The sequence below is a fragment of the Bartonella gabonensis genome (assembly GCF_903679515.1).
Taxonomy (GTDB): Bacteria; Pseudomonadota; Alphaproteobacteria; order Rhizobiales; family Rhizobiaceae; genus Bartonella; species Bartonella gabonensis.
In genome coordinates this window covers 1-47,929 of sequence record NZ_CAHOYM010000012.1, presented here as the reverse complement: position 1 = coordinate 47,929, position 47,929 = coordinate 1, and the positions used below count along the sequence as shown (strand labels likewise).

The following is a 47,929-nucleotide window of genomic DNA, read 5'->3' as shown; positions in this document are numbered from 1 at the left end:
GTTCATATCAAATTAGAGGTTTAAACGATAACCATTTTGTTCTGTCATGAGAATTTGTGCATTGGAAGGATCATTTTCGATTTTTTGTCGTAAACGATAAATATGAGTTTCTAAAGTATGGGTGATAATGTTTTCATTATACCCCCAAACTTGTTCTAACAATGTTTTACGGCTGACAATTTTATCGTTAGCATAATAGAGGCATTTGAGAATCGCTGCTTCTTTTTCTGTGAGATAGATTTTATTGTTGTATTGATCAAGAAGGAGCTTTTGTCTTAGTTTAAAAGTATAGGGGCCAATATGAAAGGTTGCGTCTTCATTTTGTTCATATTGGCGCAACTGTGCTCGAATTCGCGCTAATAACACCGCAAAGCGAAAGGGCTTTGTCACATAATCATTGGCGCCTGTTTCAAGATCTAAAATGGTATCGCAGTCTGTATCATTATTTGTTATCATAATAATAGGTGCGCGAAATCCTTTGGTGCGTAATTGTTTAACGATTTTGCGACCATCAAGACTAGGAAATTCAAGTCCCAAAATAGCGAGATCAATATTTTTTTCTTGGATTATTTTTATTCCCTCTTCAGATGTTTTTGCTTGGAAAATTTCAAACTCTTGATGCATTTGCAATTGTTCTACCAAAATGGGGCGTAGAACATCATCTTCAATGATTAAAAGAGTATAGTTGTTCATGTTTTTCCTTATAGGCATGCTGATGCACTTATTGGTAAAGCGCAGTTTCATGAAAAATGAGCTTTCATGCAAGAAAAATTAAAAGAGGAAATTTAAAAAAGAAAGTCTTTTAAAACTGAACTTTTATGATTTCTATGGTTGCTTGCCAAAAAGAAGATGTATCTTTCGTGCGTAGAATATTTATACATTGATTGGAAGCGTTGTTTTATACTTTGGGCTGTGTTTTTTCTATTTTGCATACCATCTTTACGCCCATAGAGCAACAAACCGGTACCATAATATACTTGAGCTTCCTTCCAATGTTGCTTACCTTTGGTATTTGAGATTCTTCATAAAAAGCATGTTTTTTATTCACGTTTAGTTTTTTCATTGTATTTGTATGCGAAGGGAGCGGTGTCGTGCTCGTGATGTTGTCCATGATAATTGTTGAGTAAGCCTTTCCTTGAGCTATGCTGAAAAGATGCATTATGAAGAGAATGTTTAGGAAATTTTGGAAGATTGTATTGAGAAAGGGGGCAGAATAAAAAATAACAAGGAAGAGTTTAGCATTGAGAACCCATAAGGAATGTGTTGTGCTTGTTCTTTTGCGCTATGAAGAATTTTCATATGAGTCGATGAATAAAAATTATTATTTTAAGATCAAAGCATTTCCTTTTTAAGGTTGCCCATCAAACATACTTCTTTCCATTCATCTTCTGTCACGGGTTGTATTGATAAGCGGCTGGCATTGACTAGCGCCATCTTTGCTAGTTTGGGATTGGCTTTAATTTGTTTTAATGAAACAGGTGTTGGCATGTCACAAAGTGCACGGATATCCACACATTCCCAGCGTGGATCAGAAGTGGTAGAATCAGGGTGTGCTTCAGCACATATTTCTACAATGCCTACAATTTCTAAACCTTTATTTGAGTGATAAAAAAAACCTTTATCGCCATATTTCATGGCGCGCATATTATTACGGGCTTGATAATTACGGACGCCATCCCATTGTTCGCCATCTGCTCCTTTTTTCTTTTGCATCTCCCATGACCATTTGTGAGGTTCAGATTTAAAAAGCCAATAAGCCATGCGTTCACCTTTTTCATAAACTGTTAGCATTCATCATATCCATTTTTTATAAGCATCTTGATAACATCATCAATGATGATTTTTAAAATGGAGTAAAGAACGGGCAGATCTAGTTTTTGTTTCAAAAATAATTTGGAATATAAGAATATGCCCATTGATAATCAAAGTATAAAAATACTTTGATTTTTGCTTATCTTTTAGCAGAAAAATATATCAGTGCATTGAAAAATAGACATAAAGTTTCTCAGTCATTTGAAATATAGTGATATAAGGCAGTTTTTTTAAAATATGAATTATTTTCATAATATGTGGTGAATATTTAAGTTTGCGTATCAAGCTTTGGGTTAAGTGAATTGTCTGAAATGAGAAGAAGATAGAATCGTTTGCAGGTGGGAAATCGATTCAATAACCATCTGGATTGTGTACAGACCGGATTGAATAAAAATCTTCGTTCTTTAAAAGGTGAGGGAAAGTGATTTGCTTATGCTTTTGTTCCACGGCGTCCCGTCCCAATCAAGGGGGTGGCTTTTTCATCTAATGGCCAGCGTGAATGAGGGGCAAGATCAAGAGAGCTTGTTTCTCCACGCGCGAGCTTTTGTGCGCCGGCAAAAGCAATCATGGCTGCATTATCCGTACACAAGGAAAGAGGAGGCGCTATAAATTCAAAACCATGTTGATGGGCAAGTTCTTGCAATGTAGAGCGAAGTGCTTGGTTTGCGGCAACGCCGCCCGCAACAACTAAAGCAGGAGAATGTTTTTCTTGATCATTAGAGAGAGGATATTGGTGGGTAAAGTGTTGTAGAGCCAAATGAACGCGATCACGCACCGTATCGGTCACGGCGGCTTGAAAACTTGCTGCAATGTCAGCAATATCATTTTCTGTAAGAGGGGCTATGGCTGTTGCTGCTTGTCGAACAGCCGTTTTGAGTCCTGAAAAAGAAAAATCTAACCGTTTTTCACCTTTTAAAGGTCGTGGAAGAGGGAAGCGATTTTTATTCCCTAATAAAGCTGCTTTTTCAAGCACAGGTCCACCAGGATAAGGAAGACCTAGAAGTTTTGCAGTTTTATCAAAGGCTTCTCCTAATGCATCATCAATGGTGGTTCCTAAACGCTGATAGTTGCCTACTCCATGAACAAGGATTGTTTGTGTATGGCCCCCTGAAACTAAAAGTAATAAATAAGGAAATTTGACATTGTGCGTTAATACAGCTGTTAAAGCATGTCCCTCTAAGTGATTTACGGCAATAAATGGTTTTCCAGTGGCAAGAGCCAGTGCTTTTGCGCTCATAACGCCTACCAAGAGCCCCCCTATCAAACCAGGTCCACTTGTGGCTGCAATGCCATCAATATCTTTTAATTTTGTGTTTGCTTCTGTGAGAGCTTGCAGAATTAAATGATCAAGAATTTCAACATGGGCACGAGCGGCAATTTCAGGAACAACACCGCCGTAAGGTGCATGATGATCAATTTGACTCCAAACAATATTGGAAAGAATTCGGCTGTTTGATTCATTGTTGTATTCAATAACAGCCGCTGCCGTTTCATCACAACTTGTTTCTATTCCCAACAGACGCATTTTAAACAAAACCTTATTTTGAAGCTTCTTTCCTGCGTGCGTACCATGAACAGAAAAAGATGCAAAGTATTTCTCTTAAGAATTGATTGTTCTATGAGAGAATGAATTTGGGTCTTTTCTTTGAATTTTATGGCGTTGTATATAAAAAAATGAAGCTGTATTTTTGAGTATAAAATGCAGATGTGTTTTTAAAACTTGTCTATTAAAGTTTATCATTGTAAATATTCTTGAGAAAAATGCGATTTAGAAAATTTCTATAAAGTTATATTCTTTATGAAAAATGTGTAAAGCAAACGAAGATATTTGAGAAAAGCTCGTTTTTAAAACTTTTTTCATTTTATTATTTTATCATTAAAAAAAGTGTGCACAAAAAGTGACAAAGATGGTCGATTCTTCAAAACCAAAAGTTAAATCACATTATGCTGGTACGCGTCGTACAAAGCCAGTCATTGAACATGAAGCTGTTTCGCATGATTCAGAGGAAAAAATACAGAACTCTGTAGAATCTCATGAACGAGAAAAACAGAATATACAAGGTCTGGATAAAAGTACTTCTCGTACAGGTTGGCTTTTGTTGCTCCTTTCAGCGATGTTAGGGGGACTCATTGCTTTGGGAATTTTTATGGCCCTTCAATGGGCGGGTTTGTTTTCTTCTCTTTCTGTGGAAAATTCCGCTGATCGGAAAAAAGTCTTACAGATTGCTGAAGCTGCAAAAAGCTATGGTGAAGAAACAAGAGAACAATTGGAGCGGATGCTTCAAGAGATTGATGCTTTAAAAACAGCACTTTCTTCTTTTTCATCACAACAGTTTCAAACTATGAAAAACGATGAACTCTTGCAAAAGGAAAACAGAAAAGCTTTTGCGATTTTAGAGGAAAAAGTAAAATCTCTTGAAGAGGCTGTACAAACTTGTGTTGGAGAGTCAAAAGGGATAAAAACGGCTTTGTCTTTCGGGCAGAACAATGCAAATGATCTTGCTTCGTTAAAAAAACAGTTTGAAGCACTACGGCAAGAAATTGCTGTTAAAAATAATGAGAAGAAGGAAATAAATACGGCACTTTTTACAGCGATCAGTTCGTTAAAAAATGCTGTAGAGCGGGGTGGATCTTATAGCAATGAATTAAAGCTTTTACAGCAATTATCGCCCTCGACTGATGGACTTGATGTGTTGCAAAAGACAGCTGCTGTAGGTCTTCCAAGTTCAGCACAACTGTCAATTGATTTTGCGCGTGTTGCCGATGCAATTGTTGGTACGCAAAATATTGTTGCATCTGATGCTGGTTTTTTTGACCGAATTTTAGCGTGGATAAAAGGGCTTATTGTTTCGCGACCAATTGGAAATGTTGAAGGGATGACGTTGGGAGCTATTGCGGCGCGTATGGAAGTTGCCATTCAAGCCGGTGATTATGAAAAGGCTTTGAGCGAATGGCAATCATTACCTCAAAGCGCAAAAGATATTTCGATGGATTTTGTTCAGCAGCTTGAAAGACATATTGCTGTTCAAAAGTTGCTGCAGCAATTACTGTTGTCTGTGCAACAAGGATCTTTTAAGGCAACAAAGTAAATAGGCTCCAGATGATACGTGTTTTTATTTATACTTTTGTTGTTTGTATCCTTGGGTTAGCTTTCGGGTGGGTTGCTAATCACAATGGTGTTTTTGTCTTTACATTTTTGAATTTCAGATTTTCTGCTTCATTGCTTACAGTGTTAAGTGTGCTTACTTTGCTTTTTGTAACGCTGGTGCTTTTGTGGTGGTTATTATCTTTCCTTTTTTCCATACCGAGTGCGCTTTCCAATTATTTTTATAAACGTCATCGAAAGCGCGGTTATGAAGCTCTCTCAAAGGGGATTCTTGCAACTTTTGCGGGTGATGGTATGGTTGCGCAAAGAATGGAAGCACAGGTTGCTAAATATCTTGCAGGAAAACAAGAGCCATTGGTAAAACTCTTACAAGCGCAAACCTTGTCTTTACAAAATAACTCTGTTCGGGCTATCGGTCTTTTTGAGGAGATGAGAAAGGAAGATCCGACAAAATTAGTTGGGCTTTACGGTTTGTTTCGTGAGGCGATGAAGCGTAAAGCTTATGAGGCGGCGCAACAATATGCAGAAGAGGCGCTGACTTTATCGCCAGCACTTTTATGGGCACAGCAGGCGGTACTTGATCGGTTAGGTGCTGAGGGTAAATGGGATAGGGCACTTACTGTTTTTGAAAGAGCACAAAAAGCTCGTCCGCGTTCTGTTCGCGCGACTCCAGAGCAACAACATATACAGGTTTTACTGTTAAGTGGGCAAGCTCTTCATCTGTTTGATACACATCCTGTACAAGCGCGTGAAGCCATTTTGAAAGCTCATAAATTAGCGCCTGATTTTGTTCCAATAACAATTATAGCGGCTGATATTCTTTATAAATTAAATGAAACACGTAAAGCGGATAAAATGATTATAGCGGCTTGGCAGAAGGAACCGCATCCCGATTTGGGAACGCTTTATCTTGAAAGAGAAGAAGGAGCCATTGGTCGATTGAAAAGGGCTAAGACACTTGCTTCTTATAATAAAGATGTATTTGAGTCGGCTTTCCTTATTGCAAAAGCTGCTTTGGATGCTGGTGAAACGACCTTAGCAAGAGAGCAGGCACAAAAAGCATTGCAGTATCATCCACGGGAAAGTGTTTATTTATTATTGGCAGATATTGAAGAGGTACAGAGAAACAATCAAGGTGCTGTGCGTCAATGGCTTTCCTTAGCACTTCGTGCTGAACGTGATCCAGTATGGATGTGTGAGGGAGCCATTTTTTCTTCTTGGTCAGCCGTTTCTCCAATCAGTGGACGTTTGGGCTGTTTTGAATGGAAAGCGCCTACCCGTGTATCTTCTCTTACATTAGAGGCGGTCAATGTTGTGCCAAAAAGCCAAGATAAAAAGGACATTGTGGAAAAAAGCGAGGAGGGAGAGGATAAGAAGCTTGAAAAATTAACGCCTATAGATGATTCTTTTTTGCATAATATGCAAGTGGAAAAACAAGATATAACAGAACAAGATGTGGAACCATTCAGCCAAATTCATTTAAATGTTGATGATCCAGGGGTTAAAACAGAAGAAGAAGGAGCGTCTTTATCGAGGAAAAATTTTCGTTTATTTTAAATTGCGTCAATAGGGTAATTTAAGTGTTTTTTCAGAAGAAACAATGAATGTAGAAGAGAAAAATTATCATTAATTTTGTTTCAATAAAATTATTCTCTTATGCTTTAAAAATGAAGTTTTGCTTGGTTGAAGAGGTGATTGGTTAAAATGTTTTTAAATCAGAGATGTCTTGATAAAAAGCAAAAAAATAGCAAACCAAGAATTGCTGTCGTTATTCATCGGCGGTCTACCTGTACTGGTCGTTTGGGAAAAATTTTACAACAAAATGGTTTTGTTCTTGACGTTTATCGTCCTATTTTTGGACAAAAACTCCCTGATACATTAGAGCATTATGCTGGTGTTGTTATTTTAGGGGGACCGATGAGTGTGAATGACAGCGAAGCTTATATTGGTGAGGAAATTGATTGGATTTCGTTATCGCTAAAGGAAAATAAGCCTTTTTTGGGTATTTGTTTGGGAGCACAAATGTTAGCGCGAAATTTAGGGGCGCGCGTTGGTACAAGAAGTGATGGGACTGTTGAAGTGGGCTGGTATCCACTTGAAGTGACTCTACAAGGAAAGGAATTGATGAATTGGCCAGAAATGGTCTACCATTTTCATGATGAAGGTATTTATGATTTACCAAAAGAGGCAAAGCTTTTGGCAACAGGGCATACATATCCTACGCAAGCTTTCCGTTATGGAAACAATGCATGGGGATTGCAATTTCACGCTGAATTTACACGCGCTATGATGCGGCGTTTGTTGGTGCGTTCGGCACATAAATTGACCGAAAAAGGTGCTCAACCTGCCTGTGCACATTTGAAAGGGCGTTTAATCTATGATCAAGCTTTAAGCCAATGGTTTGAAGGCGCATTACGACAGATCTTTTGTACACCGCCCGTACTTGTGTGAATGTGTACTGTTTATTATCATTCTTGATTGTGCTGTAAAAATAGTGCCATTTAAGATTAAAAAGAGAAAATGCATGTAAAACTTTACATATAAGATATTTTTTGTTAAAGGTCCGTCTTAAGAAAATCTTGCTTCTTGAGCTAATGGGATGTCGTATTTTAGGATGGTGAATTATAAGCACCATGAAGTGGTTAGCAGATAAAACCCGATAGATTAAGAAATTGGATTGTTTATAGATTGGCGAATGTTTAAGAATCTTTATCCTTTTTAGGGTGGGGTTAAAATCAAAAGATAAAAAAAGTGTTAAACTTGTCTACATCCTCTCAAGTACCATCAACACAAAAAAATTTTTTCTTTGCGCTATTTATTATGCGGGCTGTTTTTTCTTGCTCTGATCCTCGTTTATAGTGCTTTCTGGTTTTTTTTCACGTAAAATAGAAAACTATGTTTCTGATATATCCGCAAAAGCATCTTCCGGTAATATGGCGGCGGTGTGTGAAAATGTGCGCAAGAATGGTTATCCTTTACGTATCGGTGTTGTTTGTGATAAGTTTCAATTTTCTTGGCCTTTATATGAGGTTTCTTTATCGACGGGGCGTTTAACAGCTGGTGCACCAATTTATGCGCCTCATTTGGTCGAATTTAATGTTGCTTCTCCTGCATCAATTGTTTTTTCTGGGAAGAAACCTATAGTATCCCATTGGCGCAATTTGGTGATTGAAACAGAATCTTATTGGAAAACAGGTCAGACATTGACGTTTATCGCCGAAGGAATTGAGCTTTCTCCTTCTCTTGAGGATCAAAAGCTTCAAGAAGCATTAGGATCACAAACGACAGATAAAAAGACAACAGAACAAAATGTTAAAGATCAGGCATCGTTGCAAGATACTCCTGATGTGGTTGCTCAGCCATTAGAGAAAAAAGATGTCTTTCAAAAAATAATGGCTGAATTTTTGCGTTTTGATCTTAAACGTGAAAAGAATCATTTCTCAGGAAATCTGACTTTTGATGCTTTAAGTATTTCTCCAAGTTTTTCATCTTCTTCTGTTGAAATTCCGAAAATTGATGGCAATTTAAAATGGAGTTTAAATGATGTCTCTCTTCTGTCTGAAAATGAGGGAAAAGATTGGAAACAGCATCTGTATGGGAAAAGTGGTTTTTTAAAGGATGCTAAATTGGCTTTTCATACAGGTGGTGGGGTGAATATCAGTGGACCTTTTTCCTTTGATGATGAAGAATATTTGACAGCAACATTTGAAATTGTCTGTATACAGCACATGAAGGTTCTTAACACTTTGCAACAGTTGTTTACTGAAAAAGCTGATAATTTTCAAGCGTTATTTTTTATTTTGAGTATGCTTCCTAAAAATGCAGATGGCACTCCCCTTCTTCCCTTAACGATTAGCCATGGCTGGGTAAAACTGGGATTTTTAGATCTTGGTCGTCTTGCTCCACTTTAGATTTGAGAGGAAATTGGCAAGAGCATCTATATGGGAGATATTGATTTTAAAAGTTTTACTGTTTTGCATGTTGCGACAGTTCTTTGAGCTATTGAGACGGTTCATAAGGGATAAGTTCTTTTTTGATAAGTGATCCAAATGGTTTTTCTATTCGCAATATACAAGAGGAAGGGTTTTGATTGTTTCAATATTAACAGAATTGAAATGAGAGAAACTTGGGATACTGCAACTCTTCTTTAATATGCAAAATGATAAAGTTATAATTGTAAATCAATGCATTGTATTTTTTGTGATAAAGGATATTTAATCGCAGAATTTGAATTGGTTTTTGGGTTCATTCCATAGAGGTTTTTGACATTCGGTAGCTTTCTATTGCTTGCGTAAACTGAATAATCTTTAAGCGTCATTTTCGGTTTTTTGTCTAAAAATGCGGGAGAGTTCCCCTCCATTCTTCCCTTGTTGAGTGTAGTTTGCCAGCAGATTTTGTATATTTTTACTTAAGTTTTCTACCAATTCATTTTATTTTTAAATGATTTTTAAGGGGCTCTCCAAGGGTGTTTTTAAAGAGCTTTGAAAGTCCATCACCCTTGTTGTGGCAAAATTTCAATTTTTGCTAGTTTTTACATTTTTTTGATTTTCAGATGTCAAAATCCATTAAAAAAATACGCATTTAATAGTAAAAAATAGTCGAAAAAACAATAAATTATTAGGTATTCTTATCTCATTTCATTTGGTATAAAATCTACTGTCGAACTACATTGATATTCGTCACGGATGGATAGTACAGCGATAAAAGCTTAGCCGTTTTATTCTGCTTTTAAATCTGAAAGTTAGATGTTTTTACGTCGAGAAATCAATCCTATTGCGTTTTGAAATTATTCCAAGAAATTCTGTTGTAATAAGGCGCGGAATTTTTATTTTTGGTGCTCTGTCTAAAAATGCAAACTCCCTTTCTATCTTTGCTGGTTTGCTCTCACGAGATAGAATGGGAGTTTTTAACTAGGGCGTTTTATACTCATCTTAAGTTTAAAAGCCAGTATTTTGCAGTTGGGAAATCAACACTGCTGCAAAAGTAAAACGAGAAATGTTGAGATCATTTTCAATAAGAGCACTAATACGGTTTGTGACACTATGAATATGATCTTCTTCTGTTTTTTTCCAAGTGGTAAAAGGATCCTCTTTTTTTCCGTAACTTTTGAGAATTTTAATGACGATTTGCCGTAAGCTTTCGGAAATATTTTCTTTGGCTTGGCTTAAAGCCATACTGTCATAATAATCTACGACAGGAATGATACGACTTGCTTCGTTAATTCGGTTTATACGAATGATTTGCGCAAGTGTGAAATAGATTCCTGCGGTTTTAATAAGATCGCTGTTGCTTTGTTTTGCAATTAAAGAAATATCACAGATGGTTGGAGCCGCTTCTAAGAGAGCCAATTGTTTTGCTAATGCTTTTGGTGCTCCTTCTTCACTGTAGTGTCGTGCTTTTTCTTCAATCTTTTGCTTAATATCATTATCTTGAGAATGCGTAAGCTCTTTTTCAATAACATTACGGGCTTGTTTTATTGTTTTTACAATTTCCTCTAATGGACGTGAGAGATCCATGTTGTGTAAACCCCAATTGGTTGTTTCAAAGAGCATTGGGGTCATTGCTGCGTAGAGTTTGTTTTGGACAAGACCGGGTATTTTATTATCAAGCTTATCAATTTGATCAGACAGTTGAGGAATTTCAAAACCATCACGGATGGCAATAAAAACGCGAATAATATTTTCAGTCTTTTGTTCTGTTGAATCATGAAGTTGTTTAACAAAAGTGGGACCTCCACGATTGATAATATCGTTGGCAATCAGCGTTGCAATAATATTACGACGCAATTGATGGTTAATGACTTCCTTCTCAAAATTTTCTTGAATTTGGGTTGGAAAATAATTCAACAAGGCTGCATTGAAATAGTGATCATCAACAATGGAGCTATGAGCAATTTCTTCTTTGAGCGTTAATTTAGCATAGGCAAAAATAACGGCGAGTTCTGGACGGATAAGACCTTTGCCTTGGGTTATTCTTTGCTGTAAAACTTGCTCATCAGGGAGTACTTCAACTCTGCGATCTAGAAGCTTTTTTTGTTCCAAATCGTGCATAAAGCGTATTTGATAGGCTAAATCAGCAGTGCTTTGGCTTTCTGCTAAAGAAAGAGCAAGAGGTTGTAGATAATTGTTGCGCAAGACGAGTTGTTCAACTTGAGGGGTCATTTTTTTCAAGAGTTTATTGCGTTCTTCGCGGGTGAGTGTTTTAGCACGAAGTGCTGATGCAAGAACAATTTTGAGATTAACCTCAATATCAGAACAATTCACACCGGCAGAATTGTCAATGGCATCCGTATTACAGCGACCACCATTTGAGACATATTCAATCCGTCCACGTTGCGTAACACCAAGATTAGCTCCTTCGCCAATAATTTTTGCACGCACTTGTTCTCCGGTAATGCGTATTGCATCATTTGCACGATCACCTACTTGGGCATCACTTTCTGTTGTAGCGCGGATATAAGTACCAATGCCACCGAACCATAAAAGATCAACAGGGGCTTTGAGAAGAGCAGAGATAATTTCAAAGGGGGTTCCTGTTTGTTTTTCAAAACCAATGGCCCCTGCTGCTTCAGGCGAGAGAGTAATGGTTTTCTCTTTTCGTGAGAAAATACCACCGCCCTTTGATAATTTGCTTTGGTCGTAATCCTGCCAGCTTGAGCGGGGTAGTTTGAAAAGACGCGTACGCTCTGCATAGCTTTCCTCTATGTTTGGATCTGGATCAATAAAGATATCGCGGTGATCAAAAGCGGCGATCAATTTTGTTTGTTTGGAAAGGAGCATTCCATTGCCAAAAACATCACCAGACATGTCGCCAACACCGACACAGGTGAAGGGCATTGTTTGAATATCATGATTAAATGATTCTCGAAAATGTCTTTTGACGGCTTCCCATGCGCCTTTCGCTGTAATCCCAATTTCTTTGTGGTCATAGCCTGCTGAGCCGCCAGAGGCAAAAGCATCATCAAGCCAAAAGTGGTTTGCTTGGCTGATGGCGTTGGCTGTATCAGAAAAGGTTGCTGTCCCTTTGTCTGCTGCGACAACAAAATAGGGGTCAGGATCATCATGAAAGATGACGTCGTGGGGCGCACTTATTTTGCCGTTAACCAGATTGTCTGTGATAGAGAGCAAAGCCGTGATAAAGTCCGTATAAGCTTGCCGTGCTGCTTCTATGATAATCGCACGGTCACTTGTTTGAGGAAGGCGATGGGGATAGAATCCACCTTTTGCACCTGCAGGAACGATAACCGCATTTTTAACTTGTTGGGCTTTGACTAAGCTCAGCACTTCGGTGCGATAATCGAGTGCGCGGTCAGACCAACGAATTCCACCACGAGCGATAGGTCCAAAACGCAAATGGACCCCTTCAACTTCTGGTCCATAAACAAAAATTTCTCGATAAGGGCGTGGTTCAGGCAAACCTTCAATTTGGCGCGGATTTAATTTGGTGGCTAAAATACGCTGCGGACTGCCATCGCTAAGAGGTGTAAAGGCATTTGTTCGTAAACTCGCATCAATAAGATTACAATAACGGCGTAAGATGAGATCATCATCTAAACCAGATACTTTCTGTAATTTTTCTTCAATGCGCTTTTGAATGACCTGTTGATTTTTTGCTCGCTCTTTTTCTGTATGGCTTTGATGAAATTTTAAATGAAATAAAGCATAAAGCTCTTTGGTAATGTCAGGATAAGCATTTAAAGTTTGAGCGACGCGATCTTGCGAATAGGGAATTCCAGCTTGTTGGAGATAGCGCCCATAATGGCGCAAAATAACAATTTCATGCCAATCAAGCTCAGCTGTTTGGGTGAGAGCATTAAAGGCGTCATTATCAGCATTTTGTGCCCAAATGGCTTCAAAGGTTTCGGCAAGCTTTTGACCGTCTTTTTCAAAATCGAGACAGAGTTGGAAAGTGCTTTCTAGTTGCATATCATGAAGATATACAGATTGTCCGTTGCCATCTGGTAATTCAAGGGTTTGTTCAGCAATAACGCGAAACCCCATATTTTCAAGCAATGGAACACGTTTGGAAAGAGCAAGCGCTTCATGGCGGTGAAAGAGCCGAAGAGAAATGTTTTGTTTTTCTTTGTTTGGTGCGTGATAAAAGGTTACGAAAAGGGGCTTATCATCATGAAGACTTAGAATATGTCCGGCATCTTTAATGGCATCTTCTGTTGAGAATAAATCACGATAGCTGTTGGGAAATTCACTGGCTAGACGGGTTTGTTGTTCTGTTGTTTTGTGGGTAAGAGCGATGTCTTGAACACTATCTTTCCAACTTCGTGCGATTGAACGGACATGTTGTTCAAGCGTGGCGCGCTCGTGAAGTGGAACAGTTTCGTTTTCTTTGCGATGGATAATATAATAGACACGGATAAGAGTGCTTTCCAAAAATAGCGGATAGGATTCAAAAAAGTCGCCTTTATAAAGCTCAACAAAATGTTCGCCAACTTTTTCGCGGAGGCTGCTGCTGTATTGGTCACGGGGTACATAGACAAGAATAGAAACAAAGCGTCCAAAAGAATCTGTGTGGACAAGCACCCGCAAACGTGGGCGTTCGTCTAATTGCAGGATAAGTTTGGCATTTTCTGTTAGTGTATCAACATCAACACGAAACATTTCATCTCTTGGATAGGTCTCTAAAACTCGGATGAGTGCTTTTCCTGAATAATCAGCGTGATTATGTCCAAGACGTTGAATGATGGTTTGGGCTTTTTCTTTTAAGAAAGGAATTTGCAAAATAGAGCGCGTATAAGCTGAAGAGGTAAAAAGCCCTACAATGCGTAATTCTCCACAGAGCTGGCCTTCTTTATCAAAGATTTTAAGACCAATGTAATCGAGCCAAACAGAACGGTGAATTTTGGAGCGGCTGTTCGCTTTCGTCACAATAAGCAGGTTATCACTTTCCATAAAGGATAAGACTTCCTGGGGCGGTTCTTTCATACTTTCATCGTCAACAATATGAATAGAAGCATCCGCGAGTATACCAAGTTCAATGTTACTTGTTGTAAAGGATTTTATAGGTTTTTGATCTTTGATGAAGTTGTAAGTGCGCATGCCAAGAAAGATGAAATTATCGTCTTTGAGCCAACGAAGAAATTCAATAGCCTTTTCGCCTTCTTTTTTGTAATGTGAGGGAAGGCCTGTTTGATAGGCATGAATATGCTTTTCAACTTTTTCAAGCATAGGCTTCCAGTCTTGTACAGCAGCATTAACTTGCTCAAGAACTAAGGTGAGTTCATTTTCAAGTTTTTCTATCTGTTGTTTGTTTAATGACTCGATGTGAATTTGCATCAGACTGATGCGTTTTCCAGAAGCACAATCAAGAATAGGGTGTGCAATCAAATAAATATGGTTTTTGTGTTGATTGACGAGATTTAAAATAGAATCGAGAAGAAAGGGTTTGTTATCATTGACAAGAGTGATAACAGTTATAGGTCTGTTATTGCGGGTTAAATTTTGTTCAAAGCAGATGGTATTTTTTCCTGCCTTATGGAGATTAAAAGCTTTTACTGCGATGGCTGCAGCTTTTTGAAGTTCTTTATTTTCGTAATAAGCAACATCTTCTTTATCGGTTTGAGCAAAAAGGATTTTTTCTATTTTATCTGGTGTGTTTTTTGTTTCTATTGTTTTTTGTTGTAACACATTCATTCTCCCTTTTTGCTCTTAGAGGTTTTTTCTTGTCTTCACATTAAAAGAAGACCATTATATTTTTTTACTACTGTAACACTTTCTTCCTCAAGAAAATAGTTCTTTATTTGAAAAGAATAACTTCGTTTTTTCTATTTTTTATTAAAAATTTGCGCTTTAAAGAAATATTTTTCCTCAACAAAAGGGACTCTTTAGTATTTTTATATGTTAATATTTTGTTTTTCTAAATATACGAAATGAAAGTAAAGAGAGAAATAAATAGAAGAAGTAAAAAGAGAATGGCCCGTTTACCAGAAAGACTTTTAAGTGGTTACCAAAACTTTATAAATAATCATTTTTCATATAAAATAGCAGATTATCAGCAATTGGCGATTGAGGGGCAGAAACCTGACGTTTTGGTTATTGCTTGTTGTGATTCGCGTGCTGTCCCAGAAATGATTTTTGATGCTAAACCAGGGGAAATTTTTACCCTGCGCAACGTGGCAAATGTGGTTCCTCCTTTTTCTCCTGATAATCAATATCATGCAACATCAGCAGCTCTTGAATATGCCGTGCAATTGCTTGAGGTGAAACATATTGTTGTGTTTGGGCATGCCCATTGTGGTGGCGTTCGTACGGCGCTTAAGGAGACATGTAAATCTTTATCGTCAAATGATTTTATTGGCCAATGGATTAGTCTTTTAGCGCCAGCCACAGAAATCGTTTTGAATAATAAATCGCTGTCTTGGCCAGAAAAACAAACAGCTTTAGAACAGCTTTCTATTCGCCATTCGTTGAGAAATTTAGAGACGTTTCCATGGATAAAGTTCCGCAAAGATCAAGGTATTTTAACATTACACGGGGTTTGGTTTGATATTTCTAGCGGAAAATTATGGAGTATGGAACAGAAAACAGGGTGTTTTATGTGTGTTGAAGTTGAAAGTTTTGAAGTGTAGTATTTGCTGTTTTTATTTCTTCGTATAAAAAGACATTTTATGATAAAACTTGACAAAGGTGGGGTTTTATTGTTTGAAGGAGCAAGCTTTCAGTGACAAAATTAACTTGGAGCCACCGACTGAGACCCCAGTTTAAGGGTATGAAGAGATCTCAGAGGTCAACATTCGATGGCGCGATGCGTTCTCGGGTGCTCTTTTGGTTTGTTTGTTGTGCAACTTTGTTATGCAATGATGAGGTAAATAATGTTTGAATCCTTGCAAGAGCGATTTGGTTCTATCCTGTCTCATTTGACGGGGCGTGGCGCTTTATCGGATCATGATGTTGCAGAGGCGCTACGTGAAATTCGGCGCGCTTTGTTGGAGGCTGATGTTGCTCTTGATGTTGTCCGTTCTTTTACCGATAGGGTTCGGGAAAAAGCCGTTGGGGCTGAGATTGTTAAATCAATTAAACCAGGCCAAATGGTGGTTAAAATTGTTCATGGCGAATTGGTCCGTATCCTTGGAAGTGAAAGCGTTCTGAGTGATTTGAATGCGCCTGCGCCAGTTGTTATCATGATGATTGGTTTGCAAGGTTCGGGAAAAACAACCACAACAGCAAAGCTTGCAAAACGTTTCACTGATAAGCATAATAAAAAAGTTCTCATGGCGTCATTAGATACACGGCGTCCTGCTGCGCAGGAGCAATTGCGCCAGTTAGGAGAACAAGCAAAACTTGCGAGTTTGCCTATTATTGCGGGACAATTGTCCGTTGATATTGCATCACGTGCTGTACAAGCTGCTAAATTGGGTGGTTATGATGTGGTTCTTCTTGATACTGCAGGACGTAATCATATTGATGAAGCTTTGATGCTTGAATTGGCTGAAATTAAAGCATGTTCTCTTCCTCATGAGATTATGTTGGTGGCTGATAGTTTGATGGGGCAAGATGCCGTTCATCTTGCTCGTTTTTTTGATGAGCGTGTAGGGATTACAGGGATTATTTTAACACGGATGGATAGTGATGGGCGTGGGGGGGCTGCTCTTTCTATGCGTGCTGTGACAGGCAAGCCGATTAAAGCAATTGGAACTGGTGAAAAAATAGAGGCTTTGGAAGAGTTTCATCCCAGTCGTATTGCTGATCGTATTCTCGGAATGGGCGATATTGTTTCTTTGGTTGAAAAAGCTGCTGAAACAATGGATCATGAGAAAGCTGCTGCTTTTGCAAAAAAAATGCAAGCCGGAAAATTTGATTTGAATGATCTTGCAGAACAGTTGCAAAAAATGAAAAAACTGGGTGGTATGGGCGGTATTATGGGCATGTTACCAGGATTGGGCAAAGTCAAAGAGCAGATCGCAGCTGCGGGGCTGGATGATCGTTTGTTTAATCGTCAATTAGCTATTATTTCATCCATGACACCGCAAGAGCGTGCTCACCCAGAGCTTTTAAAACATAGCCGCAAACAACGAATTGCTAAAGGGTCTGGGACAACGGCGGCTGATATTAATAAACTTTTGAAGATGTATCGCCAAATGGCTGATATGATGAAAGCCATGGGTGGTAAAGGCAAAAGTGGTTTGATGGGGAAAATGTTAGGAGGACTTGGTTCCAAAATGGGTTTTGGAGGGATGGGAGGTGCAGATTCTCCAGCTATGCCTGATTTATCAGGATTGGATCTAAAACAACTCTCAACGCTTCAAAAGCAGATTGAAAGTGGACATGGAGGGAAGATCTTGCCCGGACTTCCCGGACGTGATCCTACATTTCCTGGTCTTTCCAATGGCATTGCCGATAGGGGAAAACTTCCTCAGCATCTTAAGAAAAAATAAGATGCAAAGAGAGAAAGGAATATGATGCAGGAAACAGTATTAAACGAATTGGCACATTTACGAGCATCTATTGATAATTTTGATGCAACTTTGATTCATATTTTAGCAGAGCGTTTTCGTTGTACGAAAGCTGTTGGACGCTTAAAAGCGCGTTATGATTTGCCTAAAGTAGATCCTCTGCGTGAGCAAAATCAGATCGCGCGTTTGCGGCAATTGGCTATGGAAAGTCATCTTGATCCTGATTTTGCTGAAAGATTTTTAAAGTTTATTATTAAAGAAGTTGTGCATCATCATGAAGTTATTGCTGAAAAGCAAAAAGATAAAAAAGTCAATTTAAACGAAAGCCAGAGCTGACAATAGGAGATAAAATATGGCATTGAAAATTCGTTTGTCCCGTGGAGGTTCAAAGAAACGTCCTTATTATCATATCGTCGTTGCGGATGTTCGTAGTCCGCGCGATGGGCGATTTCTTGAACGTGTTGGTGCATGGGATCCAATGTTGCCTAAAGATGGACCGAGGGTGAAACTTAATGAAGAACGTATACAATATTGGCTTAGGCAAGGGGCTCAACCGACAGAGCGCGTTTTACGGTTTTTAGATGCGGCTGGCTTAAAAAAGCGTCCAACCCGCAATAATCCATATAAAGGTGAACCGGGCAAAAAAGCACAAGAACGTATAGCAGCAGCAAAGCAAGTGGCAGAGGAAGCAGCAGCTGCGGCTGAAGCAGAATCTGCTTCAGCTTAAAGCTTAAGAAGTATGATTGCTTAATCAGCACCTCTTTAAAAACTTTTAGAAGAGTAAATATTATCCGTTTTTGCCAATCAAAAACGGATCTTCTTTAAAAGAGTGTTTATTTAAAACGGTGCGGATTTTTTAAAAGTTCAATTTTAGAAATCGATGGCGCGGCCTTTAATTTCCCAGTCTCCATAGCGAGAAGGATCTTTGCCGCCGCGTCCACCATTTTCTAATGGTTGTTCTTTTGTTGTTTCGTCTTTTCGCCGTTCTTCAGCTTCTTTAAGGGCGCGTTGTGCTGCGGGAGGAAGAGATTGCTGTTTAACGACAGTTGAATTTTTTGGGCTTATTTTTTCATCTTTTTTATGCATTTTATACCTATTCCATTGAAGAAGCAGAAAGAAAACCCCATCATATAGTATTGGTAGACTTTTATCATGGAGTTTTTTGAGTAATGAACATAATGCGTACAGCCATGCTTTTGGCTTTTTTAACGGCTCTCTTTATGGGGGTTGGTTATCTTGTTGGAGGGGGCAGTGGCATGGTCATTGCTCTTTTGATGGCAAGTGGTTTAAACTTTTTTTCTTATTGGAATTCAGATAAAATCGTTTTACGCATGTACGGGGCGCGTGAAGTTGATCAGCATTCAGCACCCGTTTATTATAAGATTGTAAGCGATTTAGCTAAAAATGCTTCTCTTCCGCAACCAAAAGTTTATGTGATTGAGAGTGTGCAGCCAAATGCTTTTGCGACGGGACGTAATCCGCAAAATGCTGCTGTTGCTGCAAGTCGCGGTTTGTTAGAGCGGTTAAGTGCAGAGGAAATTGCTGGCGTTATGGCGCATGAGCTCGCACATATCGAACATCGTGATACTTTAACCATGACTCTAACAGCAACGATTGCAGGGGCAATTTCAATGCTTGGTAATTTTGCTTTTTTTATGGGGGGACAGCGTAGCTCTTCAGAAGATTCTCATGGTGCTGGGGCAATAGGAGGATTTACTGCACTGCTCGTGGCCCCTTTTGCTGCAATGCTCGTGCAAATGGCCATTAGCCGTACGCGTGAATATGCTGCGGATCGGAGGGGAGCTGAGATATGTGGTAATCCTTTATGGTTGGCTTCGGCATTGCGTAAAATTGCTGATGGAGGGCATGGGGTTTACAATGAAGAAGCAGAGCATAATCCTGCAACAGCGCATCTATTTATTATCAATCCTTTGAGCGGTGAGGGAGCGGATAGTCTTTTTTCGACACATCCAGCAACAGCAAATCGTATTGCTGCTCTTTATCGGCAAGCAGAAGAGATGAAAGGGACTCTTGCCGAAAGTGGGGGTTGGAATAGAGAAGGCAGTATAAATAAAAAAAGTAATGAAATGAATTATGAAGATTTTCGCAGTGATCAGGCTCATGCATCAGGTGAGAAAGAAGACAATACTTTTCAACGGGTCACAAAACGTCCTTCTTGGCTTCGTTATGAGAATTCAAAAAGACCTCGTTCATAAAGTTTTTAAGGAGATTTCAGGGGGATCTCTTGAGGAAGTAGTGATATAAAGGTGTTATTTTGAAACACAAAAAAGCGGGGCATGTGTCTGAAAAAGATGTTCCAGGATTGGCTGTTCGGCAGGTGTGTGTGCGTCTTTTAGGGGCGGTCATTGATAAGTATACGCCTCTTTCTGGTTTGACAGATAATGAACACGGACATCCACAATATTTACAGCTTTCACAACGAGATCGTTTGTTGTGTCGGGCTATTTTAACAACGTCATTGCGTCATCGAGGGCAGATTGCGGCGGCTCTCTCACGCTTTTTAGCACGCCCTTTGCCTGCACAAGCACTTTCACTTCAGTATCTTCTGCATATCAGTGTAGCGCAAATTCTTTATCTTGATATTCCGGATCATGCGGCTATTGATTTAGCTGTGCGTGTGGCAAAATTTGATCCTCGTATGCGCCGTTTTTCAGGGGTGGTGAATGCTCTTTTGCGCAATATTGCGCGGGAAGTGGTGCCTTTACGCCAACAGGTTCCGACCATTGAAGGTGTTCCAGTGTGGTTTGGACAGCTTTTAGTATCAGCTTATGGAATAGAAAAAGCGCATCAAATTATAGAAATTCAAAGTGTGGAGCCTCCGCTCGATTTGACAGTAAAGTCTGATAGTGTTGAATGGGCTGAAAGACTTGGTGGTGTGGTGTTGCCCAATGGTTCTGTACGAGTGAATCGTTTGGCGTGTTCTGTTTCTGATTTACCAGGCTATCGTGAGGGCGCGTGGTGGGTTCAAGATTTTGCCGCAGCGTTGCCTGCTTGTTTACTAGGAGAACTTCGGGGAAAAAATGTTGCTGACCTTTGTGCGAGCCCTGGAGGAAAAACAGCGCAATTGGCTTTGCAGGGGGCAGAAGTGACAGCTATTGAGCTTTCTGCTAACCGTATCAAGCGTTTAAAAGAAAATATGGGACGGCTCCATTTTTCCGTTCACATTTGGCAAGGGGATGTGAGAAATTTTCATCCCAAACAGCTTTTTGATGCGGTTCTTCTTGATGCTCCTTGTTCTTCTACGGGAACTATCCGTCGTCATCCAGATATTTTATGGACGAAATCGAGGGATGATGTCATTAAGTTAGCGGCGTTGCAATATGATTTGTTGGTCGCAGCAATTGCCTTGGTAAAGGAGGGAGGACGGATTGTTTTTTCCAATTGTTCATTGGCTAGAGAAGAAGGTGAAGATCTTATTGAAAAAATTTTATCGACACACAATGATATTGTTTTAGACCCTATTTATCCAGAAGAAATGGGGGGGCTCACACATTTGCTTTGTGAAGGGATGTTGCGCACGACACCGGCGGATTTTTGTCATAAAAATTTTGATGCTGAGAAAACTGAATTTTTAGGAATGGATGGTTTTTTTGCTGCGCGCTTACGAAAAATTGCTTAATTAACGCTTCATTTACAAAAATGGTCGAAATTGTATCTGATTCAGCATAGATGGAGATGAAATTTTGGCGGTTGCGGTAAAAGCTCCTCAGGTAAAAATAGCAGCCTGTATCGATACGCTACAGCATGTTATGCGGCGTTTATGGGTTGGCCCCTTGTTTCGTTGGCGGTTTTCAGGGTTTCGTCCTCATAAAATTTTAGCGCATCCCATTGATTTACATGTGGCTGATCCGATGATGGCGCATGAATTTTATCATGGTCGTTTTGCTTTTGCTGGTCATATTGTTCATTCTGGTGCTGTTTCACCATTTTCATTGGTTTCGCCAACGTCCGAATGGGAAGCGGCTCTGCATGATTTTCATTGGTTGCGCCATATGGAAGCAGCAGAAAGTGATTTAGCTTCGGCGCATGCGCGTTCTCTTTTAGAAGATTGGCTGGACCATGCTGGTAAAAAGGTAAAAGGGCTTGCTTGGAGTAGTCCTGTTGTGGCGCGGCGTTTGATCTCGTGGATTTGTCACTCAAAAATGTTGTTAGAAGGGGCAAGCGAGCGGTTTGAAAAGCGCTTTTTACGTGCGCTTGGTTTGCAATTTCGTTATTTGCGCGTAACAATTTGCAGTATGGAGCACAATGATCAACGTTTACAAGCAGCAATAGCTTTGACGTTTGCATCTCTTGCTTTGCCTGTTTCTGCGGCCGTGAAAAAAAAGGTACAAACCACGCTTATAGAAGAGCTTTCGCTTCAGATTTTGGTTGATGGTGGGCATATTTCCCGTAGTCCTATCATTTTGCTTAATTTATTATCAGATTTATTATCTTTACGTTATCTTTTTATGCGGAGTAATGAAACTGCACCCCGTATTTTGATTGATTCTGTTGAGCGTATGTTGCCAGCTTTACGATTCTTTATTCACGAGGATCAAACATTGGCGCATTTTAATGGGGTTGGTTCCCTCGTGTCGGAACGGTTATCGACACTTTTGGAGCTTGATGAAACAGGAGGGCATCCTTTTAGTTATGCTCGTTATTCAGGGTTCCAGCGCTTAAAAGCTAATCAAACAACAATTCTTGCCGATACAGGAAAATTTCCACCACGCTCTGTAGCACAGAAAGCTTGTTCAGGATGTTTGTCTTTTGAAATGTCTTCACAAGGACACCGTTTTATTATCAATACCGGTGTTAACCCTGATGGGCGGGAAGACTATCGACATTTAGGGCGTGTTACGGCAGCCCATTCAACAGCTACGCTTAATGATTGCTCGGTAGGAATTTTTTACAAAAAAAAGAAAAATGGCGCTTCTCTTTTATTTGATGGACCCAGGGAAGTTCAAGTGCGCCGTATAGAGGATTCAGAAAAAACAGGTTTTATTGCGAGTCATGATGGTTATGTGCGTCCCTTTAATCTTATTCATGAGCGTGGTCTTATTTTGGCGACAAGTGGAGATATGATCGAAGGCTTTGATCGGTTTTTTATGCCCAATAAAGGCGGAAAGAGACATAAGAGGGCGCAAAGTGAACAAGATCACGTTGCTGTTCGATTTCATCTTCACCCACAAGTTGAGGTCAACTATGATGGTGAGCGTGTGTGTTTAGCGGTAAAGAACGAACACGTAGCGGGCGAGCAAGTATGGTATTTTATATCGCCTGATGCGGATATTTGTCTTGAAGATTCGATTGATTTTGCGGAATTAGCAGGTCCACAACGAACGCAGCAGATCGTTTTATATTTTCGTCCTGCATTTCAGGAAAAGGTTCGCTGGCGTTTTATCCGTGAAGCGTTTGATAAAAAATCAGAATATTGTTCCAGCCTATAGTCTATTGCGTTTTATCTTCGTGTTCTAAAATATCATCGTTTATTGTGATAATATCCTATTTAAGGACTATGTAAATTTTTACATGGAAGTATTTTTGTGAGCGTATGGAATGGATATTTTGCAGGCGAAGTTTGCCTATAGAAAATTTCATGAGGTAATGTTAGAGGGGGGTGCTCTAGCGGAAATGGGATTATTGATAGATCGGCACAGGCTTTAAAAATCTTCATTCTTTAAAGGTGTGTGGCGAGAAAATTAAATGGTTACTTATCTTTAAAAAGTTCTTAAGGATGCTCTTGTGATCAATATTCTTTTTTTTGATTATATTATGGCTGCTTAGAGAATGATACGCCGGAATCATCACACACGTGTGTCTGCTTTCACTGTTGCGAAAGCTTTTGGCGTTTAAGACGGTTCATTATAGGCATTTTTAGTCCCTTTTTGTATAGAAATCATTCCAAGCAGGCTCCCCTTGCTTGTAACGTGCAAGAGATATGGTTTTAGTTGATCCAATATAAACAGATTTGAGATAAAACAATCCTACAGCAGAGTTTCTCATCAAACACGCAAAATCAAAATAATGAACATTCTTGATAAATCAAAATTTGCTCATCATAGAAACATTGAGAATTCAAGAAATAAAATTACACCACGAAACAAAATTACAGAAAGGATTCTCGGAAAAATCCTTTCAGAAAAAAACTCCTGCTTTGTGTTGTTATATTAAAGTGTTGTTATATTAAAGCTGAAGTCATAACAACTAACCCCACAATGCTCGTTTCTTTATAGAAAAGCATTTTCTTGAATATTCTTCAAACAACTTTTAGGAAGATTTATGCGAATAGCGCCGTGCAACTGAATCAATGTCACCTCGACAAATGCCAAGATCATTGAGCTCATATGTCGAAAGACGACTCAACGCATTAACGGTTCGACGATAACGGCGCCAATTACTATAAGAACGTAGAATATTCATATCCTGTACTCAAACTTTGTTACACTTTTCAGTTTAAGATAGAGCATATTACTAAAAATAGTTATGCTATAATGTCATAACAGGTATGCATCTACATATAAGATAGAACCCTTTAATACGGGTCTCATGTAAAAGGGAAACAGATTAAAGCCATTAATTGCAATGGTATCTTATTCCTAAAAACATGGCTAAATTATGTGCATTTTCTGCGGTGATAACTTTTTCATTACAATTCTCTGGATTGAATAACTGCTCCTATTTTAGCAGTTATAAATCGACATACGATTTATGAAAAATCTCTTGAACATTTGTCTCATATGAAGAGGAAATAATCTCAATTATATTAATGACGGAAATGTCGTATTCCTGTAAAAACCATCGCTAAACCTTGCGCATCAGCTGCAGTGATAACTTCTTCATCACGCATGGAACCTCCTGGTTGAATGACTGCTGTTGCACCTGCTTCAGCTACTGCTAATAAACCATCTGCAAAAGGAAAAAATGCATCGGATGCAACCACTGATCCTTTTGTGAGAGTTTCTTTAAAACCTTCTCTTTTTGCACTTTCTGCTGCTTTATTTGCAGCAATTTTTGCTGAATCGATGCGGCTCATTTGTCCAGCGCCAATACCAACTGTTGCGCTATTTTTCGCGTATACAATAGCATTTGATTTAACGTGTTTTGCTACACGAAAAGCAAATTGAAGATCACGCATTTCATCTTGAGTTGGTGCTCGCTTTGTGACCACTTGCAATTTAAGATCATCAACCACCACATTATCACGTGATTGCACTAAAATGCCTCCTGCAAGTGTTTTCGCCAGAAGTCCTCCACAACGTGGATTAGGAACGCCACCTGTAATGAGCAAACGAAGATTTTTTTTCTTGGCGATAATTTCACGTGCCGCCATTGTTGCATCAGGAGTAATAATCACTTCCGTGAAAATTTTAACAATCTCTTCCGCACATTCCTCATCAAGGGGTTGATTTAAAGCCACAATTCCACCAAATGCCGATACATTATCACACATAAGAGCTTTCAAATAAGCTTCTTTCAAATTTTTCCCTTCCGCAACACCACAAGGATTGGCATGCTTAATAAGAGCAACAGCAGCGGTTTTTTGCGGATCAAATTCTGCCACAAGCTCAAAGGCTGCATCTGTATCATTCAGATTGTTATAAGAAAGCGCTTTACCCTGTAAAAGTTTTGCTGTTGCAACGCCAAAACGTTTTTCATTATTGCGATAAAATGCTGCTTGTTGATGTGGATTTTCCCCATAGCGCATAACATTTTCAAGATGACCAGAAAAACTTTGCCATGATGGTGTTTCAATCTTTAAATTCTGTGCAAACCATGCTGCTATTGCTGTGTCATAAGCAGCGGTGTGCGCATACGCGCGCATGGCTAACTGATGACGCATGGATAAACTTAAACATCCATTATGCTGTTTTAATTCGGCTAGAATCGAATCATAGTCATTGATCGCTGTTACAACACCGGTATAAGCATAATTTTTTGCCGCAGCGCGAATCATCGCCGGTCCACCGATATCAATATTTTCAAGAATCGTTTGTTGATCAGCTCCTGATTGGAGTGTCTCTTCAAAAGGATAAAGATTTACCACCAAGAGATCAATTCCATGAATGCTGTTCTTTTCCATAGCTTGCCTATGGCTAGGATTTTCTCTTACCCCTAACAAAGCACCATGAATCAAAGGATGAAGTGTCTTGACACGCCCATCCATTATTTCGGGAAATCCAGTAACTTCAGCAACATCCTTTACGGGTAAACCAGCCGCTATGAGGGTTTTGGCTGTTCCCCCTGTTGAAATCAATTCAACATTGTAAGTTGCATGAAGGGATTGGGCAAATGCAACCACCCCCGTTTTATCAGACACAGAAAGAAGAACACGATGAACCCGATTCAGATCAGGTATGGGAAAATTTTTGGTAACAACACCCATAACAGAAGCCTTAAAAATGAAAGAGTTAAAATTCCAGAAAAATAAGCTTAGATATTTATAGCACAAGCCTTTAGCAAAATATACTGAAAGGATAAACTGTCTTTATTAAAATATACGATGATTCTCTTTTTTTCTTATACTGTAAAATGCCATCATTGGAGGTGTTGTAAGAGGTATAAAAGTTTCACTGATACACTAAAATGTTTTTTGGTTGCTTATAATTTCAACATTTTATCTCCATAGCAGGTTTTAAATGCAAAACGCTTCCGCATGTTCTCTGTTATATTCGCTTTTGTATGTGAGATGAAGGCGAGAATATTGCATATACCCGTTTGAGTTATCTTTGAGAGATGGGAGAATAACCGGCAGAAATATGAAATTATAACGGTAGAAATGCGTGCTCATTTTTCCTGCCATTTTTTATTTTTATGCTTTTCAGAAGCATTTATGACAATGTTTTTAATAGAATGTTTTTTTAAGAGTGGAAACGACACATTGTTACACATTTTATGCATTGCCTTTTTAATGAGGTTACGTTTTGCATGCAAAATAAAACGCTATTATGGTGCGAATTTGTGCGCGTTTATTTAAAAAATATTTTTTAATGAAGAAACTTCCATTTTATGGTGGTCTTGTGAAGAGAGTCGTGTAAATTTTTCGTGAATGCTATAATAGACCCATTGTTGCCCATGATCCATACTTAAAGGTGTGAGGGCGGGATGCTCTTTCTTTTTATCTGTTTTCAATAATTTTATTCTGTGGTGTTTTCTTTATTTATGTGTGTGGGGGGGATTGCCAGAATGATTTTGCTGGTTTTGGTCAGAAGATTTTAAGCAAAAGAGTTTTACGGATATTTCGAGATCTTAATTTTAAGTTATAAAATGATGGAATTATTATTATAAATCAAACAAATGCTTCTTTAAAAACAAATTTTATGATGTGTCAATGCTCAATATAATAGTGTTAAGATTTTCTTTATTATGAAATATACATTTTAAAAGGTCAAACGATTTAATGACCCTCTTAGAGATTGGTATTTTACTTGTTATTGTTTAGGCTTTTTGCCGTACCAGAAAAAGAAAAGCGCCTAACACACCGGCAGCTAAAATAAACCACGTGATTGCGTAAACAAGATGATTGTTTCGAAAATGGATTATCGTAAGACCCGCGACGGGAAGATTTGCTTGTGGGGTTGTTTTTCTGGCATCAATGAAATAAGGGGCAACAGTGGATAACCGAAGTTTTTGTGCCATAGCGGGAAGATCACGCGTATACCACACATTCTTGACAGGATTATTTTTGCGTGGAAAAAATCCATTTTTTTCACTCATGCGTAATAAACCGATGACTGTCGTTTGTTCTGTGTTTGTGGTAGAATCTTGCTGAGATGAGGCATTTGTATGCAATGTCTCTGAGGATTGAAAATTGTTACGTTCATCCATGGGGATAAAGCCACGGTTGATAAAGGTCAGTGTGTTGTCAGTGGTTTGTAAAGGAGTCAAAACCCAGTAGCCCGTAGTGTTTTGAGCAACAGCAGTGACCAAAATATTTTTATTTTTTAAAAACTTTCCTGTGATAACAACAGGTTGATATTCATTTTTTTCGAAAGTAACATCAGCCCATTGATCTTTTTGGGGGGCTTTTATGGGAGCTAAGTGAACCCGCTGATTGGCACTGGTGATAAGATTCGTTTTCCAGTTTAATCGTTGTACTTGCCATATGCCTAATGCACTGAAGAGAAGAAAAAAACAAATGCATAAAGTTCCAAACAAAAGAGAAGAACAACGGCAAGAATTTTTCTGAAGCTTTGTCATGGGAGAGGCTTTTTTGCTCATGATTGATGCTTCCTTTCAGAATAATAAACTTTATATTTTAACACGGTATGCCTTCAAAAAAAGCATTTTGCACGCTTTCTTGAAGAAAAAGATGAAGGATGAGTTAGCAAGAGATGAAAAAGATGCTATAAAAGACTTGACCTTTTGTTGTCGACCCCCTATTAGAAAGAAACTTCCCAATGATGCCCGTTCTAGGTCGCATTGTGTGTGCTTTGCGTTTATTATCTGCTTTGGGTGTAGGGATTTGAAAGTTTCTTAGAGTTTAAAGGTGAAGTCTATGTCGCGTGCATGTGAATTGACAGGGAAAGTGGTTTTGTATGGTAATAATGTGAGCCATGCAAATAATAAAACTCGGCGTCGTTTTTTACCAAATCTTTGCAATGTGACATTGATTTCAGAAGTGTTGCAGCAAAGTTATCGTTTGCGTATTTCAGCAAATGCGTTGCGTTCTGTGGAGCATCGTGGTGGTCTTGATAGTTTTTTGGTCAAGGCAGACGATAAAGAGTTATCGCAACGTGCGCGTTTGTTAAAACGTCAAATCATTAAGAAAAAAGCTGAGAAAGAAAGTGAGCAAAAGGCTGAACAAGCAGCGTGATTGTTGCGGGTGATTATCTTCGGTGGATTGACGCTGTAATCGCGGATCTTAGTCTTAGATAGTTTATTTTGGCTTTTCTCTCTTTGATCGTTCTATTATTTTATTGGTTCCATACCCCAGGTTAAAAAAATGTTTTCAAGCGGTCTTTTATTAGAACAGCAAAAGAGAAGGTATGTTGTTTTTTCTATTTTAGCAATGTGTCTTGCGGTCACTGCTTCTAATATTTTGGTTCAATATCCTGTCTATTGGTTTGGTTTGAATGAGCTTTTGACTTATGGAGCTTTTACCTATCCATTTGCTTTTCTCATCAATGATTTGACCAATCGTTTTTATGGTCCATCTGCTGCACGGCGTGTGGTTTATGCTGGTTTTTTTGCCGGTGTTTTTGTTTCTTGGATATTGGTAACACCGCGGCTTGCACTTGCTTCTAGTTTTGCATTTTTATTTGGGCAGCTCCTTGATATTGCTGTTTTTACGCCTTTGCGACGAAAAACATGGTGGAAAGCACCTTTAGCAGCAGCGTTGGTTGGTTCGGCGTTGGATACAGTGTTGTTTTTCTCTCTTGCTTTTTCGAGCTCTTTTGCCATTCTTGATAAGATAACAGGGTATGCTGATAGTTCACTGGTGGAGAGTACTGTTTGGGGAGGAATAGGCATGCCAGTTTGGCTCTCGCTTGCTTTTGGCGATTTTTCCGTAAAAATTATTATGAGCTTGTTGATGTTGATTCCTTATGGGACAATTCTTAACATTGTAAAGCTTCCTCTTTATCAAAATCATCCAAAGGATGATTCCTCTTTTGCTTGTAACAAATAATAATCTTTATTCTTATCTTTAAACTGAAAATTTCCGTTATATTACGCATGCGATAGCATCGTTGATAGGGATAGCTTATCGCTTCACGGTTGCAGGGAGAGGCTCTCATTTCAAGATTTATTTTGTTAGAAGCTAATAAAAATTATTTGTTGAGGCTCTCATAAAAAATGGATGGATAAGCACTCTTTGAAAGAGGTTAAAAACACTTTCTTATAAGCCACATTGATGTAAAATAAATTTCAATTGTGTGTTTTAACTTATTGATTTATAATGATAATTATTTTTATTTATTGACTAAAAGCCTTAAATGTAAAGACCTTTTGTTCCAATCTCTCGTATATTGTCTCAATCAAAAGTACCTCTCTTGCATATGACAAGTGGGGGAAGATCGTATAGATAAGAACATTCCAGAAAAGACAAAAATGCCTCTCCATGAATCATCTTAAATTTCAAGTTTTTTCGGGATATTGGGTGCAAGCATAATAATGGTATCGGTTTTCTTTTTCTCGAGCGTAAAAATGGTGATACTGAATGGATTTTAAACTCAATATTATTCATAGGCGCTTTTGTGAAACATGTTTGGAAGTAAAGTGAAATGTTTCTTTAAAATAGAATTATGCTTTCCGGCACTGCTTGTCATGTGCAAGCAAATGATTTTGCTTGCTTCAATGTGGCACAGATTTGAAATGAAAGAATTGTAAGGTATTCTGGATTCTCATTCACGTTGAATAAAGCTAGATGTGCATTATAAATCAATCTATTGCTGATTTAAAGCGGGGTTATTTCTTATAAAGTTTGGGTGTTTTATCACTAAAAAGGGCTTCTAGTTGTTTTGTTATAGCGTTTGCAAGTTCTTCGGCATTCATAATTGTTACAGCACGTTGATAATAACGTGTGACATCATGACCAATTCCAATGGCAATGAGCTCGATGGGGGAATGGGTTTGAATTTCTTGAATCACTGCGCGTAAATGTTTTTCTAGATAATTGCTGGCGTTGACTGAGAATGTTGAGTCGTCAACAGGGGCACCATCAGAAATAACCATGAGAATGCGACGTTGTTCACGCCGTGATAAAAGGCGTTGATGCGCCCAAATTAAAGCTTCTCCGTCAATATTTTCTTTTAATAATCCTTCTTGCATCATCAAACCTAAATTGCGGCGTGCGCGCCGCCATGGCGTATCGGCACTTTTATAGATGATATGACACAAATCATTAAGGCGTCCAGGATGATGAGGTTTATGTTGCTTCAGCCATTTTTCGCGTGATTTTCCCCCTTTCCAAGTTTTGGTGGTAAAACCTAAAATTTCAACTTTTACACCACAACGCTCAAGAGTTTGTGCCAAAATATCAGCACAACTTGCGGCAACACTAATGGGACGTCCGCGCATTGAACCAGAATTATCAATGAGGAGTGAAACAACCGTATCCCGAAATTGGGTGTTGCTTTCTATTTTAAAAGAAAGGGGTTGCATGGGATCAATAATCAAGCGTGGAAGCCGTGCCGTATCGAGATATCCTTCTTCAAGGTCAAAGTTCCACTTGCGATTTTGTTGGGCCATAAGGCGCCGCTGGAGACGGTTGGCTAAACGTCCAACAATGTTTTGAAGATGATTGATTTGCTTATCAAGAAAACGGCGTAAGTGATCTAATTCGTTTTCAGAACAAAAATCGGTTGCTTCCAAAATTTCATCAAATTGACGAGTGAAGATTTTATAATTGCCAAGCTTTTCCATTTGTTCTGAATCGGAAAAAAGACGTTTGGGTTTGCTCGGCTTTTCTTGCCAAGGGCCATTTTTCTGCTCGCCGTCAGTTTGATCATTGTCGTTTGTTTGTGTTGCTAGTGTTTTTCCTTCATCTTGTACATCACTTTCTTGTTCAGTGCTGGTTTGTTTTTCACTTTGAGCGTGTTTTTTGTTTTTACTTTCTTCTTCTGTTTGGTTTTGAGATTCATATTCGTTTTTTAATTTTTTATTGTTTTCATTGTCAGAATCTTCATCTTGTTGCACTGTTATTTTGAGTGTAGCAAGCATTTGGCGCACGATCTGTGCAAAAGCTTGTTGGTTATAAATATGATGTGTGAGTGCATTGAGTTCAGCTGCGGCTTTTTGTTCAAGTTCTTGGCGCCACAGTTCTAAAACAGGACCTGCTTCTTTTGGGGGAGCGCGCTTTGTTATTTTTTCGCGCAATAAAAGAGCAATCGCTTCTTGGATGGGGGCTTCACTTTGGTTGCTAATTTTTTCATAATGGGCTCTTTTGTATTTATCGGCGAGCATGACATCAAGGTTTTTTGCAAGTCCCTCTAGGGCTAGAGTACCGATAGCTTCAACACGTGTTTGTTCGAGGGCATCAAAGATAGCCCGTGCTTCTGATTCTGCTGGCGCAAACTGCATGTGAATGCGGTTATCATGCCATGCTTTGCGCAGAGCCATGGAATCACCTAAGCCGCGGGTAATGGTGATATCTTTATCTGTAGCGCGTTGTGGTAATTCTGGTAAACATGCATAATTTTCGCTCAAAGATGGTCTGTTGGGACTAAAGGAAATTTCTAGGTGGGATGACCCTGCAATGGCACGCATACAGGTGGAAAGAGCTTTCTTAAAAGCTCCACGATCAAGCGTATTGGGGGGAAGATTGTTTGTTTGATTTTTGCTATTGTCGTCAGGGGCGATCGCCATAATTGACATGTTCCTTTAAGACAAGACACCCTGCATGAGTGATTCGGGAAGCTCTTGTCCAAAGGCGCGTTGATAAAATTCTGCGACAGTGGCACGTTCGAGTTCATCACATTTATTGAGAAAGGTTAACCGGAAGGCAAAGCCAATATCTTGAAAAATTGTGGTATTTTCTGCCCAAGTAATGACAGTCCGTGGGCTCATGACTGTTGAAAGATCTCCATTGATAAATGCTTGGCGGACCATATCAGCAACGTGAACCATTTGTGAAATTGTCTTTTTTCTCTCAGTCGTTTGAAAAGATTTGACCTTTGAACAAACAATATCAACCTCTTTATCATGGGGTAAGTAATTTAAGATTGTAATAATAGACCAGCGGTCCATTTGGGCTTGATTGATTTGTTGGGTGCCATGATAGAGCCCTGTTGTATCGCCAAGACCAATAGTATTGGCTGTTGCAAAAAGACGAAATGCTGGATGAGGAGAGATAACGCGGTTTTGATCAAGTAAGCTTAGTTTTCCAGAGCTTTCAAGAACACGTTGGATGACAAACATAACATCGGGACGCCCCGCATCATATTCGTCGAAAACAAGAGAAATATTATTTTGATAAGCCCATGGCAAAATGCCCTCTTTAAATTCAGTGATTTGTAAGCCATCTTTTAAAACAATCGCATCTTTTCCTATAAGATCAATACGACTTACATGACTGTCGAGATTAATGCGAAGACAAGGCCAGTTAAGACGGGCAGCAATTTGTTCAATATGCGTTGATTTCCCTGTTCCGTGATAGCCGGAAACCATGACACGACGGTTAAAAGTAAAACCTGCAAGAATTGCTAAAGTTGTTTGCGGATCAAAAAGATAATCGGGATCGATATCAGGAACATGCGGGCTTTTTGTACTAAAAGCAGGGACTTTCATATCCGTATCAATATGAAATAGATCGCGAGCGCAAAGTGTAATATCAGGTGTATTTTCAACGATAAGATTTGTCATGATGTGTCTGGTAAGGAAAGGACGCTATTTATCTCATGAGAAAACGATACAAGAGTTAGAGCATTTATGCAATGCTCTATAACGAGAGCTTTAGAGATGAAGAAAGATGAGATGAAGGCGATCTTTTTCATCTATTCTATCATGTTTTGTGAAGACAATAATGTTTTATGCAAGCGTATTTTTTCAGCACAAACCAGATTTTTTGAGCAAATTATAAGCATGCAAAACATCACGAAAGCGCTCTTCTGAAGCACGATTACCACCATTGGAATCAGGATGGTGCTTTTTTACCAACTCTTTATATTTCATTTTTATATCTTCTGCTGAAGCATTTGCTTGTAGCCCCAGTGTATCAAAAGCTTTTGCCTCTAAGGGCTTTAATTTTCGTGAGAAATTACTGCTTGAATGCCGTTTAGTAAAAAGCGTGAAGGGATCGCGCATACGATTTTGATAAGCCGCTGTTCCAGAGCGAATCTTTGCATAATCGGCTGCGGTTTTTTTCGTTGTCCCATTGCTAAGATCTGTAGGCCATGTTGGACGATGCCCTGTGAGCGCATCTTTTTGGAATTTTGCGATATCTTGATTGCTAAGACCAGAAAAGTAATTAAAATTTTTATTATAAGCACGCACGTGCTCAATACAAAAATGTAGATATTGTCCTTCGTGATTTCGACCTGCTGGTGCTTTATGGGTCCCTGTCTTTTCACAACCTTCCCATTGACACTGTTGCGCTTCTGGCTCAGATTTTTGTTTTTTATTTGAGCTTATGCGGATTGAATCGAATAATTTAGATGTTATTGCCATATTATTGGTTTATGCAAAATTAATTAATTTTACAAGAATTGACTTTTAAAAAATTTGTTTGCACAGTTAATTTGGTTATGAAGAAGGTGTATTATTGCACTTTTAATTTTGTTAAGGAATGAAAAATGTCTATAGAAACAATCATCAAAAGAAAGCTTCAAGATGCTTTTCATCCGCAGAAACTTGAAGTGATGAACGAGAGTCATCTTCATGAAGGGCATCCTCATAATGAACATGCTTTTGATGGTAAAGGAGAAACACATTTTCGCGTGAAAATTTTATCTTCTTCTTTTTCCAATATGACGCGCGTAGAAATCCATCGAGCGATTTATCAAGTCTTAAAAGAAGAGTTAGCGACTTGTGTTCATGCCTTGGCCCTTGAGGTTAAAACGCTTTAATTTTTTTTGATAAGGCGTTTTTAAGAACGAGGATGCGCCTTTTGATAAATTTCCAACAAATGTTCTGTATCGACATGGGTATAGGTTTGTGTGGTGGAAAGACTCGTGTGCCCAAGAAGTTCTTGAATTGTTCGCAAATCTCCCCCTCTTGATAAAAGATGGGTGGCAAAAGAATGGCGTAGTGTATGGGGGGTGGCCGTTTCTGGTAAACCAAGACTTGTACGTAAGTTGCGTACAGTTTTTTGAATGATAGCAGGCTGTAGAGTACCACCTCGCGCACCGCGAAACATGGGGTGGTTATCTCTTAAAGGATATGGACAGCATTTGAGATAATGTTGTACAGCTTCGTAAACAATTTTGATGAGAGGGACAAGGCGTGTTTTGCCTCCTTTTCCTGTTATGAATAAACTTGTTTTTCCAGGATCAGAAAATTGTTCTGGTGTGAGGCTTAAGGCTTCTGATATTCGCATTCCACAGCCATAAAGAAGCATGAGGACAGCCGCATTACGCGCGTTAATCCAAGGCTTGTTTTCCAGTTGATTTTCTTGTTTGACGATGTGGAGGGCTGATTGTATCGCTAAAGGTTTTGGAAGCGATTTTGGATGTTTGGGGCTTCGGATAAGTTGAGCAGCGGGAATATTGACGATACCTTCGCGCGATAGGTATCTGAAAAAAGAACGGATACCTGCTACCCCGCGGCTTAAAGAACGTGCACTGACGTTGTTTGTACGTCGATAAGCAAGATAAGCACGCAAGTCACTGACACGTAAATGAGCAAGATCTGTAAGGGTTGGTGCATGGCTTAAGTGTTGACAGAGAAAAGATAAAAATTGCCGCGTATCACGTTCATAGGCTTGCACTGTTTTTGCAGACATACGACGTGTTTTTATAAGACACTCTAACCAGTTTTTCCTTGCGGTTAAAATCGCATGGTCTGCTGGAATGAGAGGACGATTTTCATCTTTTCTCTTGTCGACTTTTATAGGCATTATCTAGTTGAGGGTTTCTTTCTTTTTAGATTTTTCATCGTCGACGTGACCATTATTTTTTTCAGATTGCTCTTCGCGGTTGATAAGTTGTTTTTCACCTTTGAGAGAGAGTATTTTTAAAAGATTATGCGTTGACATCAAATGCGCAAAAATTAATCCTAAAAAGCCATTTTTATGAAGCTTGGCAAGTTGGCTTGCCGATAATTTATTCAACTTCTCTTCGTCAACAACCCAAAAATTTTCTAATTGTGCTGAGAGACCTTCATCGTTTTTCACATTGATTGATTTTTGACTGAGAAGATCCATTTCCACAAGGGCATCAATAAATTCAGAGGTTTTCTCCATAGCGATTTTAAAACTTTCAAGAAAATGAATCCGTTCTTCCATAAAAGGAGAAATAGAGCCATCAGAATTAAAAAGTTCTGTTCCTGCGACTTCATTAAACATCCCTGACTGTTGATCGAAGCAAACAGAAAGCTCTTTTTCATTACTAATTTGTGCTAAAACAAATGGATAACGACGAACAAAAGCAGGAACATAAGTATTGGTTTTCCAACTTTTATCAGAGGCAATATAGTCATTTTCGTCGTTCGAAAGACCGACAAGAGCGGCGGAAGTATAGTGCCGTTTTTTTTGTTCATCTTCGGCGCACATAAACAAAATAGGATAGTCTAATGCTGCTTGAAAATATTCAGTACTTGCTAAAGGAACCCAGTGCGTATCTTTGGCAAAAGACATATCGCTTGGCGGTGCAAATTTTAGATTTTTATGGGAAACTTTGTTGATTGGCGTGATATCTTTGTAAAATAGCATAATATTTGCCATAAGACTTTCTCCTTTATTGATTTGTTTTTGTTACCAAGAAAGGTCTTTTGGGAAGATTGTCTCATATGGCAACAAGATTGAATAGAAATGGTTAAGATTGAGGGTTCATTTTCGAGAGATGATGTTTTTGCATGAAGTATAATGAAGAAAAGCTGAAAAATAAAGTCTATCTTGCCATTATTGGTATGCCTCACGGTATAAGAGGAGATGTTTTTGTTAAAATTTTAAGTGCCGAGCCACAGCGTTTCAAGTCTTATGGGATTCTTTATGATGATATGGGACGTTCTTATGAAATTGTAACTCTTCGCACACAAAAAAATAACGCGATTGTACGTTTTAAAGGGATTAATAATCGTAATGATGCCGAGTCTTTAAAAGGTATTCGCCTTTATGTGATGCGTGATCAATTGATTGATGATTTGAGCGAGGATGAGTTTTATCAAGTTGATTTAATAGGTTTGCGTGTTCAAGAATATGGGGGAAAAATCTTAGGTGAAGTAAGTGGGTTTTTCAATTTCGGGGCTGGTGATTTGCTTGAAATACGTTTGAATACAGGCAAAAAAGTGCTTATTCCCTTTAGTAAGGTGGCGGTACCAGAAATTTGTATGGATTCTGGTTTTCTTATTGTTGATCCGATAGCTGCTGGACTTAGCGATGGGGGAGAAAATGATCAATAAGGAAATGGCGTGAATCTAAAAAATAACTGACGAATTTCGTCAATAAAAAGTGAAAAGTATGAAAATAGTAAGAATACACTTTTGAGTAGATATTATAGCGCTTTACCTTAAGATATTTCTGAATTTTTAGAGTCTTTATTTTTAAACTGCAAGTTAAGAGAAGGAGCCTATTAAGTATGGCGCAGATAAAGAGGATTCAAATTAATGTTATAGCGTTATACTGAACTGATTTGTGCCATTTTGATTTAAAAGAGTTTGTTGAATAAGATGAGGATGAAAAAATAAAAATGAAGTTTCAGGCGCGCATTTTAACTCTTTATCCTGAAATGTTTCCTGGTTTTTTAGGGTATTCTTTAGCAGGGCAAGCTTTAGAGCGTGGAATTTGGTCACTGGAGACAGTGCAGATTAGAGATTTCGCTTTGGATAAACACCATAGCGTTGATGATACACCCGCTGGTGGGGGGGCTGGTATGGTGATGCGGGCGGATGTTTTGGCGGCTGCGCTTGATGGTTGTCTACAGGATTCACCGAGATTATTGATGAGTCCACGTGGGCACCCTTTTGATCAAGCTTATGCGCGTCGTTTGGCTGCTGATTCGGGCGTAACATTGGTTTGTGGACGTTTTGAAGGTGTTGATGAGCGAGTCATCGAAGCACGGAAATTAGAAGAAGTCTCTATTGGTGATTATATTCTTTCCGGTGGTGAAACCGCTGCACTGGTTATCTTAGATGCTATTATACGTCTTCTTCCTGGCGTGATGGGGAATAAAGCTTCTGCAAAGTGTGAAAGCTTTGAGAATGGTTTGCTGGAACATCCGCAATACACGCGTCCTTCTCTTTTCGAAGGACGAGAAATTCCGCCCGTGTTGACCTCAGGGCATCATAAGGCGATTGCAGATTGGCGTCAAAGACAAGCTGAATTGTTAACACGTCAACGTCGTCCTGATCTTTATGCGCGTTATGATAAAAATCGTCAGAAAACTTGATTCATAGGATAAGGTAGTGTATTGCATGGCTCTCTTTTTTAAAGAGTTTTTAATAAAAGGTTTTCTGTAGTTCCAAAATTAAAATGAAGGAATGGTGTATTCGCTCCTGTGTAAGGCATAGCTTAAAGAGCATCTTTTCGTAGTATAAGGCTTTTTGGGTAAGAGTTGAGCGCTCTGACTGTTCGATAAAGAACATGAAGGATAAAAAAATGAATATTATCGCACAGCTTGAAGCTGAACAATGTGCAAAAATTGAAGAAAAGCGCCAATTTCCAGCCTTTAAACCAGGAGATACAGTTCGTGTCATGGTGCGTGTGACGGAAGGTACGCGGACGCGTGTTCAGGCTTATGAAGGGGTGTGTATTGCGCGTTCAGGCGGTGGGTTGAATGAGACCTTTACAGTACGCAAGATTTCTTATGGTGAAGGGGTCGAACGTGTATTCCCTGTTTATTCTCCTTTGATTGAAGCTGTTGAGCTGGTGCGTCGTGGTAAAGTGCGTCGTGCAAAACTCTATTATCTTCGTGGTTTGAGAGGTAAAGCTGCCCGTATTGCTGAAAAGAGAGATTATCGAAAAAAGGGTGAAAAGGGCGTTGAAAAAGTAGAAAAAAACTTGTAAACGCAGATGTTGAAACGCAAGTTGCTGAGTAAAAATTATATCAGTTAAACTTTATACAAAAGCGGCTTTCAGGCCGCTTATTTGCATCTTTTATGATTCGTTTTGTTATTTGAAAGGTTTGGAGGGGACATAAAAATATTTAACCTATCCAAATTTTGTCTCTTTTTTTATTCTTAATAATTGGGTGAGGTGCAGAGTATCATTGAACATGTCGTGGATACTCAAACGGGATAAGTATCGTTTGAAAAAATGTCTGTTTATATTTGATAAAAGATATTAGACCTTTGACGTTAAGATGAAAGTGTATTAGATTAAAGCAAGTTTTGCGGTTCATACCCGTGGAGTAATCGGTTTTTTTATGCGTGACCTTTAATCCGTTATTTGAGACAACCGACCTGTAGTATCGGTATCTTGAGATGCCAAACAAGTGAAAACGAGATAATATATTGGATCATTTTGTATGAACTTTCTCGTTCATTGCGGTTGTAAAAACCAGGTCAGGATATTTTATGACAGAAAAAACTAGGATAAAAAAGCGCCCTCGTTCCCCTCATATAAGTATTTATCGTTGGACAATTACTATGGCCATGTCCATTGCACATCGTATTACGGGTATGGCCCTTTATGTTGGAACGGTTTTTTTTGCTGTTTGGTTAATTGCTATTGCATGTGGCGAGGAGGCGTTCAGAACGGTTCAAGAGATTTATAGTTCTTGGTTTGGATTGTGTATTTTATTTCTTTATACTTTGGCAGGGGTTCATCACATGGTTGGTGGTGTTCGCCACATTGTTTGGGATTTGAATCCTTCCCTTTTGGCGAAAGAAAAAGCAACCGTGGTGGCATGGGCAACCGTGTTTATTTCTCTTATTGTTACTTTTGCAATTTGGATTATTGGATATACCGTTGTTTAGCTGGGGGTGAAAAGAGACATGAAAAAAGATTTTCGAACGGAACTTGGAAAAGTACGGGGGCGTGGGAGTGCTCATGAAGGAACAGAGCATTTTTGGTTAGAACGTTTGACAGGGTTTATCAATCTACCGCTTTTGATATTTTTTATTGTTCTTATTCTTTCGCTTGTGGGCAAGGACTATAGTATTGTACGTGCAAGGCTTGCACATCCTGTTGTTGCTGTTTTGATGGGATTGATGACTCTTTCAGTCTTTTATCATATGAAACTTGTTATGCAGGTGGTGATTGAAGATTATATTCCACGCGAAGGCTTCCGGTTATTCTTTTTGATATTGAATATTTTATTTTGTTTTTTCATGGGCGGTGTCATTATTTTTTCTCTTTTGAAAATTGCATTAGGGGGGTAAACAAATATGGCGGGTACAAGATCATCTTTGGGCGTTAAAGCAGGTAATGCCCCTTATCGTACTGTAGATCATAAATTTGATGTTGTTGTTGTTGGGGCAGGTGGTGCAGGATTACGTGCAACACTGGGAATGGCAGAACAAGGATTAAAAACAGCTTGTATCACGAAGGTTTTTCCAACGCGCTCACACACGGTGGCAGCACAAGGGGGGATTGCTGCATCGCTTTCAAACATGGGGCCTGACAATTGGCAGTGGCATTTATATGATACCGTGAAAGGTTCTGATTGGTTGGGTGATACTGATGCAATGGAATATTTGGTGCGTAATGCCCCTGCTGCTGTATATGAATTAGAACATTATGGCGTTCCTTTTTCGCGAACGCAAGAAGGAAAAATTTATCAACGTCCTTTCGGTGGACATACGACACAATTTGGTGAAGGCCCACCTGTTCAACGGACTTGTGCAGCGGCTGATCGTACAGGACATGCCATTTTGCATACGCTTTATGGACAAAGCTTAAAGCATAATGCGCAATTTTTTATTGAATATTTTGCGCTCGATCTCATCATGACGGATGGGGTTTGTACAGGAGTTGTGGCATGGAATCTCGATGATGGTACAATACACCGTTTTTCTGCTAAAATGGTCGTTCTTGCGACCGGTGGTTATGGACGTGCTTATTTTTCCGCGACATCGGCACATACTTGTACGGGTGATGGGGGTGGAATGATCGCACGGGCTGGATTACCCCTTCAGGATATGGAATTTGTGCAATTCCATCCTACAGGAATTTATGGTTCTGGCTGTCTCATTACAGAAGGCGCTCGTGGTGAGGGGGGCTATTTAATTAATTCTGAGGGTGAATGCTTTATGGAGCGTTATGCACCTTCCTTTAAGGATTTGGCTTCACGCGATCTGGTTTCGCGTTGTATTACGCTTGAAATTCGTGAAGGGCGTGGCGTTGGACCTAAAAAGGATCATATTCATTTGGTTCTCAATCATATTGATCCTGCAATCTTGCATGAGCGTTTACCAGGGATTTCCGAATCCGCCCGAATCTTTGCAGGGGTGGATGTAACAAAAGAACCAATCCCCATCTTGCCAACGGTTCATTATAATATGGGCGGGATTCCGACCAACTACTACGGGGAAGTTCTCAATCCAACGGCTGATTCACCAGATCGTATTCAACCAGGGTTGATGGCGGTAGGAGAGGCGGGATGTGCTTCTGTTCATGGTGCTAACCGCTTGGGATCAAATTCATTGATTGATCTTGTGGTGTTTGGGCGTGCTGCTGCCATTCGTGCGGGTGAAGTTATTGATCGTAATGCAGAAATTCCACCTTTGAATGAAGAAGCGGTTGACAAAATTATGGCGCGTTTTGATCGTTTACGTTTTGCGCAAGGAGCGATACCAACAGCTCTTTTGCGTGAAAAAATGCAACGCACAATGCAAGAATATGCAGCAGTCTTCCGTACAGAAGATTCTTTACAACAAGGATGTCAACGGATGAATAAAATCTGGGGGGAATTGTCTGATCTTAAAGTTACAGATCGTTCTCTGATATGGAATTCTGATTTGGTGGAAACATTAGAGCTTGAAAATCTTATGGCGAATGCAATTGTGACTGTTCATTCTGCACAAGCACGTTTAGAAAGCCGTGGTGCTCATGCCCGTGAAGATTATCCAGAGCGTGATGATAAAAATTGGCGAAAACATACGCTGTCACATTTGTCAAAAGAAGGTAAGGTGACGTTATCATATCGACCTGTTCATGTGGAGCCGTTAACAGCTGAAGCTGATGGTGGGATCGATTTAAAGCGCATTGCACCTAAAAAACGGGTTTATTAAGGGGAGAATGAAATATGGTACAAATTAAGCTTCCCAAAAATTCTCAAGTAAAACCTGGAAAGGTTTGGCCTAAACCTGAAGGTGCAACAAAACTGACAGAATTTCATGTGTATCGTTGGTCGCCTGATGATGAAGAAAATCCACATCTGGATACTTATTATGTGGATCGTTCTGCTTGTGGTCCTATGATTCTTGATGGGCTTTTATTTATTAAAAACCATATTGACCCAACTTTGACACTTCGCCGATCATGCCGTGAAGGCATCTGTGGTTCTTGTGCCATGAATATTGATGGAACCAATACATTGGCTTGTACCAAAGGTATGGATGATGTAAAACACCCTATTAAGGTCTATCCTTTGCCTTCCATGCCGGTTGTGAAAGATTTGGTTCCTGATTTAAAGCGCTTTTATGCACAACACCGAGTCATTGAACCTTGGTTGCAAACTGTTTCGCCTGAACCTGCAAAAGAATGGTTACAAAGTTACGCTGACCGCCAAAAAATTGATGGTCTTTATGAATGTATTTTGTGTGCCTGTTGCCAAACATCATGTCCAAGTTATTGGTGGAATGGTGATCGTTATTTGGGCCCTGCTGTTTTGCTCCAAGCTTATCGCTGGATTGTGGATTCACGTGATGAGATGTGTGGTGAACGTCTTGATAATTTAGAAGATCCTTTCCGTCTTTATCGCTGTCATACGATTATGAATTGTGCACAAACCTGTCCAAAGGGATTAAATCCAGCAAAAGCAATTGCTGAAATTAAAAAGCTCATGGTTGAACGCCGCCTTTAAAGAATGACGAATTCATGAAAGTAAAGGTCAAGCCTAGAAATAGTATGTGCCTTTGGAGATTTAATCTCTAAAAGCGCATTGGCCTCTTATGAAGAACGGTAGTCACGATAATCGTTCTAAAAATGAATGAATTCTTGTAGAAGCAATCTTTGCTCATGAATGGCTGAGAAAAAACTCATGATTAAATACTATCTGTGCAAATTGATTGATTCATGAAAAGTAAAGTGAAACACGAAAAATTGTATTTTTTGTGCTTTTTGAGATTTAGTCTTCTGAAAAAATTTATTGGCTTTCATAAGATGCTCAACATAATTATTCTTTCCTTAAAAAGGCATGAGTCTTGAGGGTAAAATAAGCACTTAAACAGTATTCTATGCAAAAATGATATGCCATGTTTTTTATTAAATTCGTATCAAAATTCTTACTTTWATTGCATGATTCAATTGAGCGTTTTTTATAAAAAATTACTTTATCAATAGAGCACAAAAAACAAAGAATAATACAAATATTATAACGCCTGTAAATCATTCAAATGAAATACAAAGGCGTGACGACAGTCCATAATTTTCGATGTTTATTATAATATCGAAAATACTGCTGATATTCAATGATTGGGCGATTTTGATACCATCATCACATATCTTTAAATGTCATATTTTATTTTAGGGATTCGATTGTTAATCGCATTAAAAAATAAAATTTATAATTCTCAAAATTGGAGAATATAAAATCACTCTCTATTATTGTGATAGATCATATAATTAATGGGGGAAATCGTTTAAAACTGTTGTAATGTCAAACGATTTAAATTTATTAGAGAGCCCATAAAAGGCTTTTGAGAAAATATCAAATTTATAGGTTTTTCTAAAAGTTTAGAAAACGATAGTTGAAATTTTAGGAACATGTCTTGTGAATGTGAAATAAGCGGTGTTTGTAGGCTGGTTTTAAGTCAAAAGAATTCAATCATTAAAGAAAGTGTGTTTTATTTTTCTGTATAAGAGATATTTTTAAACATAAAAAAGCCCGCCGAGTATTAACAGATATAATCTGTCATTACTTGGGTTTTTATTCTGTTATTCCATAAAATATCATCATTTGAGATGTGGTGATAAAGTGTTTAGAAGGTGAAAACTGCCGGGAAAGGAGATGAATTACAGATTGGCGTGGATTAAAAAGCTTTATTCTTTGGGATGGTGTTCGGTGGAGCCTGCTAGTCAATCATGTAAATTAGAACAAAATCTATGTAGATAGGCTTTTAATTTCGCTTCTCTCTATATATTGTGATAGGAAATTCATATTAAGAGGACTACGACTGGTTTCAGAAAAAAATCATGGTGAAAAATCAAGCTCGCTTGTCACCACCCATTTTGCGATGTTGTTCGTGAATGGTATAACGATAAAGCCCCCATGGAAATAATATAAATCTATAGAACAACTACATCTTTACGCTTAAGTAGCACCAGCATATACTTTTTTAGCTCTCAATGTTAATCTTTAGCGTTTGAGATGCTTCATAAGAGGCATTTTTAATGCTTTCTTATATAGTTTTATACACGCAGGCTTTCCCTACTCTTAGTAACATACACGCAAGCTGTTTTGGTTCATTCAATATAAACAAATTTGGAATGAGAGAATTCTACAATATTAAGATCTTTTATCTAATATGCAAGACAATGAACATTCTTTATAAATAAATGTGATGAGAATTAAGAAGTTGGATGGTCAATCTATGCTTGTCGGAACTTTTGCTCTTTGAGATATTGAGAAGAGGGCAGTAATATTTATGAGTAGGATGTGTCTATATAGTTTATGAACATTGTTTTTGAAGGTGAGGATATGAGTCCCACGTGATATCGTGAGTAAAGCTTTTTTTAGAGCAATTTGATTGTTTACAATTTGGTATAGAATAAGAATCTTTTTTCGTGAAAAGTGTAGAAAATGTACTGGAGGAGCAAAAAAGAGGGGATATATAATAAAAAGCCGTAATCAATTTTTACGGCTCTTTTTGTTTGTGTACTGTTATCAAAAGATTTTCCCTTAAGCGATTTTTGATTTAGCAAAAATCGGGTCGTAAAAGACTTCAGTGAGTTTTCTATCTTTAAAGAACAATATGACATCAACTGTTGTATAAAGAACGATCTTTATCATTTCTATCTCGAGTTGGCGGCCAACTTCTGATCTTTTAATCAAGGTGGCACATCGTTCAAATGTCTGCAAAGCACTGTTGGCATGCGTCGTTGTAATCGATCCAGGATGACCCGTGTTGAGTGAATTGAGATATTCCCATGCTTCATTGCCTCTTAATTCAGCAAGAAAAATTCGATCAGGTGATTGACGCATACATGCATCTAGGCATTCTTCAGCTGAAACACGCCCCATATTATTACCATAAATCATATTTACGTGATTAGGGTGATTGGGTAGAAAAAGCTCGTGAACATCTTCAATCGTGATAATACGCTCTTCTACAGGAACTTTTTCAATGAGTGAGCGGGCAAATGTTGTTTTACCAGATCCTGTCTTGCCTGCAATGATAATATTGCGTTTGTAAAGGACGCATTCTTCCAAAAACTCAAGAATTTTTCCCTCACGTTTATGTTGTAAGAGTTGAACTTCAAATGGTTCCAATCGTGTAAAGTCCTGCTTTGATAACAAGTTATTGGCTTCTTTTGCTGAAGGCTTATTAAAACTTACATCGGAAAAATCATCAAATGCCCCTTCTTCTTTGAGTTCTTCTAACGTCTTAACGATAAGAGAATGTTTACGAATTACAAAGGAAAGAGTGCCATCAATGACAGCTGGTGTTTGGATAATTGTACCACGTTGTCCACCAGGCAAGAGCACATAATTAATACTTCTAGGAGCTATACCGTTATAAACGATAATAGCTGTAATAAGCGTTTGCAAAAAAGCTGTTGTTAACTCTGGTACGCTATGGACCTGCCACCCGTTGAAGCTTTTTGTCCATACTTCACAGGGGCGGCAAATCGATAATTCAGTGATCTTCGGATCTTCTAAGAAACGATCAAGCGGTTGCAAAAGCTGAGAAACTGCTTGATCTTTTTGTATTGGGTTAACGTGTGACGAGACTGTAGACATCGCTGAAATCCAGATCGCGAGCAACAAAAATATTTATTCGTTCGCCTTGGTTTTTGTAAAGTGTTGGGGTGATATTGAGGGTATTTTGCAGAACATCAGCCACTACTGATGTAGCATTCTGAACACCTTGAGATTGTGAATTCTCTTTATTATTTTCTTTACTACTTTTATAAACTTTTCCTTTCACCCATTCTCCTAAATCACCGATGATGCTCACCATAATTGCGTTACCAAATCGTTCCCAAAAGTGTTGGTCGACCCAGCCGCCAATACCCGCTTCACCAAGAGGACCTGTGCTGGGTGAGTCAAGATTGACAATAACACCAGAAGGTGTTTCAATGCGTAACCATTGTACAAACACACGCGCTTGTCCTTGTTGTAAGCCATTTTGGTAAAAACCAACAACTTTAGAACCACGATCGAGCAAAACAACACGACCACTTGTGGAATAAATATCACGCGTTAAATGACAAGTCGTCATTCCAGGTTGTGATGTGATGATCTTTGTTTCCAATGTACAATCTATTTGCGTTCCTTGCGTAATCAAAAGGTCACGGTTACGAAGTTGTGCTGCGTGAGATTGGCCTAACCGTACAGGTTGGAGATTTAATGCACCACTGTCATCATTCGATGCCTTATTGTTTGTCTCCGTAGATCCTTCACCCCCATCATTGTTGAGACTAGAACTGAGCATACGTTTGCGTGCTAATTCTTCAGAATCTTGGAGCATATGTGGGGGAACAGTTGTTTGGAGAAGTTTAGCTAAGGCTGGTGAAATATCTAGGCTTGATTCTTCTGTTTGTATTGGTTTTTCTATTTCTTCTACAGGTTTCGGCTCTTCTATAATCCGAGGAATATAGCTTGGTATAACTTGTTGTACCGTTTGTTGAGGGTTCTCCTCCTCAATTTCTACAGCATTATTCATTTTAACCGCTTTCCAAGTCAGAGCAATCGGTATCGCTATTATGACAACGAGTCCTACTATTAACAATGCACGAGCACCTGGAATTATTGGACGTTTTTCTGAACCTAGTTCGGAGCTCCCATAAGCATCTTCAATATGTTTTTGCTCTATATCCGGTTTTCTACCTTTTTCATCTCCTTCCTTATTTTCAAACATCATTTTCCTCCTTTATTAATACGATAAACCACTGAAGATACCGTTCCCGTTGTGTTTGGTATACCATTAGGATCATAGGCTTCATTAAAAACAGCTAGGGCGCGTTTACCAAGCCGTATGATCCATTTAGGATTGACTTTATGAACGGCGATAATATCGTTAGAACTACCGATAACAGTGCGTGGTATTAAGCTTTCATTTCCTTCAGCGTCTACAAAATAAATCGATGGCATATCCATGTTGGCAGGAAACTTGAAGTAAGTAATACGCCCATTATCCCAAGCATTTATCGGTGCAATATCTTGGTGACCGCTCATGGTGTAACTGAGATTATAACCTTTTACGCTTTGGTGAAAACCACGCTCAATTGCAAGACGCCGATTGTTCTCTTCTGACTTTTCATCCGTTGAATCGGGATAATGGAAAGCCAATTCATAGGTCGATCCCGCACGGTCATTTCGAAATTGTAGTCGGAATTTATAGCTCCGTTTGTCGGTTACAACAATAAGGTTGGTATTGGCAAGTTCTGCTTTTGGTTTAATAAAAATATGCCGCCCTTTATGAGCAAAAGCATAGGCTTCTGAATCACCAAAGGCATGGGTGATATACTGTTCACCTTCTTCAAGAATGATATGCGTTGCCACACCAAGTACTGTTTCAATTTGAACCACATCAGCTTCGTTATACGTTATATAGCGAATACGATGATCATATTGTGAATTTGATGGAGTTTTGAGCGCCTGCACAGGTATCGTATAAAGAGAAGAAAACGAAGATAATAGAACAACGAAAGCAAGTTTTTTCATGACAATCAATCCCTTAATCATTCAACAATATTTCCGAGTCAGAACGGTAACTTGTTACTTGAAAACCAAGAGGGTTAAGCAATCGATCAGATGATTTCATGGGTGCACCGACGTAGGTGTAGCCAATTGTTGCGATTTGGTGTTGTTTTGGTCCAGAAGGAGAGCCGCTGCTGTCAAGTTGTTGTGTCGTAAAACGTACAGTTGCTTGACCGAGTCCATTAGGTTGGATTGATCGTACTTTAACTGTGATACGTGCTTTATTGGAAAGCACTTTATCTCGTGCTTCTTCTCCTTCATAAATTTTATAATATTCTTGTTGAACAGATGCAGCACTTAAAAGTGCTGTTGTGTCATAGTTCAGCTGAATGGTATCGTAGTCATAAGTTTCGCGGTTAAGCACATATTGGTTAAGCCAATATCTATCTACAACTTCACCATAGCTTTCTTCATGCTCACGCATGATCGAGATAACATCAACTGCACCCGTTGTATTATCAACGCGTAACACTAGGGGAGTTGGAGCTGGTTGAGAAAATCCAATAACTCCACATATCATACCGAATAAGCCAAAAAGACCAACAGCACTCGCTACACGCCACGCCGTTCTACGCGATCTTATAAATTCATTTATAAGATCGCGTTCTAAACCTCGGCTTTCTTCATAATAACTGCTAAGCTGTTCGGCTTTCACTGGTTTTGCTTGTTTTTTTTTCATCTGTCTCCTCGCTTAATTTCGGCAGGGATTGTATTATTAATAGGCACACGATTTCTCTCATTTGGTTGCTTTAGCTTTGGTGCTAATGCACAGGCCGATAAAAGGTTTGCAATCAAAATTATAAGAATGATATTTTTCATTTTAAGATTACTCTTTATTGTTGTTAGATGTATTCTAACATTTTTGATCATTATTGCACAGGCCGATAAAAGGTTTGCAATCAAAATTATAAGAATGATATTTTTCATTTTAAGATTACTCTTTATTGTTGTTAGATGTATTCTAACATTTTTGATCATTATTGC

38 protein-coding genes and 1 pseudogene are annotated in these 47,929 nt (G+C 38.8%); 21 read left to right on the top strand and 18 right to left on the bottom strand.

Going from position 1 to position 47,929, the window contains the following annotated elements; translation table 11 throughout:
- Window positions 1-12 precede the first annotated feature (12 nt).
- The 3 genes from HWX04_RS03925 to tsaD form a co-directional block, all read right to left on the bottom strand.
- On the bottom strand, window positions 13-693 hold the full coding sequence (locus tag HWX04_RS03925) for a response regulator transcription factor (RefSeq protein WP_175868912.1): 681 nt from the start codon (window positions 691-693) through the stop codon (window positions 13-15).
- A gap of 639 nt (window positions 694-1,332) precedes the next feature.
- Complete coding sequence (locus HWX04_RS03920) at window positions 1,333-1,761, bottom strand: EVE domain-containing protein (protein WP_175868917.1); 429 nt, start codon at window positions 1,759-1,761, stop codon at window positions 1,333-1,335.
- 481 nt (window positions 1,762-2,242) lie between these two features.
- Window positions 2,243-3,337, bottom strand: coding sequence for a tRNA (adenosine(37)-N6)-threonylcarbamoyltransferase complex transferase subunit TsaD (gene tsaD / locus HWX04_RS03915; protein ID WP_175868911.1), 1,095 nt, complete (start codon window positions 3,335-3,337; stop codon window positions 2,243-2,245).
- A 382-nt stretch (window positions 3,338-3,719) separates the two neighbouring features.
- Between tsaD and HWX04_RS03910 the strand changes: the two genes are divergently transcribed.
- The 4 genes from HWX04_RS03910 to HWX04_RS03895 all read left to right on the top strand — a co-directional run bounded on the left by HWX04_RS03910 (window position 3,720) and on the right by HWX04_RS03895 (window position 8,829).
- Window positions 3,720-4,901, top strand: coding sequence for a COG4223 family protein (locus HWX04_RS03910; protein WP_175868910.1), 1,182 nt, complete (start codon window positions 3,720-3,722; stop codon window positions 4,899-4,901).
- Window positions 4,902-4,912: 11 nt separating this feature from the next.
- A complete protein-coding gene (locus HWX04_RS03905) occupies window positions 4,913-6,475 on the top strand; it encodes a heme biosynthesis protein HemY (protein ID WP_175868909.1) in 1,563 nt (520 codons plus the stop codon).
- 147 nt (window positions 6,476-6,622) lie between these two features.
- The gene (locus tag HWX04_RS03900) at window positions 6,623-7,369 is read left to right on the top strand and encodes a glutamine amidotransferase (RefSeq protein WP_175868908.1); all 747 of its coding nucleotides are present in this window, start codon (window positions 6,623-6,625) and stop codon (window positions 7,367-7,369) included.
- Between the two features lie 482 nt (window positions 7,370-7,851).
- Window positions 7,852-8,829, top strand: a complete 978-nt coding sequence (locus HWX04_RS03895) for a DUF2125 domain-containing protein (protein ID WP_175868916.1) — start codon at window positions 7,852-7,854, stop codon at window positions 8,827-8,829.
- Between the two features lie 1,026 nt (window positions 8,830-9,855).
- Here HWX04_RS03895 and HWX04_RS03890 read toward each other — a convergent pair.
- Complete coding sequence (locus tag HWX04_RS03890) at window positions 9,856-14,559, bottom strand: NAD-glutamate dehydrogenase (protein ID WP_175868907.1); 4,704 nt, start codon at window positions 14,557-14,559, stop codon at window positions 9,856-9,858.
- 284 nt (window positions 14,560-14,843) lie between these two features.
- Here HWX04_RS03890 and HWX04_RS03885 point away from each other — a divergent pair, with 284 nt between their 5' ends.
- The 4 genes from HWX04_RS03885 to rpsP all read left to right on the top strand — a co-directional run bounded on the left by HWX04_RS03885 (window position 14,844) and on the right by rpsP (window position 18,051).
- The gene (locus HWX04_RS03885; protein ID WP_175868906.1) at window positions 14,844-15,500 is read left to right on the top strand and encodes a carbonic anhydrase; all 657 of its coding nucleotides are present in this window, start codon (window positions 14,844-14,846) and stop codon (window positions 15,498-15,500) included.
- A gap of 243 nt (window positions 15,501-15,743) precedes the next feature.
- A complete protein-coding gene (gene ffh, locus HWX04_RS03880; RefSeq protein ID WP_175868905.1) occupies window positions 15,744-17,306 on the top strand; it encodes a signal recognition particle protein in 1,563 nt (520 codons plus the stop codon).
- Between the two features lie 24 nt (window positions 17,307-17,330).
- The gene (locus HWX04_RS03875; RefSeq protein WP_175868915.1) at window positions 17,331-17,660 is read left to right on the top strand and encodes a chorismate mutase; all 330 of its coding nucleotides are present in this window, start codon (window positions 17,331-17,333) and stop codon (window positions 17,658-17,660) included.
- A 16-nt stretch (window positions 17,661-17,676) separates the two neighbouring features.
- Entirely contained in the window at window positions 17,677-18,051 is a 375-nt protein-coding gene (gene rpsP / locus HWX04_RS03870) for a 30S ribosomal protein S16 (protein ID WP_175868904.1), read from the top strand.
- 143 nt (window positions 18,052-18,194) lie between these two features.
- Here rpsP and HWX04_RS03865 read toward each other — a convergent pair whose 3' ends face one another.
- Entirely contained in the window at window positions 18,195-18,410 is a 216-nt protein-coding gene (locus tag HWX04_RS03865) for a DUF1674 domain-containing protein (RefSeq protein ID WP_175868903.1), read from the bottom strand.
- An 83-nt stretch (window positions 18,411-18,493) separates the two neighbouring features.
- Between HWX04_RS03865 and htpX the strand changes: the two genes are divergently transcribed.
- The 3 genes from htpX to HWX04_RS03850 all read left to right on the top strand — a co-directional run bounded on the left by htpX (window position 18,494) and on the right by HWX04_RS03850 (window position 22,774).
- Window positions 18,494-19,540 carry a zinc metalloprotease HtpX gene (gene htpX / locus HWX04_RS03860; protein WP_175868902.1) on the top strand — a complete coding sequence of 349 codons (1,047 nt, stop codon included), beginning with the start codon at window positions 18,494-18,496 and terminating at the stop codon, window positions 19,538-19,540.
- Window positions 19,541-19,599: 59 nt separating this feature from the next.
- Entirely contained in the window at window positions 19,600-20,964 is a 1,365-nt protein-coding gene (locus tag HWX04_RS03855; protein WP_175868901.1) for an RsmB/NOP family class I SAM-dependent RNA methyltransferase, read from the top strand.
- 64 nt (window positions 20,965-21,028) lie between these two features.
- On the top strand, window positions 21,029-22,774 hold the full coding sequence (locus HWX04_RS03850; RefSeq protein WP_175868900.1) for a heparinase II/III family protein: 1,746 nt from the start codon (window positions 21,029-21,031) through the stop codon (window positions 22,772-22,774).
- Between the two features lie 820 nt (window positions 22,775-23,594).
- Here the strand turns inward: HWX04_RS03850 and HWX04_RS03845 are convergent.
- From HWX04_RS03845 to HWX04_RS03835, 3 genes are all read right to left on the bottom strand, one after another.
- Window positions 23,595-23,747 (bottom strand): DUF1127 domain-containing protein, encoded by a 153-nt coding sequence (locus HWX04_RS03845; protein WP_175868899.1) that lies wholly within the window; start codon window positions 23,745-23,747, stop codon window positions 23,595-23,597.
- Window positions 23,748-24,090: 343 nt separating this feature from the next.
- On the bottom strand, window positions 24,091-25,710 hold the full coding sequence (gene purH / locus HWX04_RS03840) for a bifunctional phosphoribosylaminoimidazolecarboxamide formyltransferase/IMP cyclohydrolase (RefSeq protein WP_175868898.1): 1,620 nt from the start codon (window positions 25,708-25,710) through the stop codon (window positions 24,091-24,093).
- Window positions 25,711-26,762: 1,052 nt separating this feature from the next.
- Window positions 26,763-27,545, bottom strand: a complete 783-nt coding sequence (locus HWX04_RS03835) for an SURF1 family protein (protein WP_175868897.1) — start codon at window positions 27,543-27,545, stop codon at window positions 26,763-26,765.
- Window positions 27,546-27,822: 277 nt separating this feature from the next.
- Between HWX04_RS03835 and rpmB the strand changes: the two genes are divergently transcribed.
- The gene (rpmB, locus tag HWX04_RS03830) at window positions 27,823-28,140 is read left to right on the top strand and encodes a 50S ribosomal protein L28 (RefSeq protein ID WP_175868896.1); all 318 of its coding nucleotides are present in this window, start codon (window positions 27,823-27,825) and stop codon (window positions 28,138-28,140) included.
- A gap of 129 nt (window positions 28,141-28,269) precedes the next feature.
- Window positions 28,270-28,953 (top strand): VUT family protein, encoded by a 684-nt coding sequence (locus tag HWX04_RS03825; protein WP_175868895.1) that lies wholly within the window; start codon window positions 28,270-28,272, stop codon window positions 28,951-28,953.
- A 779-nt stretch (window positions 28,954-29,732) separates the two neighbouring features.
- Here the strand turns inward: HWX04_RS03825 and cobT are convergent.
- The 3 genes from cobT to HWX04_RS03810 all read right to left on the bottom strand — a co-directional run bounded on the left by cobT (window position 29,733) and on the right by HWX04_RS03810 (window position 33,431).
- Window positions 29,733-31,631, bottom strand: a complete 1,899-nt coding sequence (gene cobT / locus HWX04_RS03820; RefSeq protein WP_175868894.1) for a cobaltochelatase subunit CobT — start codon at window positions 31,629-31,631, stop codon at window positions 29,733-29,735.
- A 15-nt stretch (window positions 31,632-31,646) separates the two neighbouring features.
- On the bottom strand, window positions 31,647-32,627 hold the full coding sequence (cobS, locus tag HWX04_RS03815; protein WP_175868893.1) for a cobaltochelatase subunit CobS: 981 nt from the start codon (window positions 32,625-32,627) through the stop codon (window positions 31,647-31,649).
- A gap of 183 nt (window positions 32,628-32,810) precedes the next feature.
- Window positions 32,811-33,431: a J domain-containing protein gene (locus HWX04_RS03810; RefSeq protein ID WP_175868892.1), complete on the bottom strand. Its 621-nt coding sequence runs from the start codon at window positions 33,429-33,431 to the stop codon at window positions 32,811-32,813.
- A 125-nt stretch (window positions 33,432-33,556) separates the two neighbouring features.
- On the opposite strand from HWX04_RS03810, the gene HWX04_RS03805 reads away from it, so the two are divergent.
- Entirely contained in the window at window positions 33,557-33,829 is a 273-nt protein-coding gene (locus tag HWX04_RS03805; RefSeq protein WP_175868891.1) for a BolA family protein, read from the top strand.
- A gap of 20 nt (window positions 33,830-33,849) precedes the next feature.
- On the opposite strand, the gene HWX04_RS03800 is transcribed toward HWX04_RS03805, so the two are convergent.
- Both HWX04_RS03800 and HWX04_RS03795 read right to left on the bottom strand, forming a co-directional pair.
- Complete coding sequence (locus HWX04_RS03800) at window positions 33,850-34,818, bottom strand: tyrosine recombinase XerC (protein WP_175868890.1); 969 nt, start codon at window positions 34,816-34,818, stop codon at window positions 33,850-33,852.
- A gap of 3 nt (window positions 34,819-34,821) precedes the next feature.
- A complete protein-coding gene (locus HWX04_RS03795; protein ID WP_175868889.1) occupies window positions 34,822-35,643 on the bottom strand; it encodes a SapC family protein in 822 nt (273 codons plus the stop codon).
- A gap of 131 nt (window positions 35,644-35,774) precedes the next feature.
- On the opposite strand from HWX04_RS03795, the gene rimM reads away from it, so the two are divergent.
- The 7 genes and pseudogenes from rimM to HWX04_RS03760 all read left to right on the top strand — a co-directional run bounded on the left by rimM (window position 35,775) and on the right by HWX04_RS03760 (window position 41,884).
- Window positions 35,775-36,320, top strand: a complete 546-nt coding sequence (gene rimM / locus HWX04_RS03790) for a ribosome maturation factor RimM (RefSeq protein ID WP_175868888.1) — start codon at window positions 35,775-35,777, stop codon at window positions 36,318-36,320.
- Between the two features lie 287 nt (window positions 36,321-36,607).
- Window positions 36,608-37,306, top strand: coding sequence for a tRNA (guanosine(37)-N1)-methyltransferase TrmD (gene trmD / locus HWX04_RS03785; RefSeq protein ID WP_175868887.1), 699 nt, complete (start codon window positions 36,608-36,610; stop codon window positions 37,304-37,306).
- A 209-nt stretch (window positions 37,307-37,515) separates the two neighbouring features.
- Window positions 37,516-37,955: pseudogene (rplS, locus tag HWX04_RS03780) on the top strand (50S ribosomal protein L19).
- A 477-nt stretch (window positions 37,956-38,432) separates the two neighbouring features.
- Window positions 38,433-38,834: a succinate dehydrogenase, cytochrome b556 subunit gene (sdhC, locus tag HWX04_RS03775; protein ID WP_175868885.1), complete on the top strand. Its 402-nt coding sequence runs from the start codon at window positions 38,433-38,435 to the stop codon at window positions 38,832-38,834.
- 18 nt (window positions 38,835-38,852) lie between these two features.
- Window positions 38,853-39,239 (top strand): succinate dehydrogenase, hydrophobic membrane anchor protein, encoded by a 387-nt coding sequence (gene sdhD, locus HWX04_RS03770; protein ID WP_175868884.1) that lies wholly within the window; start codon window positions 38,853-38,855, stop codon window positions 39,237-39,239.
- A gap of 6 nt (window positions 39,240-39,245) precedes the next feature.
- Window positions 39,246-41,090 carry a succinate dehydrogenase flavoprotein subunit gene (sdhA, locus tag HWX04_RS03765; protein ID WP_175868883.1) on the top strand — a complete coding sequence of 615 codons (1,845 nt, stop codon included), beginning with the start codon at window positions 39,246-39,248 and terminating at the stop codon, window positions 41,088-41,090.
- A 14-nt stretch (window positions 41,091-41,104) separates the two neighbouring features.
- Window positions 41,105-41,884, top strand: coding sequence for a succinate dehydrogenase iron-sulfur subunit (locus HWX04_RS03760; protein ID WP_175868882.1), 780 nt, complete (start codon window positions 41,105-41,107; stop codon window positions 41,882-41,884).
- 2,037 nt (window positions 41,885-43,921) lie between these two features.
- On the opposite strand, the gene virB11 is transcribed toward HWX04_RS03760, so the two are convergent.
- The 5 genes from virB11 to HWX04_RS03735 are packed head-to-tail and all read right to left on the bottom strand — an operon-like array spanning window position 43,922 to window position 47,764.
- Window positions 43,922-44,983, bottom strand: coding sequence for a P-type DNA transfer ATPase VirB11 (virB11, locus tag HWX04_RS03755; protein WP_175868881.1), 1,062 nt, complete (start codon window positions 44,981-44,983; stop codon window positions 43,922-43,924).
- The gene (gene virB10, locus HWX04_RS03750) at window positions 44,958-46,103 is read right to left on the bottom strand and encodes a type IV secretion system protein VirB10 (protein ID WP_175868914.1); all 1,146 of its coding nucleotides are present in this window, start codon (window positions 46,101-46,103) and stop codon (window positions 44,958-44,960) included. The genes virB11 and virB10 overlap by 26 nt, the downstream gene beginning before the upstream one ends.
- Window positions 46,103-46,909, bottom strand: a complete 807-nt coding sequence (gene virB9 / locus HWX04_RS03745; protein WP_175868880.1) for a P-type conjugative transfer protein VirB9 — start codon at window positions 46,907-46,909, stop codon at window positions 46,103-46,105. Before virB9 ends, virB10 begins: the two co-directional genes overlap by 1 nt.
- Before the next feature lie 13 nt (window positions 46,910-46,922).
- On the bottom strand, window positions 46,923-47,624 hold the full coding sequence (locus HWX04_RS03740; RefSeq protein ID WP_175868879.1) for a VirB8 family type IV secretion system protein: 702 nt from the start codon (window positions 47,622-47,624) through the stop codon (window positions 46,923-46,925).
- Window positions 47,621-47,764 carry a TrwH protein gene (locus tag HWX04_RS03735; RefSeq protein ID WP_175868913.1) on the bottom strand — a complete coding sequence of 48 codons (144 nt, stop codon included), beginning with the start codon at window positions 47,762-47,764 and terminating at the stop codon, window positions 47,621-47,623. The genes HWX04_RS03740 and HWX04_RS03735 overlap by 4 nt, the downstream gene beginning before the upstream one ends.
- Window positions 47,765-47,929: the final 165 nt, after the last annotated feature.

What these genes read in the sequence shown, in the direction of transcription:
- HWX04_RS03925 (WP_175868912.1), bottom strand. Translation starts at nt 693, where the DNA reads ATGAACAACTATACTCTTTTAATCATTGAAGATGATGTTCTACGCCCC.
- HWX04_RS03920 (WP_175868917.1), bottom strand. Translation starts at nt 1,761, where the DNA reads ATGGCTTATTGGCTTTTTAAATCTGAACCTCACAAATGGTCATGGGAG.
- tsaD (WP_175868911.1), bottom strand. Translation starts at nt 3,337, where the DNA reads ATGCGTCTGTTGGGAATAGAAACAAGTTGTGATGAAACGGCAGCGGCT.
- HWX04_RS03910 (WP_175868910.1), top strand. Translation starts at nt 3,720, where the DNA reads ATGGTCGATTCTTCAAAACCAAAAGTTAAATCACATTATGCTGGTACG.
- HWX04_RS03905 (WP_175868909.1), top strand. Translation starts at nt 4,913, where the DNA reads ATGATACGTGTTTTTATTTATACTTTTGTTGTTTGTATCCTTGGGTTA.
- HWX04_RS03900 (WP_175868908.1), top strand. Translation starts at nt 6,623, where the DNA reads ATGTTTTTAAATCAGAGATGTCTTGATAAAAAGCAAAAAAATAGCAAA.
- HWX04_RS03895 (WP_175868916.1), top strand. Translation starts at nt 7,852, where the DNA reads ATGGCGGCGGTGTGTGAAAATGTGCGCAAGAATGGTTATCCTTTACGT.
- HWX04_RS03885 (WP_175868906.1), top strand. Translation starts at nt 14,844, where the DNA reads ATGGCCCGTTTACCAGAAAGACTTTTAAGTGGTTACCAAAACTTTATA.
- ffh (WP_175868905.1), top strand. Translation starts at nt 15,744, where the DNA reads ATGTTTGAATCCTTGCAAGAGCGATTTGGTTCTATCCTGTCTCATTTG.
- HWX04_RS03875 (WP_175868915.1), top strand. Translation starts at nt 17,331, where the DNA reads ATGCAGGAAACAGTATTAAACGAATTGGCACATTTACGAGCATCTATT.
- rpsP (WP_175868904.1), top strand. Translation starts at nt 17,677, where the DNA reads ATGGCATTGAAAATTCGTTTGTCCCGTGGAGGTTCAAAGAAACGTCCT.
- HWX04_RS03865 (WP_175868903.1), bottom strand. Translation starts at nt 18,410, where the DNA reads ATGCATAAAAAAGATGAAAAAATAAGCCCAAAAAATTCAACTGTCGTT.
- htpX (WP_175868902.1), top strand. Translation starts at nt 18,494, where the DNA reads ATGAACATAATGCGTACAGCCATGCTTTTGGCTTTTTTAACGGCTCTC.
- HWX04_RS03845 (WP_175868899.1), bottom strand. Translation starts at nt 23,747, where the DNA reads ATGAATATTCTACGTTCTTATAGTAATTGGCGCCGTTATCGTCGAACC.
- purH (WP_175868898.1), bottom strand. Translation starts at nt 25,710, where the DNA reads ATGGGTGTTGTTACCAAAAATTTTCCCATACCTGATCTGAATCGGGTT.
- HWX04_RS03835 (WP_175868897.1), bottom strand. Translation starts at nt 27,545, where the DNA reads ATGAGCAAAAAAGCCTCTCCCATGACAAAGCTTCAGAAAAATTCTTGC.
- rpmB (WP_175868896.1), top strand. Translation starts at nt 27,823, where the DNA reads ATGTCGCGTGCATGTGAATTGACAGGGAAAGTGGTTTTGTATGGTAAT.
- HWX04_RS03825 (WP_175868895.1), top strand. Translation starts at nt 28,270, where the DNA reads ATGTTTTCAAGCGGTCTTTTATTAGAACAGCAAAAGAGAAGGTATGTT.
- cobT (WP_175868894.1), bottom strand. Translation starts at nt 31,631, where the DNA reads ATGGCGATCGCCCCTGACGACAATAGCAAAAATCAAACAAACAATCTT.
- cobS (WP_175868893.1), bottom strand. Translation starts at nt 32,627, where the DNA reads ATGACAAATCTTATCGTTGAAAATACACCTGATATTACACTTTGCGCT.
- HWX04_RS03810 (WP_175868892.1), bottom strand. Translation starts at nt 33,431, where the DNA reads ATGGCAATAACATCTAAATTATTCGATTCAATCCGCATAAGCTCAAAT.
- HWX04_RS03805 (WP_175868891.1), top strand. Translation starts at nt 33,557, where the DNA reads ATGTCTATAGAAACAATCATCAAAAGAAAGCTTCAAGATGCTTTTCAT.
- HWX04_RS03800 (WP_175868890.1), bottom strand. Translation starts at nt 34,818, where the DNA reads ATGCCTATAAAAGTCGACAAGAGAAAAGATGAAAATCGTCCTCTCATT.
- HWX04_RS03795 (WP_175868889.1), bottom strand. Translation starts at nt 35,643, where the DNA reads ATGGCAAATATTATGCTATTTTACAAAGATATCACGCCAATCAACAAA.
- rimM (WP_175868888.1), top strand. Translation starts at nt 35,775, where the DNA reads ATGAAGTATAATGAAGAAAAGCTGAAAAATAAAGTCTATCTTGCCATT.
- trmD (WP_175868887.1), top strand. Translation starts at nt 36,608, where the DNA reads ATGAAGTTTCAGGCGCGCATTTTAACTCTTTATCCTGAAATGTTTCCT.
- sdhC (WP_175868885.1), top strand. Translation starts at nt 38,433, where the DNA reads ATGACAGAAAAAACTAGGATAAAAAAGCGCCCTCGTTCCCCTCATATA.
- sdhD (WP_175868884.1), top strand. Translation starts at nt 38,853, where the DNA reads ATGAAAAAAGATTTTCGAACGGAACTTGGAAAAGTACGGGGGCGTGGG.
- sdhA (WP_175868883.1), top strand. Translation starts at nt 39,246, where the DNA reads ATGGCGGGTACAAGATCATCTTTGGGCGTTAAAGCAGGTAATGCCCCT.
- HWX04_RS03760 (WP_175868882.1), top strand. Translation starts at nt 41,105, where the DNA reads ATGGTACAAATTAAGCTTCCCAAAAATTCTCAAGTAAAACCTGGAAAG.
- virB11 (WP_175868881.1), bottom strand. Translation starts at nt 44,983, where the DNA reads ATGTCTACAGTCTCGTCACACGTTAACCCAATACAAAAAGATCAAGCA.
- virB10 (WP_175868914.1), bottom strand. Translation starts at nt 46,103, where the DNA reads ATGTTTGAAAATAAGGAAGGAGATGAAAAAGGTAGAAAACCGGATATA.
- virB9 (WP_175868880.1), bottom strand. Translation starts at nt 46,909, where the DNA reads ATGAAAAAACTTGCTTTCGTTGTTCTATTATCTTCGTTTTCTTCTCTT.
- HWX04_RS03740 (WP_175868879.1), bottom strand. Translation starts at nt 47,624, where the DNA reads ATGAAAAAAAAACAAGCAAAACCAGTGAAAGCCGAACAGCTTAGCAGT.
- HWX04_RS03735 (WP_175868913.1), bottom strand. Translation starts at nt 47,764, where the DNA reads ATGAAAAATATCATTCTTATAATTTTGATTGCAAACCTTTTATCGGCC.